The sequence below is a fragment of the Metabacillus rhizosphaerae genome (genome assembly GCF_037201795.1).
GTDB classification, from domain to species: Bacteria; Bacillota; Bacilli; order Bacillales; family Bacillaceae; genus Metabacillus; species Metabacillus rhizosphaerae.
Genome location: NZ_CP147403.1, coordinates 590,001 through 647,671, shown reverse-complemented (window position 1 = coordinate 647,671; position 57,671 = coordinate 590,001). Strand labels below are relative to the sequence as shown.

58 protein-coding genes and 2 tRNA genes (1 of these 60 only partly in view) are annotated in these 57,671 nt (G+C 35.9%); 58 read left to right on the top strand and 2 right to left on the bottom strand.

From position 1 onward, the window contains the following. Positions 1–264: 264 nt before the first annotated feature. The 11 genes from WCV66_RS03325 to rsmI all read left to right on the top strand — a co-directional run bounded on the left by WCV66_RS03325 (position 265) and on the right by rsmI (position 7,942). Positions 265–468, top strand: a complete 204-nt coding sequence (locus tag WCV66_RS03325; protein WP_066333595.1) for a sigma factor G inhibitor Gin — start codon at positions 265–267, stop codon at positions 466–468. A 154-nt stretch (positions 469–622) separates the two neighbouring features. Continuing rightward, positions 623–2,071 carry an aminotransferase class I/II-fold pyridoxal phosphate-dependent enzyme gene (locus WCV66_RS03320; protein ID WP_338787890.1) on the top strand — a complete coding sequence of 483 codons (1,449 nt, stop codon included), beginning with the start codon at positions 623–625 and terminating at the stop codon, positions 2,069–2,071. A gap of 5 nt (positions 2,072–2,076) precedes the next feature. Then, on the top strand, positions 2,077–2,706 hold the full coding sequence (gene tmk, locus WCV66_RS03315) for a dTMP kinase (protein WP_198165153.1): 630 nt from the start codon (positions 2,077–2,079) through the stop codon (positions 2,704–2,706). Positions 2,707–2,788: 82 nt separating this feature from the next. Beyond that, positions 2,789–3,118 (top strand): cyclic-di-AMP receptor, encoded by a 330-nt coding sequence (locus tag WCV66_RS03310; RefSeq protein WP_066333581.1) that lies wholly within the window; start codon positions 2,789–2,791, stop codon positions 3,116–3,118. 71 nt (positions 3,119–3,189) lie between these two features. Next, positions 3,190–3,630 carry a YaaR family protein gene (locus tag WCV66_RS03305; protein ID WP_066333579.1) on the top strand — a complete coding sequence of 147 codons (441 nt, stop codon included), beginning with the start codon at positions 3,190–3,192 and terminating at the stop codon, positions 3,628–3,630. A gap of 16 nt (positions 3,631–3,646) precedes the next feature. Further along, positions 3,647–4,639 carry a DNA polymerase III subunit delta' gene (gene holB / locus WCV66_RS03300; protein WP_338787889.1) on the top strand — a complete coding sequence of 331 codons (993 nt, stop codon included), beginning with the start codon at positions 3,647–3,649 and terminating at the stop codon, positions 4,637–4,639. 2 nt (positions 4,640–4,641) lie between these two features. Beyond that, the gene (locus tag WCV66_RS03295; protein ID WP_338787888.1) at positions 4,642–5,469 is read left to right on the top strand and encodes a stage 0 sporulation family protein; all 828 of its coding nucleotides are present in this window, start codon (positions 4,642–4,644) and stop codon (positions 5,467–5,469) included. Between the two features lie 13 nt (positions 5,470–5,482). Then, the gene (gene yabA, locus WCV66_RS03290; protein ID WP_066333566.1) at positions 5,483–5,854 is read left to right on the top strand and encodes a DNA replication initiation control protein YabA; all 372 of its coding nucleotides are present in this window, start codon (positions 5,483–5,485) and stop codon (positions 5,852–5,854) included. Between the two features lie 114 nt (positions 5,855–5,968). Beyond that, complete coding sequence (locus WCV66_RS03285) at positions 5,969–6,715, top strand: tRNA1(Val) (adenine(37)-N6)-methyltransferase (protein WP_338789389.1); 747 nt, start codon at positions 5,969–5,971, stop codon at positions 6,713–6,715. Positions 6,716–6,780: 65 nt separating this feature from the next. Further along, a complete protein-coding gene (locus WCV66_RS03280; RefSeq protein WP_066333562.1) occupies positions 6,781–7,053 on the top strand; it encodes a GIY-YIG nuclease family protein in 273 nt (90 codons plus the stop codon). 7 nt (positions 7,054–7,060) lie between these two features. After that, positions 7,061–7,942: a 16S rRNA (cytidine(1402)-2'-O)-methyltransferase gene (gene rsmI / locus WCV66_RS03275; protein ID WP_066333558.1), complete on the top strand. Its 882-nt coding sequence runs from the start codon at positions 7,061–7,063 to the stop codon at positions 7,940–7,942. 68 nt (positions 7,943–8,010) lie between these two features. On the opposite strand, the gene WCV66_RS03270 is transcribed toward rsmI, so the two are convergent. Continuing rightward, complete coding sequence (locus WCV66_RS03270) at positions 8,011–8,298, bottom strand: AbrB/MazE/SpoVT family DNA-binding domain-containing protein (RefSeq protein WP_185654051.1); 288 nt, start codon at positions 8,296–8,298, stop codon at positions 8,011–8,013. A gap of 715 nt (positions 8,299–9,013) precedes the next feature. On the opposite strand from WCV66_RS03270, the gene metG reads away from it, so the two are divergent. The 26 genes from metG (at position 9,014) to WCV66_RS03140 (ending at position 35,700) form a co-directional block, all read left to right on the top strand. After that, entirely contained in the window at positions 9,014–10,996 is a 1,983-nt protein-coding gene (gene metG / locus WCV66_RS03265) for a methionine--tRNA ligase (RefSeq protein WP_338787887.1), read from the top strand. Between the two features lie 82 nt (positions 10,997–11,078). After that, on the top strand, positions 11,079–11,849 hold the full coding sequence (locus WCV66_RS03260) for a TatD family hydrolase (protein WP_338787886.1): 771 nt from the start codon (positions 11,079–11,081) through the stop codon (positions 11,847–11,849). Positions 11,850–12,090: 241 nt separating this feature from the next. Continuing rightward, positions 12,091–13,284 (top strand): ubiquitin-like domain-containing protein, encoded by a 1,194-nt coding sequence (locus WCV66_RS03255; RefSeq protein WP_338787885.1) that lies wholly within the window; start codon positions 12,091–12,093, stop codon positions 13,282–13,284. Between the two features lie 171 nt (positions 13,285–13,455). Beyond that, entirely contained in the window at positions 13,456–14,013 is a 558-nt protein-coding gene (gene rnmV, locus WCV66_RS03250) for a ribonuclease M5 (RefSeq protein ID WP_066333543.1), read from the top strand. Continuing rightward, positions 14,013–14,897 carry a 16S rRNA (adenine(1518)-N(6)/adenine(1519)-N(6))-dimethyltransferase RsmA gene (gene rsmA, locus WCV66_RS03245; protein ID WP_066333542.1) on the top strand — a complete coding sequence of 295 codons (885 nt, stop codon included), beginning with the start codon at positions 14,013–14,015 and terminating at the stop codon, positions 14,895–14,897. Before rnmV ends, rsmA begins: the two co-directional genes overlap by 1 nt. Positions 14,898–15,252: 355 nt before the next feature. Continuing rightward, entirely contained in the window at positions 15,253–16,134 is an 882-nt protein-coding gene (gene yabG, locus WCV66_RS03240) for a sporulation peptidase YabG (protein ID WP_338787884.1), read from the top strand. 402 nt (positions 16,135–16,536) lie between these two features. Continuing rightward, positions 16,537–16,806 carry a biofilm formation stimulator Veg gene (gene veg / locus WCV66_RS03235; RefSeq protein ID WP_026562427.1) on the top strand — a complete coding sequence of 90 codons (270 nt, stop codon included), beginning with the start codon at positions 16,537–16,539 and terminating at the stop codon, positions 16,804–16,806. A 258-nt stretch (positions 16,807–17,064) separates the two neighbouring features. After that, the gene (locus WCV66_RS03230; protein WP_066333532.1) at positions 17,065–17,253 is read left to right on the top strand and encodes a small, acid-soluble spore protein, alpha/beta type; all 189 of its coding nucleotides are present in this window, start codon (positions 17,065–17,067) and stop codon (positions 17,251–17,253) included. 397 nt (positions 17,254–17,650) lie between these two features. After that, on the top strand, positions 17,651–18,520 hold the full coding sequence (gene ispE / locus WCV66_RS03225; RefSeq protein WP_066333530.1) for a 4-(cytidine 5'-diphospho)-2-C-methyl-D-erythritol kinase: 870 nt from the start codon (positions 17,651–17,653) through the stop codon (positions 18,518–18,520). 59 nt (positions 18,521–18,579) lie between these two features. After that, a complete protein-coding gene (purR, locus tag WCV66_RS03220; RefSeq protein WP_066333527.1) occupies positions 18,580–19,425 on the top strand; it encodes a pur operon repressor in 846 nt (281 codons plus the stop codon). Between the two features lies 1 nt (position 19,426). Then, positions 19,427–19,801 carry a RidA family protein gene (locus WCV66_RS03215; protein ID WP_066333523.1) on the top strand — a complete coding sequence of 125 codons (375 nt, stop codon included), beginning with the start codon at positions 19,427–19,429 and terminating at the stop codon, positions 19,799–19,801. 295 nt (positions 19,802–20,096) lie between these two features. After that, positions 20,097–20,387 carry a septation regulator SpoVG gene (gene spoVG, locus WCV66_RS03210; RefSeq protein WP_046517517.1) on the top strand — a complete coding sequence of 97 codons (291 nt, stop codon included), beginning with the start codon at positions 20,097–20,099 and terminating at the stop codon, positions 20,385–20,387. A 244-nt stretch (positions 20,388–20,631) separates the two neighbouring features. Continuing rightward, on the top strand, positions 20,632–22,008 hold the full coding sequence (gene glmU / locus WCV66_RS03205; RefSeq protein ID WP_066333513.1) for a bifunctional UDP-N-acetylglucosamine diphosphorylase/glucosamine-1-phosphate N-acetyltransferase GlmU: 1,377 nt from the start codon (positions 20,632–20,634) through the stop codon (positions 22,006–22,008). Positions 22,009–22,027: 19 nt separating this feature from the next. After that, positions 22,028–22,981, top strand: a complete 954-nt coding sequence (locus WCV66_RS03200) for a ribose-phosphate diphosphokinase (protein WP_066333511.1) — start codon at positions 22,028–22,030, stop codon at positions 22,979–22,981. 456 nt (positions 22,982–23,437) lie between these two features. Beyond that, entirely contained in the window at positions 23,438–24,064 is a 627-nt protein-coding gene (locus WCV66_RS03195) for a 50S ribosomal protein L25/general stress protein Ctc (protein ID WP_338787882.1), read from the top strand. A 530-nt stretch (positions 24,065–24,594) separates the two neighbouring features. Beyond that, positions 24,595–25,152, top strand: coding sequence for an aminoacyl-tRNA hydrolase (pth, locus tag WCV66_RS03190; protein WP_066333505.1), 558 nt, complete (start codon positions 24,595–24,597; stop codon positions 25,150–25,152). Between the two features lie 91 nt (positions 25,153–25,243). Further along, positions 25,244–25,474 (top strand): anti-sigma-F factor Fin family protein, encoded by a 231-nt coding sequence (locus tag WCV66_RS03185; protein ID WP_066333502.1) that lies wholly within the window; start codon positions 25,244–25,246, stop codon positions 25,472–25,474. Positions 25,475–25,624: 150 nt separating this feature from the next. Then, positions 25,625–29,155: a transcription-repair coupling factor gene (gene mfd / locus WCV66_RS03180; protein ID WP_338787881.1), complete on the top strand. Its 3,531-nt coding sequence runs from the start codon at positions 25,625–25,627 to the stop codon at positions 29,153–29,155. A gap of 276 nt (positions 29,156–29,431) precedes the next feature. Further along, positions 29,432–29,968, top strand: coding sequence for a stage V sporulation protein T (gene spoVT, locus WCV66_RS03175; RefSeq protein WP_066333486.1), 537 nt, complete (start codon positions 29,432–29,434; stop codon positions 29,966–29,968). A gap of 180 nt (positions 29,969–30,148) precedes the next feature. Next, positions 30,149–31,726, top strand: coding sequence for a polysaccharide biosynthesis protein (locus WCV66_RS03170; protein WP_338787880.1), 1,578 nt, complete (start codon positions 30,149–30,151; stop codon positions 31,724–31,726). A gap of 18 nt (positions 31,727–31,744) precedes the next feature. Continuing rightward, positions 31,745–33,205 carry a nucleoside triphosphate pyrophosphohydrolase gene (mazG, locus tag WCV66_RS03165; protein WP_338787879.1) on the top strand — a complete coding sequence of 487 codons (1,461 nt, stop codon included), beginning with the start codon at positions 31,745–31,747 and terminating at the stop codon, positions 33,203–33,205. Between the two features lie 12 nt (positions 33,206–33,217). Beyond that, complete coding sequence (locus WCV66_RS03160) at positions 33,218–33,481, top strand: RNA-binding S4 domain-containing protein (RefSeq protein ID WP_066333476.1); 264 nt, start codon at positions 33,218–33,220, stop codon at positions 33,479–33,481. A gap of 346 nt (positions 33,482–33,827) precedes the next feature. Then, positions 33,828–34,139, top strand: a complete 312-nt coding sequence (yabP, locus tag WCV66_RS03155) for a sporulation protein YabP (protein ID WP_066333471.1) — start codon at positions 33,828–33,830, stop codon at positions 34,137–34,139. After that, a complete protein-coding gene (gene yabQ / locus WCV66_RS03150) occupies positions 34,136–34,771 on the top strand; it encodes a spore cortex biosynthesis protein YabQ (RefSeq protein WP_338787877.1) in 636 nt (211 codons plus the stop codon). The genes yabP and yabQ overlap by 4 nt, the downstream gene beginning before the upstream one ends. Before the next feature lie 11 nt (positions 34,772–34,782). Further along, on the top strand, positions 34,783–35,151 hold the full coding sequence (locus WCV66_RS03145; protein ID WP_066333464.1) for an FtsB family cell division protein: 369 nt from the start codon (positions 34,783–34,785) through the stop codon (positions 35,149–35,151). A gap of 87 nt (positions 35,152–35,238) precedes the next feature. Continuing rightward, positions 35,239–35,700, top strand: a complete 462-nt coding sequence (locus WCV66_RS03140) for a S1 domain-containing RNA-binding protein (RefSeq protein WP_207982025.1) — start codon at positions 35,239–35,241, stop codon at positions 35,698–35,700. A 130-nt stretch (positions 35,701–35,830) separates the two neighbouring features. Here the strand turns inward: WCV66_RS03140 and WCV66_RS03135 are convergent, their stop codons facing one another. After that, entirely contained in the window at positions 35,831–37,399 is a 1,569-nt protein-coding gene (locus WCV66_RS03135; protein ID WP_338787830.1) for an IS1182 family transposase, read from the bottom strand. Positions 37,400–37,831: 432 nt separating this feature from the next. On the opposite strand from WCV66_RS03135, the gene WCV66_RS03130 reads away from it, so the two are divergent. The 21 genes from WCV66_RS03130 to lysS form a co-directional block, all read left to right on the top strand. After that, positions 37,832–37,908: transfer RNA gene (locus WCV66_RS03130), tRNA-Met, on the top strand. A gap of 93 nt (positions 37,909–38,001) precedes the next feature. Then, positions 38,002–38,073: transfer RNA gene (locus WCV66_RS03125), tRNA-Glu, on the top strand. Positions 38,074–38,323: 250 nt separating this feature from the next. Beyond that, complete coding sequence (spoIIE, locus tag WCV66_RS03120; protein WP_338787876.1) at positions 38,324–40,795, top strand: stage II sporulation protein E; 2,472 nt, start codon at positions 38,324–38,326, stop codon at positions 40,793–40,795. A 126-nt stretch (positions 40,796–40,921) separates the two neighbouring features. Beyond that, positions 40,922–41,659 (top strand): VWA domain-containing protein, encoded by a 738-nt coding sequence (locus tag WCV66_RS03115; RefSeq protein WP_066333453.1) that lies wholly within the window; start codon positions 40,922–40,924, stop codon positions 41,657–41,659. After that, positions 41,643–42,668 (top strand): protein kinase domain-containing protein, encoded by a 1,026-nt coding sequence (locus WCV66_RS03110; RefSeq protein WP_338787875.1) that lies wholly within the window; start codon positions 41,643–41,645, stop codon positions 42,666–42,668. The genes WCV66_RS03115 and WCV66_RS03110 overlap by 17 nt, the downstream gene beginning before the upstream one ends. 133 nt (positions 42,669–42,801) lie before the next feature. Next, positions 42,802–44,187 carry a tRNA lysidine(34) synthetase TilS gene (tilS, locus tag WCV66_RS03105; RefSeq protein WP_338787874.1) on the top strand — a complete coding sequence of 462 codons (1,386 nt, stop codon included), beginning with the start codon at positions 42,802–42,804 and terminating at the stop codon, positions 44,185–44,187. 21 nt (positions 44,188–44,208) lie between these two features. Continuing rightward, on the top strand, positions 44,209–44,745 hold the full coding sequence (gene hpt / locus WCV66_RS03100) for a hypoxanthine phosphoribosyltransferase (protein WP_066333434.1): 537 nt from the start codon (positions 44,209–44,211) through the stop codon (positions 44,743–44,745). Positions 44,746–44,853: 108 nt separating this feature from the next. After that, the gene (ftsH, locus tag WCV66_RS03095) at positions 44,854–46,794 is read left to right on the top strand and encodes an ATP-dependent zinc metalloprotease FtsH (RefSeq protein ID WP_066333431.1); all 1,941 of its coding nucleotides are present in this window, start codon (positions 44,854–44,856) and stop codon (positions 46,792–46,794) included. A 109-nt stretch (positions 46,795–46,903) separates the two neighbouring features. Next, a complete protein-coding gene (locus tag WCV66_RS03090; RefSeq protein ID WP_066333424.1) occupies positions 46,904–47,698 on the top strand; it encodes a type III pantothenate kinase in 795 nt (264 codons plus the stop codon). Between the two features lie 97 nt (positions 47,699–47,795). Continuing rightward, positions 47,796–48,671 (top strand): Hsp33 family molecular chaperone HslO, encoded by an 876-nt coding sequence (gene hslO, locus WCV66_RS03085; RefSeq protein WP_338787873.1) that lies wholly within the window; start codon positions 47,796–47,798, stop codon positions 48,669–48,671. A 21-nt stretch (positions 48,672–48,692) separates the two neighbouring features. Continuing rightward, the gene (locus WCV66_RS03080) at positions 48,693–49,577 is read left to right on the top strand and encodes a peptidyl-prolyl cis-trans isomerase (RefSeq protein WP_338787872.1); all 885 of its coding nucleotides are present in this window, start codon (positions 48,693–48,695) and stop codon (positions 49,575–49,577) included. A 108-nt stretch (positions 49,578–49,685) separates the two neighbouring features. Then, a complete protein-coding gene (cysK, locus tag WCV66_RS03075; RefSeq protein WP_338787870.1) occupies positions 49,686–50,609 on the top strand; it encodes a cysteine synthase A in 924 nt (307 codons plus the stop codon). A 205-nt stretch (positions 50,610–50,814) separates the two neighbouring features. Then, positions 50,815–52,233 (top strand): anthranilate synthase component I family protein, encoded by a 1,419-nt coding sequence (locus WCV66_RS03070; RefSeq protein WP_338787869.1) that lies wholly within the window; start codon positions 50,815–50,817, stop codon positions 52,231–52,233. A gap of 10 nt (positions 52,234–52,243) precedes the next feature. Beyond that, positions 52,244–52,831 (top strand): aminodeoxychorismate/anthranilate synthase component II, encoded by a 588-nt coding sequence (pabA, locus tag WCV66_RS03065; protein WP_066333410.1) that lies wholly within the window; start codon positions 52,244–52,246, stop codon positions 52,829–52,831. Position 52,832: 1 nt separating this feature from the next. Next, complete coding sequence (gene pabC / locus WCV66_RS03060; protein WP_338787868.1) at positions 52,833–53,693, top strand: aminodeoxychorismate lyase; 861 nt, start codon at positions 52,833–52,835, stop codon at positions 53,691–53,693. A 15-nt stretch (positions 53,694–53,708) separates the two neighbouring features. Next, positions 53,709–54,560, top strand: a complete 852-nt coding sequence (folP, locus tag WCV66_RS03055) for a dihydropteroate synthase (RefSeq protein ID WP_066333401.1) — start codon at positions 53,709–53,711, stop codon at positions 54,558–54,560. Continuing rightward, entirely contained in the window at positions 54,553–54,915 is a 363-nt protein-coding gene (folB, locus tag WCV66_RS03050; protein ID WP_338789388.1) for a dihydroneopterin aldolase, read from the top strand. The genes folP and folB overlap by 8 nt, the downstream gene beginning before the upstream one ends. Beyond that, entirely contained in the window at positions 54,912–55,439 is a 528-nt protein-coding gene (gene folK, locus WCV66_RS03045; RefSeq protein WP_338787867.1) for a 2-amino-4-hydroxy-6-hydroxymethyldihydropteridine diphosphokinase, read from the top strand. The genes folB and folK overlap by 4 nt, the downstream gene beginning before the upstream one ends. Continuing rightward, a complete protein-coding gene (locus WCV66_RS03040; protein ID WP_066333393.1) occupies positions 55,391–55,594 on the top strand; it encodes a helix-turn-helix domain-containing protein in 204 nt (67 codons plus the stop codon). Before folK ends, WCV66_RS03040 begins: the two co-directional genes overlap by 49 nt. A 27-nt stretch (positions 55,595–55,621) precedes the next feature. Continuing rightward, complete coding sequence (dusB, locus tag WCV66_RS03035) at positions 55,622–56,623, top strand: tRNA dihydrouridine synthase DusB (RefSeq protein ID WP_338787866.1); 1,002 nt, start codon at positions 55,622–55,624, stop codon at positions 56,621–56,623. A gap of 134 nt (positions 56,624–56,757) precedes the next feature. After that, on the top strand, positions 56,758–57,671 hold the 5' portion of the coding sequence (gene lysS / locus WCV66_RS03030) for a lysine--tRNA ligase (protein ID WP_338787865.1). Its footprint extends 586 nt past the window's final position; 914 of the gene's 1,500 nt are visible here — the first part of the coding sequence; it begins with the start codon at positions 56,758–56,760; its stop codon lies off the right edge, out of view.

Below are 57,671 nucleotides of genomic sequence, written 5' to 3'. Positions count from 1 at the left end.
TCCCCCTGTGAGAGTAGGACGTTGCCAGGTAAAAAAGAAAAAGATCAGTAGAGATACTGGTCTTTTTTATTGGTGTAAAATTGAACTACTATCTAAAGGATAGGGTGGAAATATATAAAATCAACTAAAAACGTAAGTTTTTATTCAAGACAAACACAAAGTAAGTTATCCGTACATAAAGTAATGAAAACAAATTAATTAAATTCAAAATTGTGTATACAATGTAAGGGTTTGGGCAAACTATAAAGTATGGAGGTGGAGAAAATGAATTCTAATAGTTTACAAAGGTTTAAAGGGGAAACTTGTATAATATGTGATTTAGAAAAAATGACAGGAATTCATCTCTATACGAGTTTTATTTGTGTAGATTGTGAAAAAGAAATGACTAGTACACAAACATCTGATCCTAAATACCAATATTACTTAGAGAAATTAAGAAGGGTAAAAAACCCGCCACTATACTCATAATAAAAAACTAAAACCTATTAAAAAGGGCTGACTTCAAATCAGTCTTTTTTATTTTTAGTCATACATAAATATTTATATTGAGACTAAGTATATACTCATCAAGTGAAGTATTGTTATAATTATTTTATATAAAATAAAGGACGCTGATATATGTATGGAAACACCCCTCTTTACAGCATTAATGAAACATACAAAGAGGAACCCTCTGTCCTTACATGTTCCTGGACATAAAAATGGGACTGTCTTTATGAATCAGGCAGAACAGGTCTATAGAGGAATTTTACCTTTCGATGTTACAGAGCTAACCGGATTGGATGATTTGCACCATCCTAAAGAAGCAATAGCAAAGGCACAACAGCTAACGGCAACATTATACGGTGTGCAGAATACATACTTCTTAGTGAACGGATCAACGGTCGGAAACTTAGCAATGATTCTAGCTTCCAGTAGTAAAAATGATGAGGTTCTTGTCCAAAGAAATTCTCATAAATCAATCATCAATGGAATTCAATTAGCTGGTGCTAGTCCGATCTTTTTATCACCTAAGGTAGATGATGAGTATCAAGTACCTTCTTACGTTGAGATTGAGACTATAAAAGAAGCAATAAGACGTTATCCAAAGGCAAAAGCATTAATTTTAACAAATCCAAATTATTACGGTTTAACAATGGATTTAACTGAAATTATTCAGCTTGCTCATAAACACAGGATCCCTGTACTAGTCGATGAAGCACATGGTGCTCATTTTATAGCAGGGAATGAATTTCCTACTTCAGCAATAGATTCAGGTGCAGATATTGTTGTTCATTCTGCCCATAAAACATTACCTGCAATGACAATGGGTTCATTCCTTCATTTTAATAGCAAGTTAATTGATAAAGAAAAACTTGATTTTTATTTATCAGTTTTGCAAAGCAGTAGTCCATCATATCCGATAATGGCATCATTAGATTTAGCTAGAGCATATCTTAAAAGTATTAAGGAAGATAAAAAACAGGCCGAAATTTTACAGGTAATAGAGTCTGTAAAGCAACAAATACATTCTATTGATGAAATTGTCATCGTCCGATCTGCTGATAAGTTAGTGAAGACTGATCCATTAAAGGTTACAATACGCTCAACAAAAGGTTTAACAGGATTTGAACTTCAAGACTACTTTGAATCACAAAATATTTTTGCGGAACTAGCTGATCCTACTAACTTACTGTTTATCTTACCACTCGCTAACACGATATTAAGCATAAAGGAACTAGAAAAAATAAAAGGAAAGTTTCCTAATCCCTCTCACTCTACAACTAACAGACAACTAGTCCATACTAAAATTAGTCAATCTAATAGTAATAGTATCCAATCATTAGAAAAGCCATATTCATATTTGAATGAATGTGAAAGGAAGCTGGTGGCATTTGATGAGGCAATCGGCTATTATTCAGCAGAATCGATTATTCCATATCCACCTGGAATACCATTTATTATGATTGGTGAGAAAATAACTACTACATTAATTGAGCAAATGAAGGAATTAATGAAATCTGGAGTAAGTATTCAAGGTGATCATAATATTCAACAAGGAAAAATAGCTATATTTATGAAAAGAAGGTGAGTATGTTGAAAGGGAAATTTATAACGTTTGAAGGGCCAGAAGGAGCTGGCAAAACGACGGTTTTAGAATTGTTAATGGTAGAATTACAGCAATCTGGTATTGAGGCTATTTTTACTAGAGAACCTGGAGGTATTAGCATATCAGAAAAGATTCGTGAAGTAATATTAAATAAAGAACATACAGAGATGGATTCAAGAACAGAAGCACTTCTATATGCTGCGGCTAGAAGACAGCATCTTGTTGAGAAGGTTATACCTTCAATAAACAAAGGGAAAACTGTATTTTGTGATAGATTTATCGATAGTTCCTTAGCATATCAAGGGTATGCAAGAGGGTTAGGTATTGATGAAGTTCTTTCAATAAATGAATTTGCCATTAACGGATTCATGCCTGACCTAACCTTTTATTTTAAGATTGATCCTGAAAAGGGACTTAAAAGAATTGCAAAAAGTGAGGAAAGAGAGAAGAATCGACTTGATTTAGAAGACCTTTCATTCCACAAAAAGGTTCAGGAGGGGTATGAGAAGGTTATTACCAGGTTTAAAAAGAGAATTATTGTAATCGATGCTGAGAAACCAATTGAAGAAGTAGTATCTGACGTTAGAGATGCATTGAAAGTGCATTTTGAATTTTAATCTCTAGTTGGCATTAAATTACTATTAAACAAGCAATGAATCACATAGATGAACATGTTACAATATAAGGAGGCCTTTCATTATGAAGTTAGTTATTGTCGTTGTACAAGATCAAGATAGTAATAAACTATTGAATGCGTTGATGGAGCATAATTTCCGTGTAACAAAATTGTCTAGTTCAGGTGGATTCCTAAAGTCTGGTAATACGACATTTATGATAGGAACAGAAGATATTAGAGTTGATAAAGCCTTACAAATCATTAAGGATAATTGTAAATCGCGAGATCAACTAGTTGCACCAGTTTCACCTATGGGGGGAAATGCTGATTCCTTTATCCCATATCCTGTAGAAGTAGAGGTTGGCGGTGCAACAGTTTTTGTTCTTCCTGTGGAGCAGTTTCATCAATTTTAATGTGCTGATATAGATGGTTTCATAATCTTTTTCATAACAGATGGTGGCGAAATTATGCCATGGGGGTTTTTATGAAAATTAGTCAAGATATACGTTCAACAATGGATAAACGAGGTTTAGAGCAAAAAGCTGCACAAACAACTTCTAAAGGGTTTCAAGATTTAATTTCGAAGCAAGGGAACAAGCTTCAGATGGAACAGTTAAATAAATTGTTAGTTAATATTGAAGATGCAGGTCGTCGAGTTTCTAAATCAAGAAATTTTAGTGATCTCTCAAAATATAAATTACTGGTTAAAAAATTTATACATGAGGCTGTTGAATATGGCATGACAATGAAACAGTCAAGAAGTTGGGATTACAATGGAAATAGTCGGTCCTTAAGAATTATTGAACAGGTAGATAAATCACTTGTTGAATTAGCCGACGAAATAGTGAACAAGGAACGCTCAACAATCGATATCCTTGCAAAAATAGGTGAAGTTAAGGGATTGCTTATCAACCTATATACGTAGGGAGTGATGAATATTAATGGCGAAAAATTGGCAAGATTTAGCGTCATATCAACCGCGTGTTATTAAGCTACTAGCGAACAGTATTCAAAAGCAACGGTTAGCGCATGCCTATTTATTTGAGGGGAAAAGGGGAACAGGAAAAAAGGACATAGGAATCCTTTTAGCAAAAAGTTTCTTTTGTGAAAATCTCCAAGACTATAAGCCGTGTGAGAGTTGTAAAAATTGTAAGAGGATACAATCTGGTAACCATCCAGATGTTCATATTGTTGAGCCTGATGGTCTGTCTATAAAGAAAGGACAGATTCAAGCGTTACAAGAGGAATTTTCAAAATCAGGTGTTGAATCTAATAAAAAGCTCTATATGATCATTCACGCTGATAAAATGACGGTAAATGCTGCAAACAGTTTACTGAAGTTTTTAGAGGAACCAAATGCAAATACAATTGCAATTCTAATGACTGAGCAGTATCATAAAATCTTAAATACGATCCTATCTCGTTGCCAGCTATTATCCTTTCAACCTTTACAACCAAAATCTATCGAAGAAGCACTTATTGAATCAAGTATTCCTAAGCATTTAGCAGCTCTCGTTTCACAGCTAACGAATGATACGGAAGCAGCAATTGAGATTGCACAAGATGATTGGTTTGCGCAAGGAAGATTGAAAGTGATAAAATTATATGAAATAGTCGTTAATCGAAAAGGACAGGCACCAATCTATGTTCATACAGATTGGATGAGCCACTTTAATGATAAAGATAAGCAAGAAACAGGGTTAGACTTGTTATTATATATATATAAAGATGTTTTATCGGTCCAATTAGGAAACGAGGAACAAGTCATTTATCAAGACTTGATTCAGCAATTAAAGCAGCATGCCCTTCAAATGACACAAAGAAGTGTGACTGAGAAGATTACTTCTATTTTAGAGGCTAAAAAAAGGCTTCATGCCAATGTAAATCCACAATTATTGATGGAAAAATTGGTTTTAACATTGCAGGAGGGATAAGTTTGTATGATGTTGTAGGTGTTCGTTTCAAAAAGGCGGGCAAAATATATTATTTCGACCCTAATGGTCTTCATATAGAGGATGACGACTTTGTAATTGTAGAAACAATTCGAGGTATTGAATACGGTAAAGTTGTATTAAATAATAAAAGGGTTGAGGAGAATGACGTAGTACTCCCCTTAAAAAAAGTCATCCGACTTGCAGATGATAAAGACAGACTGATGGTTCAGGAAAATCAAGATGCGGCAGAAGAAGCTTATCATGTGTGTCAAAAGAAGGTTTCTGAACATGGTTTAGATATGAAGTTAGTCGATGTCGAGTATACATTCGATCGTAATAAAGTGATTTTTTATTTCACAGCAGATGGTCGCGTTGACTTTCGTGAGCTTGTCAAAGATTTGGCGGCTATTTTTAAAACACGAATCGAGCTTAGACAAATTGGCGTTCGAGATGAAGCAAAAATGTTAGGTGGAATAGGACCTTGTGGCCGCATGTTATGTTGTTCTACATTTTTAGGTGATTTTGAGCCTGTTTCGATTAAAATGGCTAAAGACCAAAACTTGTCTTTAAATCCAACAAAAATTTCTGGCTTATGTGGTCGTTTAATGTGCTGTTTAAAGTATGAAAACGATGAGTATGAGGCTGCCAAAGAACTATTACCAGATTTAGGCGAAATGATTGGTACTCCGAATGGACTAGGTAAGGTTATTGGCCTAAATATATTAGAGAAAATTATACAGGTAAATCTAGTAGAACAGGAACGCGTGGTAGAATACACTTGGGATGAATTGCAGAAAGAAGGCGTAGTTCCAATGCAATCCACAGATTGATGAGGTGGAACAAGTGGATAAAAAAGAGATATTTGAATCTATAAACAGCATGGAACAACAAATAGGATCTTTATACACTCAATTGGGTGAGTTGAAGCAATATCTAGGTGAACTCATTGAAGAAAATCACCATTTAATAATTGAAAATGAGAACTTACGCCGAAGATTAGATTCAACATTAATTAACTCAACTAGTGTTAAAACTAAGGAAAAAAAGTCAAAGGAAAAGCAGCAAACGAAACAAAATCAAATTGATATAGGTGAAGGGTATGATAACTTAGCGAGATTGTACCAAGAAGGCTTCCATATTTGTAATTTACATTATGGCAGTATTCGTAAAGATGGAGATTGTTTATTTTGCTTATCATTCCTAAATAAGAAGTAATGCGGCTGACTCATGATGGTTTGCCCTCTAGAAGAACCATGGAGGGATAAAACCCTTTGATATGTGTCAGTCTTTTTTTCTTTTAAAAGGAGTCATACAACATCCAAAAAGGGAATAGGTGATGAGAGATTAGATTATTTATTAGCAGAGGATCTGAGGATTATTCAGAGTCCAACAGTCTTTTCTTTTTCTTTAGATGCAGTTTTACTCTCTAGGTTTATCTATATGCCCATCCAAAAAGGGAATATTATTGATTTGTGTACAGGGAATGGGATTATTCCATTAATACTAAGTACAAGAACAAAGGGTAAAGTAATTGGAGTGGAGATTCAGGAAAGACTGTATGATATGGCAGTAAGAAGTATTGCTTATAATAAACTAGAACATCAGTTAGAAATGATTCATGGTGATCTTAAAGAAATGCCGAAGGAGCTAGGGTTTGGAAAATTTGATGTTGTCACGTGTAATCCTCCTTATTTTGCTACTCCTCAGAAGGATAAACAAAATTTAAATGAGCATCTTGCAATTGCTAGGCATGAGATTCTTTGTACGTTAGAAGATGTTATTAGAGTTAGTAGTCAGCTTGTGAAGCAAGGTGGAAAGATTGCACTTGTACATCGACCAGGTAGGCTTGTTGATATTGTAGAATTAATGAGAAAATATGGAGTTGAACCAAAACGGATTCAATTTGTTTACCCTAGACTAGGGAAAGATGCAAATACATTGTTAATCGAAGGGATCAAGGGTGGGAATTCAGATTTAAAAATGATGGCCCCTATATTTGTCTATAATGGAGAAAATGAATATACAAATGAGATCCGGAAGATATTATATGGAGATAAAGAGGACGGTACTAGCTAATTAACGTGCGACATAATCACATTTAGATGCTAAATGCTAGCGTGGAAAAGCTATAAGGAGTTTATATGGAACAAACAAATCATTATTTTTATGTACTTGAATGTAGTGATGGAAGTTACTATGCAGGATATACCGTTGATATAAACGAAAGATTAAAAAAACACAATAATGGTAAAGGTGCTAAATATACAAGAGGAAGAACTCCGGTTAAGTTATTGTATTCAGAAGAATTTAAAACAAAGAGTGAAGCTTTAAAAATGGAAATATCCTTTAAAAAGCTACCAAGAAAGGCTAAAGAACAATACATAAGCAGTGAAACATCTGATATAGAAGGGTGAAGGGGACATGCTAAAAAGGCAAAAAAGCTTTCATAATGGAGAGAAGGAAATAGGAGATTTATATTTAGTTCCCACTCCAATAGGAAATTTAGAGGATATGACATTCCGTGCAATAAAAATTCTCAAAGAAGTCGATTTAATTGCAGCTGAAGACACTCGCCAATCGAGAAAATTATGTAATTATTTTGAAATAGAAACATCAATTTTTAGTTACCATGAGCATAATAAGGAGACAAGCGGTAACAGAGTGCTAGAATTGTTACAGCAAAAGAAGAATATTGCTCTTATTAGTGATGCAGGAATGCCAACAATATCTGATCCGGGTAGTGAATTAGTTAAACAAGTACTTGCTTTAGGGGGGAGTGTTATCCCTCTACCTGGTGCAAACGCGGCATTAACAGCATTAATTGCCTCAGGAATTAGTCCACAGCCCTTTTACTTTTTTGGCTTTTTAGATCGTCAAAAAAAAGAAAAGAAAAATCAGCTTGAATCTTTACGAGGAAGGGTTGAAACAATAATCCTTTATGAATCTCCACATCGATTAAAAGAAACGTTACAGCTGATGAAAGAGTATCTAGGAAATCGCTCGATTTGTTTATCAAGAGAATTAACAAAGAAATTTGAAGAATTTATACGAGGAAATATTGATGAGATAATTAAGTGGTCTGAAGAAAATGAGATCCGTGGGGAATTTTGTATAATAGTTGAAGGAACGGATGAAGATGAGATTTCAACTGCTGAGAATACGTGGTGGAGTGAATTAACCATAATGGATCATGTGGAACATTACATTCAGCAAGATGTGCCTTCTAAAGAGGCAATTAAACGAGTATCAATTGAAAGAGGAATCCAAAAAAGAGAAGTTTATCAAGCATATCATATTGATTAAATACATTAATGAAAAAGAGGGATCTGATTACTCAAAATATGAGTATCAGATCCCTCTTTTTTTACTAATTACTTTTGAACTAGTTGATTTTGAATTTCTGCTAAAATTTGTTCTGCACCTTCACGGCTAAGTACTAACTTACCATTAGCTAATGCAAGATTGTCGTCAGAAACTTCTCCAGTAACTTGACAAGTCATGTTTGGCTTATATTTTTTAAGAATGATTTTTTCATCATCCACATAAATTTCTAAAGCATCCTTTTCAGCAATACCTAATGTGCGTCGTAGTTCGATCGGAATAACCACACGACCTAACTCATCAACTTTACGTACGATACCTGTAGATTTCATAATGATAAATCTCCTCTCAATTTTGACATTCTCTATGTTTTTAAATTAAACTTCGTCAATATTCGACAAAAACTGATTTGCTTTTTAAGCATATCAGTGTTTCCAATAATCGTCAATCATTTTATTTATTTTTCCATGTAAAAAAATAGGTGGAGGTTTTTAATCCTTGTAGATATAAGGTTTCACCGGATATATACCCTCAAAATATGGAATATAAACCTAAAAATGTAATTTTATTAGTACTAAATAACTTTATATTTTTCTATGAAGCTTTCGACATGATTCACCGAATTTTCGACAAATCTACTATATATATGTCGAAATGGGTGTCGAATTGTAGAAATCAAAAATCTTTATGTATATATATTTGATATTAGGGGCCAAGATGGTATCATAAAGAGTATGAAATGATCAAGGGTGGATAGATTAGTAATGCTAGGTCACTATTTAATTTGATCCATTTGAATATTAGTTTTTTCATAACGCTCTCGTCCTTAGGGGCGAGAGCGTTTTTTGAAAAGAAAAGCCAAGTATAAGGTTATAGACAAAGTTTTAGTGACTAGCTCCAGCGCTAAAGCAGAAGTGAACTTCACACTCCTTAACGCATATTCAACATCGAACGTTCTTACTCTTCGTGTTTCTTTTATCTCATAGGAGTGCACTTAGTTCATACGTCGCTAAACATGCGCTTGCGCTTTTCGAATATTGAGGAGGTTACATAATGGAGAATAGTCAAAAAACATTTTATATTACTACTCCAATTTATTATCCAAGTGGAAAGCTACATATTGGACATGCCTATACTACAGTAGCTGGGGATGCAATGGCTCGGTATAAACGGATGCGTGGATATGATGTCATGTATTTAACTGGTACTGATGAACATGGTCAAAAAATTCAACGTAAAGCTGAGGAAAGCAATGTTACTCCGCAACAATATGTTGATAATATTGTTTCAGGTATTGAAAACTTATGGGGTAAGATGGATATTTCTTATGATGATTTTATAAGAACAACACAAGACCGACATAAGGTAGTTGTAGAGAGAATTTTTACACAGCTTGTTGAACAAGGCGATATTTATTTAGATGAATATGAAGGCTGGTACTCTGTACCAGATGAAACCTATTATACAGAGCTTCAACTTGTAGATCCTATAAAAGAGAATGGAAAAATAGTTGGTGGGAAAAGTCCTGATAGTGGTCACCCTGTTGAATTAGTAAAAGAAGAATCCTATTTCTTTAAAATGGGGAAATATGTTGATCGTCTTTTAGCTTACTATGAAGAAAATCCTGAATTTATCCAGCCAGAATCACGAAAAAATGAAATGATTAATAATTTTATTAAGCCAGGTCTTGAGGATTTAGCTGTTTCACGGACAACATTTGATTGGGGAGTAAAAGTCCCAGGAGATCCAAAACATGTAATTTATGTTTGGATTGATGCACTTTCTAACTATATCACAGCACTAGGATTCGGGACTGATCATGATGAGAAATATAAAAAGTATTGGCCTGCAGATGTTCATATTGTAGGAAAGGAAATCGTTCGTTTCCACACTATATATTGGCCAATTATGTTAATGGCTTTAGATTTACCTCTACCTAAGAAGGTATTTGCACATGGCTGGCTTTTAATGAAGGATGGCAAAATGTCAAAATCAAAAGGCAATGTTGTTGACCCAGTCACATTAATTGATAAATATGGGTTAGATGCACTGCGTTATTATTTACTTAGAGAGGTTCCCTTCGGTTCAGATGGTGTCTTTACACCAGAAGGCTTTATTGACCGTGTGAATTATGACCTAGCAAATGACTTAGGAAATTTATTAAATCGAACTGTAGCAATGATTGATAAATACTTTGATGGACAAGTACCTGAGTATAATGGTAGCCAAACGGAATTTGATGAGCAACTTGTGGCAGTTTCACAAAATACTGTGAAAAAGTACGAGGATGCTATGGATAAAATGGAATTTTCAATCGCACTTTCTTCTTTGTGGCAATTCATTAGCAGAACAAACAAATATATTGATGAGACACAGCCATGGGTGTTAGCAAAAGAAGAAGCTAATCGTGACAAATTAGCATCAGTTATGGTCCATTTGGCAGAATCATTACGTATTACGGCTGTATTATTAAAACCATTTCTAACTGAAACACCAAATCATATTTTTAATCAGTTAGGGATTGAGGATGAAAGCCTAAAAGCATGGGATAGTATTACAAGCTTTGGTCAAATTAATAAAACACAGGTGAATAAACAAGCGCCAATTTTCCCACGCTTAGAAGTTGAGGAAGAAGTCCAATATATTAAAGAACAAATGAAGGGATCTGCCCCTGTACAAGAAGAGAAGCAGGTAGAAGTGCCATCAATAGAAGAAGAGATTACAATCGATGATTTTATGAAGGTTGATCTACGTGTAGCAGAGGTGATCCATGCAGAGCAAGTTAAAAAAGCAGACCGTCTATTGAAAATCCAGTTAGACTTGGGTTACGAAAAAAGACAGGTAGTTTCTGGAATTGCAAAATTTTATAAACCTGAAGAATTAATCGGGAAGAAAGTCATTTGTGTAGTTAATCTTAAACCAGTAAAACTTCGCGGTGAGCTTTCCCAAGGGATGATTTTAGCAGGTTCACAGGATGATGTCCTGTCAGTTGCAACGGTTGATGCTAGTTTACCTAATGGTTCAAGAGTAAAATAACAACATAAAAAAGGGGTGTTCCACGTGTAACATTTTGTAGAACACCCCTTTGATTTGTCGAATGGAAAGGAAGAGGTAAATAATGCTATTTGATAGCCACGCTCATTTAAATGCAATTCAATACGAAAAAGATATAGTAGAGGTCATTCAACGAGCAAAAGATGAAAAAGTAACACATATTGTGGTGGTAGGTTTTGATAGGGAAACGATTAGTAAAGCAATGGAACTAACTGATCAATATGACATGATCTATGCAGCTGTGGGATGGCATCCAGTTGATGCAATTGATATGACGGAAGAAGATTTAAATTGGATTAAACAATTAGCTTTACATCCGAAGGTTGTTGCAATAGGTGAGATGGGACTGGATTATTATTGGGATAAATCCCCTAAAGATATACAGAAGGAAGTTTTTCGTAAACAAATCCAATTAGCAAAAGAGGTTAAACTTCCAATTATTATTCATAACCGTGATGCTACAGAAGATGTTGTAAGGATACTTCAAGAAGAGAATGCAAGTGAAGTAGGCGGTATTATGCATTGTTTTACAGGTAGCCTTGATGTAGCTAAGCAGTGTATGGATATGAACTTCTATATATCGTTTGGGGGACCTGTAACCTTTAAAAATGCGAAGAAACCAAAGGAAGTCGTCAAAGAAATACCAATGGATCGACTTTTAATTGAGACCGATTGTCCGTATTTGACCCCGCATCCTTTTAGAGGAAAGCGCAATGAGCCAAGCTATGTGAAGTATGTTGCTGAACAAATTGCAGAGTTAAGAGGAGTCACTTTGGAGGAAATAGGAACAAAAACTTCCGACAATGCGAGGAAATTATTCGGCATAACTCGATAAGGAAACATGTCGAGTTTTGGAATAGCTTGTCCTGATGGTTACAATATCTAAAAGTTCTACATGTCTCATCTCCTTCATAGTATATCTTTGTCGATAACTCTTTCTTCACTTTTGTCTTATTATTGCGCATAATTATGAATACGTTGGAAAAATGAGACAACGTCGAGAGGGTTGACAAGATGACAGATACTCTATATAATCCACGAGGAAGAAGGAGGCGTTTTTCATTTTCATTCAAAACATGAAAAAGCTGTTTTCCGAAAAAGTAATAAAGAATAAGGTTGTCCTTTCTGCTGCTAGTTTACTAGTATTAGGGTCAGGTACCGCGTATGGTACATATGAGGGAACGAAGGATACTGTATCATTGACTGTGAATGGTAAAGAAGAGAAGATTCGAACTCATGCTGATACAGTGAGTGCATTACTTAAAGAAATAGAAATAGATATACGAAAAGAAGATGGCATCTCACCTGCAGCAGGTAAAAAGATAGAAGATAACATGGAAATAGTCTATGAAGCTTCTAAACCAATAAATGTTGCAATAGGCGAGAAGCGAAGGACAATCTGGACGACAGCGGATACAGTGAAAGAATTAATTCAGCAAGAGAACCTAGATGTTACAGAGCATGATAAGATTGAACCAGCATTAGATACAAAGATTGAAAAAGATTTGTCACTAACCATTGATAAAGCATTCAAGCTTACACTAAATGTTGGCGAAGAAAAACAACAAGTTTGGACTACTTCGACTACTGTCGCTGACTTTTTAAAAGAACACAACGTTAAATTAAACGAATTAGATGAAGTAAAACCGGCTCTTACAGCAAAAATCAATGAAAAGAGCGCCATAACGGTTACACGTATAGAAAAAGTCACCGATGTAGTGGAAGAACCAATTGCCTTTGATGTTGTTACGAAAAGCGATAGCAGCATTGATAAAGGGAAGCAGAAAGTTATTGATTCTGGAAAAGAAGGTAAACTAAAGAAGCACTATGAAGTAGTTGTTGAAAACGGAAAAGAAATTTCTAGAAAACTACTTAAAAAAGAAACTGTTGAAGAAAGTAAAGATCGTGTTGTCGCTTTAGGTACAAAGATTGCTAGCCCAGTAAGTACTGCTACTGTTTCACGCGGAAATGATTCTGTTGCAAAAGAGTTTTATGTTAACTCTACTGCCTACACGGCAAGTTGTAGTGGTTGTTCAGGAACAACAGCCACAGGAGTTAATTTACGGGCAAATCCTAATGCTAAGGTGATTGCAGTTGATCCAAATGTGATCCCACTAGGTACAAAAGTGTATGTCGAGGGCTATGGATATGCAGTTGCTGCTGACACTGGTTCAGCAATAAAGGGAAACAAAATCGACGTGTTCATACCAACAAAATCAGCTGCCTATCGATGGGGTTCGAAAAAAGTGAAAATTAAAATTTTAGATTAGAACTGGCAGAGGGTTTTTATCCCTCTGTTTTTTTGCGTTATAATGGTTAAAAGCGCAAGCGCCTTGACCAGGCGCTGGAGCTAGACACTGAAACTCAGTATTGTTATTTAAATAGTCTCTATATATTAGACGATACAACTCTTTAAAAAGTTTCATCATTTGGAGGAAAAAATGAAAATAAAAGAAATTATTGTTGTTGAAGGGAAAGATGATACAACTGCTATTAAACGAGCTGTTGATGCAGATACAATTGAAACGAATGGATCATCAATCGGTGAGTCAGTTATAGAGCAGGTAAAGCTTGCTCAACAAACAAGAGGTGTCATTTTATTTACTGATCCGGATTTTCCTGGAGAAAAGATAAGAAAAACAATTTCAGAAAAAGTCCCTGGCTGTAAACATGCTTTCTTGCCTAAAGAGGAGGCAAGACCGAAAAATGGTAAGGGGATAGGAGTGGAGCACGCCTCTGTTGAATCAATACGTATTGCATTACAGTCAGTTAAAGAAGAAATGGATGAATTCATTAGTGAAATATTTTTGGATGATTTATTAGAAGCTGGTCTTGTGGGTGGAAATCGAGCAAGGGCTAGACGTGAAAAATTAGGTGCTTTACTAAAAATCGGCTATACAAATGGAAAACAACTTCATAAAAGACTGCAAATGTTTCAAATAAGTAGAGAAGAATACATAAAAGCAGTAACCACGATCTTACAGGAGGAGAATAATTAATGATGAAAGATATTGCAACTCCGGTTAGAACTAAGGCAATTTTAGAAAAGTACGGCTTTTCCTTTAAAAAAAGTTTAGGTCAAAATTTTCTTATAGAACCCAATATATTATCAAGAATTGTTGATCATGCTGAGGTGACCGATAAAACGGGTGTTATTGAAATTGGACCAGGAATAGGTGCATTAACAGAACAGCTTGCTAGACGAGCAAAAAAGGTTGTCGCATTTGAGATCGATCAAAGATTGCTCCCAATCTTAAATGAAACATTAGCGCCATATCCAAATGTATCAATTATTCATCAAGATGTTTTAGAGGCAGATTTAAAGAGAGCTGTAAAGGAGCACTTTAGCGACTGTGAGGAAATTATGGTTGTAGCAAACTTGCCTTATTACGTAACAACTCCAATCATAATGAAGCTATTAGAAGATCAATTACCACTTAAAGGGATCGTCGTAATGCTCCAAAAAGAGGTGGCAGATCGAATTTCAGCTAAACCATCTACTAAAGAATATGGTTCGTTATCAATTGCTGTACAGTATTATACTGATGCCAAAACAGTTATGACTGTTCCTAAAACAGTATTTGTACCTCAGCCTAATGTTGATTCAGCAATTATACGCTTATTAGTAAGAAATGAGCCAATTGTTGAATTGGAAAATGAATCATTCTTTTTCCAAATTGTCCGGGCTAGCTTTGCGCAAAGAAGAAAGACACTGCTAAATAATTTGGTTCATTTCTTACCGAATGGAAAAGAATTAAAGCCGGTGATAGAAGAAACATTGTCACAAGTAAATATCGATGGAAAACGAAGAGGAGAGTCTCTTTCCATTGAAGAGTTTGCCAAGCTTAGTGATGCATTAGATAAAGTGCTCACAAAAGCTTAACTTATTACCTTAGCAAATATTAAGATAACAGCATAAAAAAAAAGTATAGAAATCTAGGTGAAGTCTTTATTGGGACTAAGTCTAGATTTTTTCTTTTTATTTGAATCAGGAATTAAGGGAAGTAGCACTACCTTCATGTTTTTTACAATGTGATATCACAAATTAATAAAATCAACATAGGCTAGAGGAGGATACCTTATTAGAGGGAATTAGATTTTGTACGGAGTTTTTGTATTTAGCTGCAGCGCTAAGCCCTTCAATATTGAAGGTAAAAGAATATCTTCTAATCATGAGCGTCTTTTCTTTAGACTGGGCAAGGGAACTTGCGCTTTTCTTAAACATTGGAGTGATAAACATGCAGGTGAAAATTGGAGATGTAGTAGCAAGAAAATCCTATAAGCTTGACCTGTTATTTAGAGTGATTGATGTAAAAACATCTGCTAATGGTGAGCAGGTTGCAATTTTATATGGAGATGAAGTTAGGCTAATAGCAGATGCACAATGTGATGATCTAGTTGTTGTGGATGAAAATGAAAAGAATAGTCGTAAGCAAAAGGAAAAGGAAATCATTGATCAATCGTATTATTTATTTAGACAGGATTATCAACTATTGCGAGAAAAACAGGAATATTACGCAACATCTAGCTATAGTCATAATGAAGAGTTTTTCCATATTCCTGGAAGAGTTCTTCATGTTGATGGAGATCCACTTTATTTACAAAAGTGTTTATCCTTATATGAAAAGATTGGAGTCCCAGTAAATGGGATACATGTAAGTGAAAAAGAGATGCCAGAAAAAATAATTGGGCTACTAGATAAATACCGTCCAGATATATTAGTGGTGACGGGCCATGATGCTTATTCAAAGCATAAAGGAAATATAGATGATTTAAATGCATATCGGCATTCTAAACAGTTTGTTCAAACTGTGAGAAATGCCCGTAATAAAGTTCCACACCTTGATCAGCTAGTCATATTTGCAGGAGCTTGTCAGTCTCACTTTGAATCTTTAATTCGTGCAGGTGCTAATTTTGCCAGTTCACCTTCACGAGTTAATATACATGCATTAGACCCGGTATACATTGTTGCAAAAATAAGTTTTACACCTTTTGTTGAAAGAATAAATGTATGGGATGTTCTTAGAAATACCCTAACAAGAGAAAAAGGACTTGGTGGTGTAGAAACAAAGGGAGTTCTTCGAACAGGTATGCCATATAGAAAACATGATTTCCAATAATATTTTGCCGCTTAGCATTTATGTAATGTAAGTGGCTTTTTTTCTGTAAGGATAAGAACTTCAAAGGAATTCTAAAAAAAAATCTATTTTTTTTGATAAAAATCATGGTTATTTATTATTAGAGTAGTGTCTATTCCAAATGTTTATTTCTTACGTTTAATCCCAAAAAACCTTATGATTTAAGCTATTTTCAGTCAAAAAATGAACAATTAATTATGAAATAAAAAAAACATTCATTTTTACACATAAAAGTGTACGACTTTGTTCAAACTACATGTAGGTCGAGTGAGAATTTTGTTGAAAATAATTTATTGACAGTAGGGAAAAGTTATTGATATAATTTAAATTTTATTTGACTTACATAGGCTTAAGATGTATAATTATACTAGTGAGGTGGATGCAATGGGAAAAACTCTAACGGATATTAAAAAGTCCTTGGATGGTAATCTTGGCAGACGATTAACTCTTAAAGCAAACGGTGGTCGTAGAAAAACGATAGAACGCTGTGGTGTACTTGCAGAAACCTATCCATCTGTCTTTGTTATTGAGCTTGATCAAGATGAAAATTCTTTTGAACGTGTATCTTACAGCTATGCTGATGTTTTAACTGAAACAGTACAATTAACATTTTTTGAAGATACAACAGGTTCATTTGCAGTTAGTGGACAGTAGACAGCGAATTGTTTACTGTTTTTTCTTTTGGAAAAAAAGAGTACTACTATAGATTAAATAAGTTTAGGCCATTTTTAATAAGTGTTGAGGGGCTACTCAAGATTTCCGTTGTAATTAATGGTGGCGGGAGCCTAAGAAGCAGGATTTAACAATTAATTATCTTCATAATATGATGTTTTAATACAAATGATATAAAATGCCGCGTTAAATTTCTTCTTTCAAATTCAAGCTTATCCTTTGAAAGGATGTGTTTTTAGCATGGGCAGACGTCGTGGAATTATGTCTGAAAGCTTTAAATATGAATTGGCAAAGGACTTAGGTTTTTACGATACAGTTAAAGAAGAAGGCTGGGGAGCAATTCGGTCGCGTGATGCTGGTAATATGGTTAAGCGCGCCGTTGAATTAGCACAATCACAGCTTGCTCAACAGAATAATAGGAATAAATAGAAAAGCGGCAGGGTTGACTTGTAAGTTCAGTGATCTCATTTTGAGGACTGTTCTTGTAGTCAGCCCTTTCTTTCTATAGGAAAAATATTGAATTAAATGCTAGGTTTTGGTGTCTAGCTCGAATTTTACACTCCCTATACGCTAAATCAACATTGAACGCTCGTGCTCTTCATGTTTTCTTTGCCGCACCTTAACTTGCAGTTAATTATAACTGCAAGTTAATGCGGCAATAAGTCTCGATATCCATCAGAAAACCACTGATGGAAGGAGTGCTCTTTTTCTTCGTCGCTGACCAAGGCGCTTACGCTTTTCTATAAATGTCGAAAAAGGAAATACTTTACCTGCTTTTGTGGTACAATGTTGATAAAATTTCAGATCGTCAAAGTAGGTGAATACGATGCGTGTTTTAGAAAAAGCACCAGCGAAGATAAATTTATCATTAGATGTCCTTCACAAACGTAAGGATGGCTTTCATGAAGTGAAAATGATTATGACAACGATAGATCTAGCCGACCGTGTTGAGCTAGTTGATTTACCATATGATGAAATAAGGATTATTTCTCATAACCGCTTTGTTCCAGATGATCAACGGAACTTAGCATATCAGGCAGCTAAATTATTAAAAGACCGATTTAAGATAAGAAAAGGGATATCTATTTCAATTACAAAAACAATACCAGTAGCTGCAGGCTTAGCAGGAGGAAGTAGTGATGCGGCTGCAACTTTACGAGGGCTAAATCGGTTATGGAATTTAGGTTTAACTTTAGATGAATTAGCAAATCTAGGAGCAGAAATCGGATCAGATGTATCCTTTTGTGTATATGGAGGGACTGCGTTAGCTACTGGTAGAGGTGAAATTATTCAACATATTACTCCACCACCACATTGTTGGGTCGTACTTGCAAAGCCAACAATTGGTGTTTCTACAGCTGACGTATATAAGAATTTAAACATCAACTCTATTCATCATCCTTATGTAGAGGGGATGATTGAAGCGTTAAAAATCGGTGATTATGATCAAATATGCAATCTTATGGGAAATGTATTAGAGAGTGTAACATTACATATGTATCCTGAGGTCGCAAATATAAAAGACCAAATGAAACGCTTTGGCGCTGACGCAGTATTAATGAGTGGTAGTGGACCAACAGTTTTTGGTCTCGTGCAATATGAATCACGCTTGCCAAGAGTTTATAATGGTTTAAGGGGATTTTGTGACCAAGTTTTTGCGGTAAGGATGCTTGGAGAACGAAACTGCCTTGATTAAATACGGATATTAAGTTATATTTACTATAATAATATTCGGATTTTGGAGGTTACCATTTCATGAAATTTCGTCGTAGTGGTCGTCTTGTGGATATGACAAACTACATGCTTCATCATCCACATTCGTTAGTGCCATTAACATTCTTTTCTGAGAAATATAAATCAGCTAAATCTTCCATAAGCGAAGACTTGACGATTATTAAAGAGACTTTTGAGCAACATGGAATTGGAACTTTACTAACCGTACCTGGTGCTGCTGGTGGAGTGAAGTTTATTCCACAAGTCGAGGCAAATGAAGCATTACAATTCATTGACGAGCTTTGTGAATTAATGGCTAAACCAGAAAGGTTACTTCCTGGAGGTTATTTGTATTTAACGGATATCCTAGGTAACCCTTCTATTGTAAACAAGTTGGGAAGATTATTTGCAACGGTTTTTAGCAACCGTAAAATTGATGTAGTAATGACTGTAGCAACTAAGGGTATACCTCTCGCCTATGCAGTCGCAGGACAGCTTGGTGTGCCTGTTGTTATGGTAAGAAAAGATAGTAAGGTAACAGAGGGTTCTACGGTAAGTATTAATTATGTTTCTGGTTCATCAAAGCGGATACAAACGATGCTATTAGCAAAAAGAAGTTTAAAAGAAGGTTCAAATGTATTAATTATTGATGACTTCATGAAAGCTGGAGGTACAATTAATGGCATGATTAGCCTCTTGGAAGAGTTTAAGGCTAATGTGGCAGGTATCGGTGTTCTTGTAGAAACTGAGGGAGTAGAAGAGAGATTGGTTGATGAATACGTCTCTCTCGTGAAATTAACTGATGTAGATACTCGTGAAAAACACATCCAGGTAATGGCGGGAACATATTTACAGTTTGTGAAGGATAAGGAGATTGGAGAGGATTAGTATGAATATAGTAAGTACAAATCAGGCACCAGCCGCTATTGGTCCATATTCTCAAGGTATTATCGCAGGTAATATATTTTATAGTTCAGGCCAGATTCCCTTAACTGCTGAGGGCGAATTGGTTACAGGAGATATTGCAGAACAAACACATCAAGTTTTTAAAAACTTAAAAGCAGTACTAGAAGAGGCTGGAGCTTCATTTGAATCAGTTGTTAAAGCTACAGTATTTCTTAAGGATATGAATTCGTTTGCTGCATTTAATGATGTGTACGGCCATTATTTTGCAGAGCATAAACCGGCACGTTCTTGTGTAGAGGTTGCACGTCTTCCGAAGGATGTTCTTGTAGAAATTGAAGTAATAGCATTAATTAAATAAAGATCTTTTAATTACCAATCGTTTAATAGACGGTTGGTTTTTTGTTTGCTAAAAAAGAAGTCTTTTCTTGTATTTTCATCTAAATCCTAGTACCTCTTTTCACTTTCACTCCATTATCTATGAGGAGTAGTGTATTATTATCAGTCGTTGTATGTCTGTGTGGATGAATAAGGAGCTTTTATTTAAAATTTATTAGGCTAAATTAAAAAAATTTTCAAATAATGCAGGAATAAACAAAAAAACGTTGAATTTAGTAACTAAAGTTTTTCATATGGGGGAAAAGGTGGTGAACAGAATGGAAGTTACAGACGTTAGATTACGCCGCGTAAATACCGAAGGTCGTATGAGAGCGATTGCATCTATCACACTAGATCATGAATTTGTTGTTCATGATATTCGTGTTATTGATGGAAATAACGGTCTCTTTGTTGCGATGCCAAGTAAGCGTACTCCTGATGGAGAGTTCAGAGATATTGCACACCCTATTAACTCTAATACACGCGGAAAGATTCAAGATGCTGTATTAGCTGAATATCATCGTTTAGGTGAGCTAGAAGTAGAATTTGAAGAAGCAGGTGCTTCATAAAATATGAAAAGGGACTTTGCATATTAAATGCAGGGTCCTTTTTTTATGTTTAGTATAAATGTTAGGTACTTTTTGTAGTTTCGTACTAAAAATAAAATTATGATAAAATTAGAAATATCATGTACTTTTAAATGCTATCTTGAAATGCGCGTTGTTTTAGGATATATTCTTTTATGGATAAATAGGTATTTACGTATAAATGTTTTGTTTAAAAAAGTTAAATATTATAATGGAGGCCTAGTAAATGGATAATCGGTTCGCAGTTATTTTAGCTGCAGGTCAAGGCACACGGATGAAATCTTCACTATATAAAGTTCTACATCCTGTATGTGGAAAACCAATGGTACAGCATGTTTTAGATCATGTCTCTAAATTAGACTTAGCAAAAATTGTTACTGTTGTTGGTCATGGTGCTGAAATAGTAAAATCGGAACTTGGAGATGTTAGTGAGTATGCTTTGCAAAGTGAACAGTTAGGGACTGCTCATGCTGTTATGCAGGCTGCATCATACTTAGAGAATGAAGAGGGAACAACGATTGTTATTTGCGGTGATACTCCCCTTATCACGCCAGACACTCTTAATTCTTTATTAACTCATCACCAAGAAACAAATGCAATGGCAACGATCTTAACTGCAAAAGCCGATGATCCTACTGGCTATGGCCGCATCGTTCGTAATGAAATGGGAACGGTGGAAAAAATAGTTGAGCATAAGGACGCAACAGAATTAGAACGAGGTATTCCGGAAATTAATACAGGTACATATTGCTTTGATAATAAAGAATTATTTAAAGCATTATCAAATGTATCGAATGATAATGTCCAAGGAGAATATTACCTACCAGATGTAATTGAAATCCTCCAAAAAGAAGGTAAGATCGTTTCAGCGTATCAAACAGCTTCTTTTGATGAAACTTTGGGAGTAAACGACCGAATTGCGTTATCTCAAGCAGAAAAAATTATGAAGCAACGCATCAATAAAGAGCATATGAGAAATGGTGTATCGTTAATTGATCCTGATCACACGTATATTTCAGCAGATGCCGTAATTGGACGTGATACAGTTATCTATCCCGGAACAATGATTATTGGTGAAACTGTAATCGGTGAAAATTGCATTATTGGTCCAAATTCAGAAATAAAAAATTGCACAGTTCAAAATGAAACAACAATCCGCCAATCTGTTGCCCATGATAGTCATATTGGTAATAGTGTTGCAATTGGGCCATTTGCGCACATTCGTCCTTCATCTACTATTTCTGATGAAGTGAAAATTGGGAACTTCGTTGAAATCAAAAAATCGACAATGGGTAAAGGAAGTAAAGCATCACATTTAAGCTATATTGGAGATGCTGAAGTTGGTGCAGATGTAAATCTTGGATGTGGATCTATTACTGTTAATTATGACGGTAAAAATAAGTTTTTAACAAAGATTGAAGATGGAGCTTTTATAGGTTGTAATTCTAACTTAGTTGCCCCTGTAACAATCGGTAAAGGAGCATATGTTGCCGCTGGATCAACAGTTACAAATGATGTACCAGAAAAGGCGTTATCGGTTGCGCGATCAAGACAAGTAAATAAAGAGAATTATGTCGATCGTTTAAATAATAAAAATTCCTAATGGAGGTTTTCACTTTACCATGTCTAATCGCTATGGAGATTCTAATTTAAAAATATTTACGCTAAACTCTAATCCTGCTTTAGCACAAGAAATTGCTGAAATTGTTGGGGTTGATTTAGGGAAGAGTTCTGTAACTCGCTTTAGTGATGGAGAAATTCAAATTAATATCGAAGAAAGTATTCGTGGTTGTGATGTTTATATTATCCAATCAACAAGTGGTCCTGTCAACGAGCACTTAATGGAGCTATTAATTATGATAGATGCTTTAAAGCGTGCATCAGCCAAAACGATTAACCTCGTTATTCCTTACTATGGTTATGCGAGACAAGATCGTAAAGCAAGAGCTAGAGAGCCAATTACAGCTAAGCTTGTGGCAAACCTAATAGAAACAGCAGGATCAACTCGTGTTATCACGCTTGATCTACATGCACCACAAATTCAAGGATTCTTTGATATACCAATCGATCATCTTATGGGAGTTCCAATTTTAGGAGAGTATTTCCTGGGTAAGAAATTAGATGATATTGTCATTGTTTCCCCGGATCATGGTGGTGTTACACGTGCTCGTAAATTGGCAGATAAGCTAAAAGCTCCTATTGCGATTATTGACAAAAGACGCCCAAGACCTAATGTTGTTGAAGTGATGAATATTGTTGGTAATATCGAAGGGAAAACAGCCATCCTAATCGATGATATTATCGACACAGCAGGAACGATTACTCTAGCAGCTAACGCGCTTGTTGAAAATGGCGCAAAAGAGGTATATGCTTGTTGCACACATCCAGTTTTATCTGGTCCAGCTATTGAGCGTATTCAAAATTCTAAAATTAAAGAACTAGTTGTTACAAATTCAATTGCATTACCTGAAGAGAAGCGTATTGATAAATTAGTTGAATTATCTGTGGCTCCATTAATTGGTGAAGCTATCATACGTGTACATGAAAAACAATCTGTAAGTTTACTTTTCGATTAATATAATTGAAGCCTAATCTTAAACGTTTTTCAGGTGAGGGAACTATACAATTCACCTGAGAAGTTTTGCTTAAGGTTAGGCTTTTTTGTTTTATTTTTTAAAAGTCTTCTACCGTGGATAGCGCTTTGAAATCCAGCTCCAGCGCCTAGCGACTAGTGAAATCCACCCTCCTTATACGCTAAGTCAACATCGAACGCTCGTGTTCTTCGTGTTTCCTTTGCGCACCTTAACGGGCACTAAATGAAAGAACTCCCCTTAAAAGTCCGATAAGTCTCGCTATACATCAGAAAAACCCTGATGGGAGTCTTACTTTATCTCATACGGAGTGCTCTTTTTTCTACGTCGCTGATCAAGGCGCTTACGCTTTTCTAATCGCCTTTCTTAAAAAAATGTTTATACCTCCCCTGTTATGGGCAAACAATAGATATAGGCAAAATTCGTTAGGAAGGTGTTAATATGACAACATTACAAGCAACTGAAAGAACGGAATTCACAAACTCAGCTAAAAGAAAAATTCGTGAATCAGGAAAAGTACCCGCGGTTATTTACGGAAAGGCTTCAGAAAATAAATCAGTAGCGTTAGATAGTATTGAACTAATTAAGACATTGAGAGAAGAAGGTAAGAATTCAATTATTACTCTAGATGTTAATGGATCATCACATGCAGTTATGCTCTATGATATGCAAAAAGACCCATTAAAAAATGAAATTGTTCATGCGGATTTTCATATAGTGGACATGAAATCAGATGTACAAGTTGAAGTGCCGATTCACTTAACAGGCGAAGCTCTAGGAGTGAAGGATGGTGGTGTTTTACAGCAACCTCTTCATGAAGTAACAATCACTGCGAAACCAGGGAAGATTCCACAGACGATTGATGTTGATATTACGAACCTTGGAGTAAATGAGACACTATTGATAAAGGATATTCCAAATAATAGGAACTATTCTTTCGTGCAAGATGAAGAACAGGTTATTGCATCCGTTCTCCCACCACAACAAGAAGCAGAAATTGATAGTGGAGAAGAGCAAGAAGCTGGAACTCCTGAAAACGAAGAGGGTCGTGAGCATAACGCTGAGTAATACTAGATAGAAAATGCATATTTAATATATAGTGTCAGTCTGTAACCAAATGTTTTTAGAGAGAATTCATTTTTCTCTTTAAAAAAGCCATTGGTAAGGGCTGACACTTTACTTTTGAGGAAGCCACTTTTGTGCTATTGTTATATAAATAGTCTCAATAATTGAAAATAAAATGTAAAAGTTTAATGATAAGTATATAATAAGGTCAGATGCTTTTTTAAGTAATAACAAGGTATTAAATCTTTTCACTTAGTTTTGGTTGCTAGCTCCAGCGCCCAGCGCCTAGTGAAACTTCACACTCCTTATACGCTAAGTCAACATCGAACGCTCGTGCTCTTCGTGTTTCCTTTGCCGCATCTTAACGGGCAGTAAATGATAACTTGCCCGTAAAGGTCCGATAAGTCTCGCTATCCATCAGAAAACCACTGATGGAAGTCTCGCTTTATCTCATACGGAGTGCTCTTGTTTCTCGTCGCTAAACGGGCGCTTGCGCTTTTCTAATATGATTTGTGTTGGGAGGGTTTCTAGTTATGAAACTCATAGTCGGGTTAGGTAACCCTGGGAAAGAGTATGATCAAACAAGACACAATGTAGGTTTTATGATAATAGATAGGCTTTCAGAAGAGTTATCTATCCCTCTTGATCGTCACAAGTTTAATGGGCTATACGGAATGGGGCATATTTCAGGAGAGAAAGTCATATTATTAAAACCACTTACATACATGAATCTGTCAGGGGAATGCATTCGACCTTTGATGGATTATTATGAAATAAATGATGACGAACTAGTCGTTATTTACGATGACCTTGACCTACCTGTTGGAAAAATTCGATTAAGAACAAAAGGTAGTGCGGGAGGTCATAATGGGATTAAATCAATGATTCTACACTTAGCGACACAAGAATTTAATCGGATCCGTGTAGGTATTGATCGTCCGGCAAATGGAATGAAAATTTCAGATTATGTATTAAGCCGATTTTCTTCAGATGAAGCACAGGGGATAATTGAAGCAATTGAACGTTCAGCAAATGCATGTGAAAAATGGTTATCAACCTCTTTCACCCAAGTTATGAATGAATATAATTAAGAAAAGCTATAGAGCGCATTTAATACATGTATATTGAGCCTCTAAAAGGTACATACTAGGACTAAAACAAACCTTTTTAGGGGAGGCAATTATGGCTCTGCATTATCATTGTAGACACTGTGGTGTGAATGTAGGAAGCATTGATAATATCTCTGTTTCAAGCGAACAGCTAGGGTTTGATCATTTAACAAATGATGAACGTCAAGAGATGATCACTTACCAGCAAAATGGTGATATTCACATAAAAACAATTTGTGAGGATTGTCAGGATGCTCTAAATAGAAATCCAGATTTACACCAATATGAGAGTTTTATTCAGTAAGAGCTTTGGGTGCAACCCCAAAGCATTTTTCTGTTTTGACTTTTCATGATGGGTAAGTACGTGTAAACATAAGTATCAGTACGAATTTTAAAACCAATAACCTGATAATAGATGAATCTATGAATTTATTTTGAGAGGAGGGGCTTTAGCTTGAATAGTTTGCAACAATACTTTTATGATACAGACGATTTTAAAACAATCGTTTCAGGAATTGAAGAAGGATTAAAGGAACAACTTGTAGCTGGTTTGTCTGGTTCAGCGAGAACAGTTTTTACTGCAGCTCTTTATAATGATTTAAAGAAATCAGTGTTAATTGTCACACATAACCTTTACCAAGCTCAAAAAATATATGAGGATTTAGTCCACTTAATAGTGGAAGATGTTTATCTATATCCTGTGAATGATTTAATTGCATCTGAAATTGCCATTGCTAGTCCAGAGCTAAAGGCTCAAAGAATTGAGGTTCTTAATAGACTTGCTGAAGGGAAACGTTCAATCATTGTCGCACCAGTGGCAGGGGTTAGACGCTTGCTTCCACCTACAGAGATTTGGAAAGATAAGCAGTTGAAATTGACACTAGGACAAGATATTGATCTAGAGGAATATATTCAAAAGTTTATTTCACTTGGCTACGAAAGAACTGATATGGTTAGCTCACCGGGAGAATTTAGTGTTCGAGGTGGCATAATTGATATTTACCCTCTAACCGAAGAAAATGCACTTCGCATAGAACTGTTTGATACGGAGATTGACTCCATTCGTTCATTTAATATTGATGATCAACGTTCGATACATATGCTGAATGAGATTTCTATTGGACCTGCAATTGAAATGATTGTAAATGAAGATTCTAAAGCTAGAAGCATACAAGCAGTCGAATTCGGTTTAGCAAAAAGTCTAAAAAAAATGAAAAACGAACAGCAAAAGGAATTACTTATTGAAAATATTCAATATGATTTGGAACGCCTGCGTAATGGGCAATTTAGCCAAGATATTTTTAAATATTCCTCGCTTATCTATGATAAGCCTACTAGTTTACTAGATTATTTTTCAGATAACTCTATTGTAATCCTTGATGAAATAAGTAGAATTCATGAAACATATGACCAGTTAGACAGAGAAGAGGCTGAATGGTATACAAGTCTACTTGAAGATGGAAAGATTTTTCAAGATGTTAAAATGTCACATTCCTATGTGGATGTTGTGACAAAATCCAAGCATCCCTTAATCTATCTATCATTATTCTTGAGGCATGTCCCTTATACAAGCCCCCAAAATATCTTAAATTTATCATGTAAGCAAATGCAAAACTTTCACGGTCAGATGAATGTTTTAAAAAATGAACTTGATCGTTGGAAAAAATCAAATTATGCTGTTGTATTTTTAGGGGTTAACGAGGAACGTACTAAAAAGTTAGAACAAGTTTTAGAGGACTATGAAATAAACGCAACTATACTAGGTGATAAGGAAGCATTAGTTAGCGGGAAAGTTTGCATTATCGAAGGAGACCTTCAGACTGGTTTCGAGCTACCTATGCAAAAGCTTGCTGTGATCACTGAAGAGGAGCTTTTCAAAAAAAGAGTTAAAAAACAGGTTAGAAGGCAGAAGCTTTCTAATGCTGAACGAATAAAGAGCTATTCCGAATTGGAGATTGGTGATTATGTCGTTCATGTTAATCATGGGATAGGTAAATATCTCGGTATTGAAACACTTGAGATTAATGGAATTCATAAAGATTATTTAAATATTAGATATCAAGGTAGCGATCAATTATATGTACCGGTTGAGCAAATAGACCAAGTACAAAAGTATGTAGGATCAGAAGGTAAAGAACCAAAGATTTACAAGCTTGGTGGAAGTGACTGGCGTAGAGTTAAGAAGAAAGTAGAATCATCTGTACAAGATATAGCCGATGATTTAATTAAGCTATATGCAGAGCGTGAGGCGAGTGAAGGGTATGCGTTTTCACCTGATGGGGAAATGCAGAAGGAATTTGAGTTAGCCTTTCCGTATCAAGAAACAGAGGACCAGATTCGCTCTATTCAAGAAATTAAGAAGGACATGGAGCGCCTACGTCCAATGGACCGACTTCTATGTGGTGATGTTGGTTATGGGAAAACAGAAGTTGCAATAAGAGCAGCGTTTAAAGCCATTGCTGATGGAAAGCAGGTCGCTTTGTTAGTTCCAACAACAATCCTGGCACAACAGCATTTTGAGACAGTTCGTGAGCGGTTTCAAGAGTATCCAATAAAGGTAGGTCTGCTAAGTCGCTTTAGATCTAGGAAAGAAATTAACGAAACGAAAAAAGGGCTTAGTAATGGAACAGTAGATATGGTTATCGGTACGCACAGACTATTATCAAAAGATGTTTTATATAAAGATTTAGGTTTACTTATAATAGATGAAGAGCAACGTTTTGGTGTAACACACAAAGAGAAGATAAAGCAGTTAAAGTCAAATGTTGATGTACTAACATTAACCGCTACTCCAATTCCTAGAACTTTACATATGTCAATGCTAGGGGTTCGAGATTTATCTGTTATTGAAACACCGCCTGAAAATCGTTTTCCAGTGCAAACATATGTTGTTGAATACAATGGTGCTCTTGTAAGAGAATCAATTGAACGAGAAATGGCACGTGGCGGTCAAGTTTTCTTTTTATATAACAGGGTTGAGGATATTGAAAGAAAGGCAGAAGAAATTTCTATGCTTGTACCTGATGCTAGGGTTACATATGCCCATGGTAAAATGACAGAAAATGAACTAGAATCTGTTATGCTCAATTTCCTTGAAGGTGAGTTTGATGTTCTCGTCAGTACGACAATTATTGAGACTGGTGTAGATATTCCAAATGTAAATACATTAATTGTAAATGATGCAGATAAGATGGGTTTATCACAGCTTTATCAGCTCAGAGGTAGGGTTGGGCGTTCAAATCGTGTTGCTTATGCTTATTTCACACATAGAAAAGATAAGGTTCTAACAGAAGTAGCTGAAAAAAGGCTTCAAGCTATTAAAGAATTTACAGAATTGGGCTCGGGATTTAAAATTGCGATGCGTGATCTATCAATTAGGGGTGCGGGTAATTTGTTAGGAGCCCAACAGCACGGGTTTATCGATTCAGTTGGATTTGACCTTTATTCACAAATGCTAAAAGAAGCAATTGAAGAAAGGCAAACAGATCCAACAAAAGAAAAAGCAATCGAGGTTGAAATTGACCTGCAGGTGGATGCTTATTTACCACAAGAGTATATTACAGATGGTCGTCAAAAAATTGATATGTATAAGCGTTTTAGAGCTATTACATCGCTTGAAGAATTAGAAGAACTACAAGAAGAAATCATTGACAGATTCGGAGAATATCCAGTTGAGGTTTCTTACTTGTTCCAAATAGCACGAATAAAGGTATTTGCTATTCAAGAAAGAGTGGAGCTTATTAAGCAAGATAAAGATGTAATTAATATACTGATCGAAGAGGGAGCAAGTAATAAAATTGATGGTCATAGGCTTTTTGAATTAAGCAATAGATATAACCGAGTCGTAGGACTAGGTATGGATGGTAGCAGACTGAAGCTAACTATTGCTACAAAAGGACTGGCTGTCCCAAAATGGTTAGATATTATTAATGAGTTACTTAATGGCTTAGCACAAGTGAAAAAAGAGGAAATGACCCTAAATTAAGGTTTAGTAGGAATAGTTTAAGGAAAGGCTTATTAGTTGCTGCTTCATTTAAAATGTTAAAAAATCACTTTCATGATGTATATTACATCTCTTGTGAAGGATACTAATTTCAACAAATGGTGATTGTTACATAAAAAGCAAGCTCCTGTCAGAAAGTTTTTTAATAAAAACATTTAATCAGAAGGTAAGAGTTGATTACAACTCAATTTGCCAATGAACAGGAAATAAAACAATCATCTTTTTTCCTATCATCCGATGAAAGTGAGGCAACATAAGATGAAAGCAACTGGTATTGTTCGTCGCATTGATGATTTAGGTCGCGTAGTTATTCCAAAGGAAATTCGGAGAACACTTCGAATTCGTGAAGGGGATCCTCTAGAGATTTTTGTGGATCGAGATGGTGAGGTAATATTAAAAAAATATTCACCTATTAGCGAACTAAGCGACTTTTCTAAGGAATACGCAGATGCCCTTTACGATAGTTTAGGTCATCCAGTTTTAATCTGTGATAGAGATACATTTATTGCTGTATCTGGTGGTTCTAAAAAGGATTACCTTAATAAGAACATAGGTGAGATTGTCGAGAAGGTAATGGAAGATAGAAGTTCTGTTTTGCAAACAGATGGTGGCGAAACTCAGATTATCGATGGAGTGAGTGAAGAGATTAAATCATATACCATTGGCCCGATTGTCGCAAACGGTGATCCAATTGGCGCTGTTATTATCTTTTCCAGAGAACAGTCGATTGGAGAAGTTGAACATAAGGCTGTCGAGACAGCTTCAGGATTTTTAGCCCGTCAAATGGAACAGTGATCCTTAAATTAAAAAGGGTAGCGAATTCGCTACCCTTTTTTAACGTAACTGAATTTATAATTTTTCTTACTTAGTTTTGGTGTCTAGCTCCAGCGCCTAGACCCTCTTAGGTCATAAGTCTGTTCAAGGCGCTTCCACTTTTATATAATACTGCTAAAGGATTTTTGAGAGGAGATGGACATGAACGTCCAAAAGAATAGTATTAATCTGGCTATGCAGGGTGCAGTTGTCCTAACGATTGCGGGATTAATTACAAAAATATTAAGCGCTGCATATCGTGTTCCATATCAAAATATAGTAGGAGATATCGGCTTTTATATTTACCAACAAGTTTACCCCTTTTATGGTATGAGTGTGATCTTAGCAACCTCAGGATTTCCAGTATTGATCTCGAAGGTAATGACAGATTATGGATATGGAAAGTCTGTGCAAATCCGATCGAAAATTATGACAATAACCTTTTTATATTTAACAGTATTTGGTCTTATTTTATCTATCTTTTTATACATATCTTCTGATGAAATAGCTGCTATTATGGGGGATTCACACTTAACGGCGCTCATTAAAGTAACATCAATTTCATTTATTATTGTACCTTTCGTCTCGTTATTCAGAGGGTACTTTCAGTCAGAGCAAAATATGCATCCAACTGCAGTTTCACAGGTTATTGAGCAAGGAATTAGGGTATCGTGTATTTTAATAAGCTCTTATTTAATGATAAGGGCTGGCTATAATCTTTATGAAGCGGGTTTTGGAGCGTTAGTAGGATCAATTGTTGGGAGTCTCGCGGCCTTCATGATGTTGCTAATTTTTTGGAGAAAAGAACAGCAGGAGCTAATGAGATGGAATATTTCAGCACCTATTCACACATTGAAAATCCTAGCCTCCTTAATAAAGTATAGTTTAACAATCGGTTTAAGTAGCTTACTGCTTATTTTTATTCAACTCATTGATGCACTCAATCTATATTCTCTTTTAATCGGAGAAGGAATGGGAGAGGTTTTAGCGAAAGAAACTAAGGGAGTATATGATCGTGGACAACCTCTTATTCAATTAGGAACTGTTGTTGCTACGTCTTTAGCATTGTCACTTGTTCCTCTTATTGCAAGTGCAAAGGCTCAAAATAATTTTAAATTAATTCAAGATAAGCTAAATCTTTCTTTAAAAATTTGTATTGTCATTGGTGCAGGTGCATCAGCAGGGCTAATCGCAATCATGAAACCAACGAATGTTATGCTTTTTACAAATGCCTCGGGTTCTTTCGTATTAATGATCTTAAGTGCATCGATATTGTTTACTTCATTATGCTTAACAATGTTTGCTATTCTACAGGGGCTAGGTTATACCTTTTTACCAGCTCTGTCCGTTTTAGTGGGTGTGGGGGTTAAATATTTGATGAATATCTGGCTAGTACCAAAGTATGGTGTAGTGGGAGCTGCCATTTCGACGGTGTTTTCTTATAGTTTAATTGCGTTAATAACTATTTTGTTTATGATAGTAAAGGGCTATACATTTAAGCAAGGTAAGAGTTTGTTTAAGATAAGTCTCGCAACCATTTTGATGATCAGTATATTAATAATGTTTATAATGGTTACAGGTTTGTTTATTGACTTGGATACTCGTCTATATGCAAGCGTTGTATCTTTTAGTGGGGTACTGGTTGGCGGAGGTTTTTATGGATGGGCTATATTAAAACTAAACGTATTTTCACGTGATGAGCTTCAATACATTCCGATAGTAAAAAAACTTGTAAAATGATAGAAATGAGGATCATAAATGGCTAAACAAATCACAATTGTTGGTTTAGGTGCAGGTGACTTAAACCAATTACCTTTTGGTGTATATCAATTGATTACGAAAAGTGAACATTTATTTTTGCGAACAAAAGAGCACCCGATTATTGATGAATTAAATAGTGAAATAACCTATGAAGCTTTTGATTTTATTTATGAAGAGAATGATGATTTTGGTGAAGTGTATAGGAAAATTGTCGAAGTTTTATTAACTAAGGCTGCCGAAACTGACATTGTTTATGCCGTACCAGGTCACCCACTTGTAGCAGAGAAAACTGTACAGCTTCTACTGACTGAGGGAAGAGAGCGGGGTTATACAATTGTTGTACAAGGAGGGCAGAGCTTTCTGGACTCGACATTTCAGGTATTAGAAATTGACCCAATTGAAGGATTTCAACTTGTTGATGCATTAACATTAAAAAGTGACCAACTTCAATTAAACGGGCATGTTATCATTACGCAGGTCTATGATCAAATGGTAGCATCAGAAGTAAAGCTAACGTTAATGGAGCAACTTCCTGATGATTATAAAGTTGTGGTAGTAACGGCAGCAGGAAGTAGTCAACAGATCATTAAAGAGGTTGCGCTTTATGAACTTGACCGTGAAACAAGTGTAAATAATTTAACAAGTGTTTACATACCGCCAGTTAAAAATGTAGAAATGTTACACCATCAATTTACATCCTTACGTCAAATTATTGCTCAGTTACGTGGACCAAATGGATGCCCGTGGGATAAAGAGCAAACACATCATTCATTAAAAAAGTATCTAATTGAGGAGTGCTATGAATTACTTGAGGCAATTGAGAAGGAGGATATTGACCATATAGTTGAAGAATTAGGTGATGTCCTTTTACAAGTTGTTCTTCATGCTCAAATTGGGGAAGATGATGGGATGTTCTCAATTAATGACGTGATTAAAGGAATTTCAGATAAAATGGTCCGTAGACATCCACATGTTTTTGGGGAAACGATTGTTCAAGACAGTGATGAGGTTTTAATGAATTGGGATGCTATTAAGCGCAAAGAAAAGGATACTACAGATGAAGAGTCAATTCTTGATTCTGTTTCAACAGCTCTCCCAGCACTTTCTAAAGCCTATCACTTGCAGAAAAAGGCTGCAAAGGTTGGTTTTGATTGGCCTACTACTCATGGTGCTTGGGAAAAGGTAAAAGAAGAAATAAGTGAATTTGAAGAAGAACTTAATTTAAATAGAGACGAGCTCTTAATGATGAAGGAATTTGGTGACATTCTATTTGCGTTCGTAAATGTGGCAAGGCATTACAAAATCGAACCGGAAGAAGCTTTATCTTCAACTAATAATAAGTTTTACGATCGCTTTCGTTACATAGAAAAAAAAGCGACTGAAAATCAAATAGAGTTAAAAAACATGTCCTTAGAAGAAATGGATAAATATTGGAATGAAGCAAAGAAACTAGGATAAAGAGGGATAAGTATGAGACTAGACAAATTTTTAAAAGTATCAAGAATAATTAAAAGAAGAACGTTAGCAAAAGAAATTGCAGATCAAGGGAGAATTTCAATTAATGGCATACCAGGTAAAGCTAGTTCAAATGTGAAAATTGGTGATGAGCTCTTAATTCGATTTGGTCAAAGACTAATGACAGTTGAAATTATTGACTTGAAGGAAACAACAAGAAAAGAAGAAGCATCCGAGCTTTACCGAGTCGTTAAGGAAGAGAGGGTAAATCAAGAGTAAGGCGCCTCCGCTTTTCTAAGTGTCCAGCTCCAGTGCCTAGTCCCTCGAGGTCACAAGCCAATCAGGAATTGAAGGTAAAGAACACCTTTTATTCCTGATCGTCTTGTGCTTGTCGGGGCTGACCAAGGCACTTCCGCTTTTCTAAGTGTCCAGCTCCAGCGCCTAGTCCCTCGAGTCATAAGCCAATCCATAATTGAAGGCAAAGAACGCCTTCTATTATGGATTGTCTTATGACTCGAGGGACTGACCAAGGCACTTGCGCTTTTCTGTATAGCTTGTTCTAAACCGCATTCTTTTTACATACAAATGTAGAGGAAAATCCTTTATTAGAATGCGGGGGTAAAACATGAATCAATACTATGATAACAATTCGTCTGTCCATAAAGGTACAATTCAAGAGCATGATGTAATCATGAGGGGAAGAAAAATGTTAGAGATCACGGGCGTAAAACAAGTAGAAAGCTTTGATAGTGAGGAGTTTCTACTAGATACAGTTATGGGAGCTTTAGCTATTCGTGGTCAAAATCTTCAGATGAAAAACCTTGATGTAGATAAAGGAATTGTTTCAATAAAAGGAAGCAGAATTTTTGATCTTATTTACTTAGATGAACAGCATGGGGAGAAAGCTAAAGGGCTCTTTAGCAAGTTATTTAAATGACGCTAACCACACAGTTTTACACAATGTTAGCAATGGTCGGTATGGGAGGCTGGATCGGTGTAGCTCTCGATACATATGGTCGCTTTTTAAAGCGACCATTGAGAGCTAGATGGGTGATCTTTATCAATGACTTTATGTTTTGGGTTGTTCAAGGACTTATCCTTTTCTATCTATTGCTGCTCGTGAATGAAGGAGAACTACGAATTTACATCTTCCTAGCTGTTTTATGTGGATATGCAGCCTACCAAAGTCTCCTTAAAGGAATTTATATACGTGTCCTTGAACGATTAATTCAGACAAGCCTCAGCATCTATCGCTTTATGCTAAAGGTTTGTCATATTTTATTCGTGAAACCAATTGTAGGTCTAGTGCAGTTAATCATTGTAGTTATACTAGGTACATTAAATTTTTTATGGAGAATAACAAAATGGGCTTTTCAAATTCTATATTCTTTGGTTAAAATTTTATTAGCACCAGTTAGATTTCTTGTACGGATTTTATGGAAGCTTGTCCCGTTTACAATTAGGAACTTTCTTACAAAAAATATTGTGCGTTTAGCAGGATTCAGTAAAAAAATCAAGAATATAGCTAGTAAAATAAAAGCGTGGTGGCTACGGATAAAGAAGAAGTAAGGAGGGTATGTATGAGTCTCGAAAGATCAAGAAAAATTACGGAATTACAATCACAATATATGCAGCAGCAGGAGAGACAACTACAGCTTTCAAAAAGGCGTAAAAGAGGCTTGTTTAGAAGGTTAGTAATGATCGGACTCTTGGTGATTATTTCCTCTGTTATTATGGTAACCACCATTTTCAACCAATCAAGTGCGATAGAGGAAAAGCGTGAAGAATTAAAAAATCTTGAAAAACAACTGACCGGATTAGAAAAAGAAGAAAAAATATTAAGAGAAGAGATCGTTAAGCTTAATGATGATGAGTATATTGCTAAGATTGCAAGAAGAGACTATTTCTTATCGGATGATGATGAGATCATCTTTAATATAAAAGATTAGCCTTGTTGACACTCGATTTTTTATTTATGTATAATATAATAAAGATTCGAATGATTTTTTATCTGTTTAAGGAGGAGCATTATTTTTATGTCGATTGAAGTTGGCAGCAAGTTACAGGGTAAAGTGACGGGAATTACTAATTTTGGAGCGTTTGTGGAGCTACCAGGAGGTTCAACAGGACTCGTACACATCAGTGAAGTTGCCGATAATTATGTGAAGGATATTAATGATCACTTAAAAGTCGGAGACGAGGTTACAGTAAAGGTTATTAATGTTGAGAACGATGGTAAAATTGGTCTATCTATTAAAAAAGCAATAGATCGTCCAGAGCGCCCTGAGCGTTCAGAACGTCCAGAACGTCCAAGAAACACGGATCGTCCGAGGAATTCAGATCGCCCAAGACAAAGAGGAAATGATTTCCGTAGTAATAACAAAGAAAACTTTGAACAAAAAATGAGTCGTTTCTTAAAAGATAGTGAAGATCGTTTGTCTTCATTGAAGCGCAATACTGAATCTAAACGCGGTGGTCGTGGAGCTAGAAGAGGTTAAGCTTGCTGCTTTCATATACATTTTGCGTAAAAGAGGCTGGGACATAACTAGCTTCAGATATGAGAAAGGTGAATTTGAGGGTACTCAAATTCACCTTTCTCTATTTTTGTGTATAAATTCCTCTATTACCTTAGTTTCTGGCAGTGAATTTTCTTAAATTCACTGCCATTAACGCAAGGCCCATTTCGTTTTCTACCCTCGATTTTCCTCGGACAGAAAATCGAGTGAAACGCAAATTAGCCTTCAAGAATCCAAAAACTGGTTCCACATCGATTTTGCGTTTTCGATAGATGGCACTCGTTTCCTCTTCTGAAAGCTTCACTCTTACATATTCTTTTTGCTGTTCCCATTTTTCATTCACCATTAGTTTTCGATTATTGCCTTCTTTTGCTTTTGTACATGATGAACGGAAGGGGCATCCCGAACAGTCTTCGCACTCGTAGATTTTGAAATTCCGTTGGAAACCTGTACGGTCATTACGGACAGAATGATATTGAAATTCAAGACGTTTCTGATTAGGGCATGTATATGTATCTGTTTCTTCATCATACTGCCAGTTGTCGGGATTAAATTTGTTTTGTTTGTACTTTTTCTTTTGTTCCTTCAAATACATGTTATAGGTAATAAGTGCTTCTCGTTTTCTGTTCGAAAGGATATCATTAAAGTTTTGTTCACTACCATAACCTGCATCTGCGACAAGATGTTTCGGTAACTCGAAATAATGCTGCTCGATCTCATCTAGAAATGGAATTAACGTACGCGTATCTGTTGGGTTAGAAAATAAACTATAGGCAAGCGAGTATTGACCTTCCGTTGCGATTTGTACATTGTAACCAGCTTTCAATTGTCCATTTTGCATATGATCATCTTTCATTCGCATAAATGTTGCATCCGGATCTGTTTTAGAATAGCTATTCCGCGTGCCAAAGATTTCAAAGTCTTGTTGGTATTTCTGTTTTCGTAAGACAAAATCAATCAACTGTTTACGGACTTGTTTCGGGTATTTGCGTTCATTTCTTAAGGCTTTTCGTTCTGTCACGTCTGATGATACTTCAATTTGTTTATCATACGCGGTTACGACATTGTCCACTTTTTGAACCAATTGAGTGAGCTCTTCTAATGATAACTGCTCATCGCTTTCACGCTCAATTTCAGGTATGATTTCGTTCTCAAGTAGCTCATTGTATAGCTGGTTTGACTTTTCAATTAAACTTTGATGATATTTCTCAATTGATTTCTTCCAGACAAACGTAAATTTATTCGCATTCGCTTCAATCTTTGTACCATCAATAAAAATCGCTTCTTGATCGATAAGTTTTTCTTCGATTAATCGGCAACGGAATTGGACGAAACATTGGCGAATTATTTCTTTCACTTCAGGTTGCACACGGAATCGGTTGATTGTACGGTAGCTTGGTTCATACCCTTGAGCTAACCACATCATACGGATACTATCATTTAATAAAGCTTCAATTTTGCGCCCTGAAAAGACAGATTGTGTGTAGGCACATAAGATAATTTTAAGCATCATGCGTGGATGATAGGCAGGACAACCCTCATTTCGAAGAAATGGTTCGAACGCTTCATGAGGGATACTTTCAACTAAATGATGGACATGGAAGGCGATATCATTATTTTGTAATTTTACTTCTAAATCTAAAGGCAAAACTAATTGATTCATGGTATAATTTTTAAACATAAGGACCCTTCTTTCGGATGAAATTTTGTGTGGTAACTTTATTTTATCAGAAGTGGTCCTTATTTTTTATTCAAAAAATAATCAAAGCCGGTGAAATTTTACTCGTCGTAAAATTTCACCGGCTTTTTCATCTAAGAGGTGGGTTTTGTCCCAGCCTCTTTTTTATCGGTTAGGAAATTTAAAAATTTTGAACTTTGGATAAGCTTATGACATCCAGTTCCAGCGAATAGCCCCTCGAGGTCATAAGCCACTCAGAAATTGAAGACAAAGAACGTCTTCTATTCCTGAGCGTCTTATGCCTGCCTTAGTCTGATCAAGGCGCTTGCGTTTTTCTTATTGAAAATCCTAAAAAATAATTTTTGTATTGACGAATTTTGAATTCAATTGTATTATATATCTTGTGCCTCAGAAGAGGACGATGAGATATGTTATGGCGGTGTAGCTCAGCTGGCTAGAGCGTACGGTTCATACCCGTGAGGTCGTGGGTTCGACTCCCTCCGCCGCTACCATTCTAGAAATAGAAATTTGATGCTGAAAGTTAGATGAATGTATGTCATACAAAAAACTCTGACATCTCGTATCAAATCTCTAATAATTAAAACGGCCCGTTGGTCAAGCGGTTAAGACACCGCCCTTTCACGGCGGTAACACGGGTTCGAATCCCGTACGGGTCATACAAAAAGTTGCTAATGCTAGCAACTTTTTTTGTTTTCCCCTTTAACTTACATAATCCTAACTAGCTAACACTTGATTCATAACTTTTTGACGAAAGACATAATAAAAAACTTCAAAACTCTTGGATATTTGTCGCATTTTTCAAAAACAGTCGAACTGTTTTTGGAATATACTACCTTCATTTGACAAAATCTTGTTCAAACCTTCGATATAATTACAAGCAACAATGAACTAGTGGGGGAATGAACGATGGAAAAAGTGGAAAGAAGGTTAATGGAGCCGATTTCGGATTTGGGCATGGCAAAAACCCATCAAGTGGTCAATCGATTCTTTCATCGATTTTCTTCTAAACTACAGGTCTTCCTCTTACATAAAGGACTTGTGTATGTTTTGATTGGGTTTTTATTAGGACGAGCTATTATTTTATCGGAAGTATTGCCATTCGCATTACCATTCTTCGGAGCAGTCTTACTCATGAAAAAGGATAAAGCACTTTTAGCAGGTCTATCGTTAATTGCTGGTGGATCTACAGTTTCCTTAGAGGTTTCCTTAATAATTGTGATGTCAATAATAGGCTTTCTTGTAATCAAGAGACTATCGGTATATGTGTTTAAAGATCAATTGAAAATTCTCCCTTTTATTATCTTTGGGACTGTGGCAATAACAAGGATTGTCTATTCCTTTGCGATGAAATCCTCATTGACATTATATGATTATATGATGGCAGGAGTTGAATCTGGTTTATCATTTATATTAACGTTAATTTTTCTTCAAAGTATTCCACTCATATCAGCTCGAAAGTACAAGCAATCACTAAAGGTTGAAGAAATTATTTGCATCATGATTTTACTAGCATCCGTAATGACAGGTCTTGTTGGGGTTTCTTATCAAAATCTCCAGGCGGAGCATATATTTTCTCGATATATTGTTCTCTTGTTTGCATTCATAGGAGGCTCAAGTATAGGGAGTACAGTAGGGGTCGTTACTGGATTGATTTTAAGCTTAGCTAATGTAGGGAATTTATATCATATGAGTCTACTGGCTTTCTCAGGTTTATTAGGTGGCCTTTTGCGTGAAGGACAAAAGATAGGAACGGCTATTGGACTGCTAATTGGCTCAGTACTGATTTCATTATATGGACAAGGCTCAGCGGACTTAATGACTACTTTACTTGAGTCGATGATCGCTATTTTATTATTCCTGGTTACACCGAAAGCAATAACAGGGAGACTTGCGAGACATATACCTGGTACGAATGAACATGCCCAGGAACAACAGCAATATGTTCGGAAAATACGTGATGTTACAGCTCACCGTGTTGATCAATTTTCTCAAGTTTTTCATGCATTATCTGAGAGTTTTGCGACTTTTTATGATAAAGAAGAAACGGATGATGAACAAAGGGAAACTGATTTATTTCTAAGTAGTATAACTGAAAGTACCTGTCAGCATTGTTTTAAGAAAGAGAAGTGCTGGGTTGATAACTTTGATAAAACCTATGATTATATGCAGACAATTATGCATGAAACAAAACAACATACTTACCAAAACAATCTTAAAGTAAAAAAAGAATTTGCGCGTCACTGTTCAAAGGCAAATAAAGTAGAAGAGGCGATAGAGCAGGAAATTAATTATTTTCAAGCGAATCAAAAGCTTAAAAAAGAAGTTCAAGAAAGTAGACGATTGGTTGCAGAACAATTATTGGGTGTCTCTCATGTTATGGAGAATCTTTCGAAGGAAATTAAAAGAGAACGAGAAAATCACTTTGTACAGGAAGAACAAATTCTAGATGCATTACAAAACTTCGGAATTGAAATTATAAATGTAGATATATATAGCCTAGATCAAGGTAATGTAGATATTGAAATGAGTATTCCATTCTGTAATGGTCATGGAGAATGTGAAAAAATTATTGCACCGATGTTGTCTGATATTTTAGAGGAGTCTGTTATTGTGAAAAGTGAGGAATGTGCTAATTATCCTAATGGGTTTTGTCATGTATCATTTGGATCGGCTAAAAAATTTAGAATTGAAACTGGTGTAGCACATGCAGCAAAAGGTGGTGGCCTAGTATCTGGTGACAGCTATTCTATGATTGATTTAGGGGTGGGGAAATACGCTGTTGCGATTAGTGACGGGATGGGGAATGGTGTAAGAGCCCATTTTGAAAGTAATGAAACAATTAAGCTTCTGCAAAAGATTTTACAATCGGGGATCGAAGAAAAAGTTGCGATTAAAACGATTAATTCGATTCTATCTCTTAGGACGACAGATGAAATTTTCTCCACACTTGATCTCGCAATTGTGGATCTTCAAGATGGAAGTAGTAAATTTTTGAAAATTGGATCCACTCCAAGCTTTGTAAAAAGGGGAGATAAAATAATTCAAATTCAGGCTAGTAATCTACCAATGGGGATTATTGATGAATTTGACGTGGATGTTGTGGGTGAAAAGCTAAAAGCGGGAGATCTTCTTATCATGATGAGTGATGGTATTTTTGAGGGACCGAAACATGTTGAGAATTATGACTTATGGATGAAGCGGAAAATTAATGAGATTAAGACAACTGATCCTCAGGAGGTTGCAGATCTCATTATGGAAGAAGTTATCAGAACAAGATCTGGGAAAATCGAAGACGATATGACGGTGGTTGTGTCATCTATTGAGCACAATACCCCGAAATGGGCTAGTATTCCTGTAACGAAGAAAAAAATAGGTTAAGAATAAACTAGAGTATAAAAACCCTACCTTCTGGCGAGGATGATACTAATATGAAAATTCAAATCTTTTTAAGTCACGTGTGAATATTGAATTTGAAAAATTAGACGTCTCTCTAGGAGGGTGTATATGGCAAAGGGTCATTTAAAGCAAATTTTATTAATTACTGACGGTTGCTCAAATCATGGGGAAGATCCAATCGCAATGGCTGCATTAGCTCAGGAACAAGGGATAACAATAAATGTAATTGGTGTCATAGAAGAGAACGTAATCGACCAAAAGGCGATACAGGAAATCGAAGGAATTGCAATGTCAGGTGGTGGCGTTCACCAAATTGTATATGCGCATCAGTTATCTCAAACTGTACAAATGGTAACAAGAAAGGCTATGACACAAACACTTCAAGGAGTTGTGAATAAGGAGCTCCAGCAAATTCTTGGGAAGCATACATCAATGGAAGAGTTACCACCTGAAAAAAGAGGAGAGGTAATGGAGGTTGTAGATGAACTAGGGGAAACTGTGAGTTTAGAAATCCTTGTATTAGTTGATACAAGTGCAAGTATGAAACCGAAGCTTCCCACAGTAAAGGAAGCACTTCTAGACCTTTCAATTAGCCTTAATTCAAGAATTGGAGAAAATCAATATTCAGTATCAGTATTTCCTGGGAAAAAGGATGAGGTAGAACAGGTCCTTGATTGGACTCCTAAGCTTGAATCACTATCGTCCATTTTTCCGAAGCTTTCAACAGGAGGTATTACACCTACTGGTCCAGCAATAAGAGATGCAATCCAACATTTTAAGAAGATGCGTTCCCTAAGAAATTTATTAAGAAGTGAAGAAGAATACTACGATGAATCAGGTATGTAATCTTTCTTCGGGTACTGTAGTACGGGGTAAGTGGAACGGTGAGAATTACACCGTTTTAAGGCTACTTGGAAAAGGTGCAACAGGCAACGTATACTTAGCTGATAGTAAAAATAAGAAAGTCGCTCTAAAGCTGAGTGAAAATAGTATGGCGATTACTTCAGAGGTAAATGTGCTTAAGCGTTTTTCTAAGGTCCAAGGTACTTCGCTTGGACCTTCTTTGCTTGATGTAGATGATTGGAAGGTAGATTCGCAAAAAATTCTTCCTTTTTATGTGATGGAATATGTACAAGGTAATAACTTCCTCGAATTTATTCAAGAACGAGGAATAGTGTGGGCAGATGTGTTGGTCCTTCAGTTACTATCTAATCTAGAAAAGCTTCATCAACAAGGGTGGGTTTTTGGTGACTTGAAGCCAGAAAACTTATTAATTTCAGGCCCGCCCCCAAAAATAAGATGTATCGATGTTGGTGGTACGACACAGCAAGGAAGATCAATTAAAGAGTTCACAGAGTTTTTTGACCGAGGATATTGGGGGTTAGGTACGCGGAAAGCTGAGCCGTCTTACGATCTTTTTTCAGTAGCGATGGTCCTTATAAATGCATCATTTCCTAAACGCTTTACAAAAAAGGTAGATGTGGATGGGGAATCTCAATTATTTGAACGAATTGAGCAACATCCATACTTGCTTAAACATAAGCAAGTTTTACAAAAAGCACTTTTAGGGAAATATACAAGTGCATTAGAAATGAAAACAGACTTTGTTCATCTGCTTTCTGTAGAAACTAGCAAAGTAAAACCAAGAACAAAAACTTATAAAACCCAAGTAGCTACACCTAACAAGGCAAAGAGTCAGTCACCAAAAAGCGCAAACCCTCAAGCTAACCAAACAAGAAAACAGGCAAAGCAAACAAAAAGGAGAAAAAAAACGAGTGGTTTTCTTGAAACAATTATTATTATTTTAGGAGTATTTATCATTTATTCATTATATGCTTATCACTATTTAATGTAGAAATGGCTGTAAATTTGTTCAATAAATATGATGAATATGTGAACGCATTCTTCTCCTTTGTTGTTACTTTAGAAATAATGGTAGGATAGAGAGTGAATAAAAAAGGGATTTTGTGCAAAAGAGGGAAGAAAAGGTGGAAAAATTTTATACCCTTATTCAAAAGCACCAATTATTTGAAAAGGATTCAACAGTTATTGTTGGTGTTTCGGGAGGACCAGATTCTTTAGCATTGCTCCATTTACTAGTTAAAATAAAGGAGAAGTGGAACCTAAAGCTAGTTGCTGCACATGTTGATCACATGTTTAGAGGTGTACAATCAGAAGAGGAAATGCTGTTTGTGCTCGATTTCTGTAGAGAACATCAAATAACATGTGAAGCAAAGCAAATTGATGTAACTGCGTACGCTACTAAGCATAATTTAAGTTCTCAAGTAGCTTCGAGAGAGTGTAGATATGATTTTTTTAAAGAGGTTTTAGATAAGTATGAGTCAAGTTCCTTAGCACTTGGTCATCACGGTGATGACCAAATCGAAACGATCTTAATGAGGATGGTAAGAGGTAGTACAGGAAAGGCACTTGCAGGTATTCAGTTAAAACGTAAATTTCATAATGGATACATCATAAGGCCTTTGCTTGGGTATACAAAAGAACATATCCTTACGTATTGTAGGGATCAACAATTAATGCCAAGGTTTGACCCGAGTAATGAAAAGACAGTTTATACTAGAAATCGCTTTAGAAAATATGTGCTACCCTTTCTGAAAAAAGAAAACCCATTGGTGCATGAAAGATTTCAGTATTTTAGTGAAACCTTATTAGAGGATGAAACGTATTTACAGGTATTAACGAAGGAACATATGAATACAGTATTGAAAAGAAAAGAAACGTCAGCTGTCGAGATAGACATTGATAGGTTTAAAAGCCTACCTTTGCCTTTACAAAGAAGAGGGATTCAACTAATATTAAACTATCTATACGGAAATATTCCAACTTCACTATCTTCAATACATATTGAGAGTTTACTGACGTTACTCTCTCAAGATCACCCTTCAGGTTCACTTAATTACCCAGGCGGTCTAAAAGTGATTAAATCATATCAAAATTGTTTGTTTACTTTTGAACAAGATGAAGTAAAGAAATACTGTTTTGATCTTGAAATCCCTTCCGTTATCATACTTCCAAATGGGTATAAAATAACGTGTGAATTAATAAAGAATGATTCTATTGAGTCTATAGGAAATAAATCATTCCTTTTAAATCCCAAAACGTTAGTTGGACCGCTTATTGTTCGAACAAGAGAACAGGGAGATAAAATCAAATTGAAGGGCATGAACGGTCGGAAAAAGGTAAAAGATATATTTATTGATGAGAAAGTACCATTACAAAGCCGATATTCATGGCCGATAGTAGAAGATGGAGATGGGAACATCCTTTGGTTACCAGGCTTAAAAAAATCAATTTTTGAAGCTGAAAATGGAAGCGTGGATGAATACGTAGTATTACATTATAAGGAGCTATGATCTTCTAGGGGGCACACTTTTATGAGACAAGATATTGAAGAAATTTTAGTAACTGAAGAACAAATTCAAGCTAAGGTGAAGGAGTTAGGAAAGGCCCTAACTGAAGAGTATAATGATCGCTTTCCACTTGCTATAGGTGTACTAAAGGGCGCAATGCCTTTTATGGGTGATCTTTTAAAGAATATTGATACATATTTGGAAATGGACTTTATGGATGTTTCAAGCTATGGCACATCCACGGTATCATCCGGAGAAGTAAAGATCATTAAGGATTTAGATACTTCTGTTGAAGGAAGAGATATCTTAATTATTGAAGATATTATTGATAGTGGTTTAACTTTAAGCTATTTAGTTAAGTTGTTTCGCTATCGCAAAGCAAAATCAATTAAAATTGTGACTTTGCTTGATAAACCAACTGGTAGAAAAGCGGATATTGAGGCTGATTATGTAGGGTTTGCTGTTCCAGACGCATTTGTTGTTGGCTATGGACTTGATTATATTGAGAAATATCGAAATCTTCCTTATATCGGAGTTTTAAAGCCTGAAATTTATCAATAATATCAATTAATTGAAACACAGGTTCATTGTAGTCTAAATTGTTGTGTTACCATGATTTTCTATGATACTATTTAATATAGTCGTGTCTACTGTGGGAGGAGGTAAGGAATGAATCGGATCTTCCGTAATACCATATTTTATTTATTAATATTTCTAGTCATTATTGGGGTTGTAAGCTTCTTTACTGGTGCTAATCCTAAAACGGAACAAATAACGTATAATACTTTCATTTCTGACTTAAATAATGGGAATGTAACAGAGATGACGGTACAGCCGGTTCGTGGTGTATTTGAGGTTAGAGGTAAAATGAAGGGCTATGACGAAGACGAAACCTTTTTAACATATATACCAACAGAACAAGGGCTAGATCGAGTTGACAAAGCAGCTGAGGCAAATAACGTCAAAGAACTTGATGTTGCTCCTGCTGAGGAAACAAGTGGATGGGTTACTTTTTTCACATCCATTATCCCATTCATTATTATCTTTATTTTATTCTTCTTCTTGCTTAACCAAGCTCAAGGCGGCGGTAGTCGTGTAATGAATTTTGGTAAAAGTAAAGCTAAGTTATACAGCGAAGAAAAGAAGAAGGTTAGGTTTAAAGATGTAGCTGGTGCAGATGAAGAAAAGCAAGAGCTTGTTGAGGTAGTCGAATTCTTAAAAGATCCTCGTAAATTTGCAGAGTTAGGTGCAAGAATTCCAAAGGGTGTCCTTTTAGTTGGACCTCCAGGTACTGGTAAAACCTTACTTGCAAGAGCTGTTGCCGGTGAAGCAGGAGTGCCGTTCTTCTCAATCAGTGGTTCTGATTTCGTTGAAATGTTTGTCGGTGTTGGTGCATCCCGTGTTCGTGATTTATTTGAGAATGCGAAAAAGAATGCCCCATGTATCATTTTCATTGATGAAATTGATGCCGTTGGACGTCAACGTGGTGCAGGTTTAGGTGGAGGTCACGATGAGCGTGAACAAACACTAAATCAGTTACTTGTTGAAATGGATGGTTTTGGTGCAAACGAAGGTATTATCATTGTTGCAGCAACTAATAGACCAGATATTCTTGACCCAGCATTATTACGTCCTGGACGTTTTGACCGTCAAATTACTGTTGACCGACCAGATGTTACAGGCCGTGAAGCTGTCCTAAAAGTACATTCTCGTAATAAACCACTTGATGAATCTGTCGATTTAAAGGCAATTGCTGCTCGTACTCCAGGTTTCTCAGGTGCTGATTTAGAAAATCTTTTAAATGAAGCAGCTCTAGTTGCTGCCAGACGAGATAAAAAGAAAATTGATAATACAGACCTTGATGAAGCAACAGACCGCGTTATTGCAGGTCCAGCTAAAAAGAGCCGTGTTATTTCTAAGAAAGAGCGAAATATCGTTGCTTATCATGAAGCAGGACATACCATTATTGGGGTCGTGCTTGATGAAGCTGACATGGTACATAAAGTTACAATTGTTCCTCGTGGTCAAGCTGGTGGATATGCTGTCATGCTCCCAAAAGAAGATCGATACTTTATGACAAAACCAGAGCTTTTAGATAAAATTACTGGTTTGCTTGGTGGTCGTGTTGCAGAAGAAATTGTCTTCGGAGAAGTTAGTACTGGGGCACATAATGACTTCCAAAGAGCAACAGGTATAGCAAGGAAAATGGTTACTGAATACGGTATGAGTGAAAAGCTTGGTCCGTTGCAATTCGGTCAAGCACAAGGAGGTCAAGTATTTTTAGGACGTGACCTTCATAATGAGCAAAACTATAGTGATGCAATTGCTCATGAAATTGATATGGAAATTCAACGCTTTATTAAAGAAAGTTATGAGCGTGCTCGCCAAATTTTAACTGAAAATCGTGAAAAGTTAGAGTTGGTGGCACAAACATTATTAGAAATTGAAACCCTTGATGCAGCTCAAATAGCAAGTCTTGTTGAGCATGGGAAGCTTCCTGATCGTCCGGTAATCGTGAACGATAGTGAAAATAAGGATGCAAAATCTGATGATGTTAAAGTAAATATTCAAACAAAAAAAGATGAAGATAATCCTTCTGAAAAATCATAATAAAGATGAAAGATCGATGGCAAACTAATATGTCATCGGTCTTTTTTTTGATAAAATGAAAAGGAATATGTAAACTAGTAAAAAGAAATATTATAAAGTGGTGATACTAATGATTCTTGTATTGGATGTAGGAAATACTAATACTGTATTAGGGGTATATGATCAGGATGTTTTAAAGCATCATTGGAGAATAGAAACAAGCCGTAATAAAACGGAAGATGAGTTTGGGATGGTAATAAAGGGGTTATTTGAACACGAAGGTCTTCCCTTTAAACAAATAGAAGGGATTATCATTTCTTCTGTTGTACCGCCAATTATGTTTGCGCTTGAAAGAATGTGCATGAAGTACTTTGATGTTAAACCATTAGTTGTAGGTCCGGGAATAAAGACAGGCTTGAATATTAAATACGAAAATCCTCGTGAAGTTGGAGCCGATCGTATCGTGAATGCTGTTGCTGGTATACAAGATTATGGCAGTCCACTAATTATTGTTGATTTTGGTACAGCTACTACATATTGTTACATCAATGAACATAAGCAATATATGGGTGGGGCGATTGCGCCTGGTATTAATATCTCTACTGAAGCCCTCTATTCTAGAGCTGCCAAACTACCAAGAATAGAAATTACGAGACCGAATAACATTATTGGTAAGAATACTGTGAGTGCGATGCAAGCTGGAATTTTATATGGATATGTTGGACAAGTAGAGGGAATTGTTAAAAGAATTAAAGATCAATCAAAGGAAGTGCCAAAAGTTATTGCAACAGGTGGTCTTGCATCATTAATAGCGAGGGAATCAGATTGTATTGATATTGTTGACCCATTTTTAACACTAAGAGGTTTACAGTTAATTTATGAACGAAACACATTAAAGGAATTGGGAACAGAGCACAGTTTATAAAATTTGGCTCTGCTTAGTACTACTGTTATGAGTAGAAATTAAGTGGTATATACTTGAATTTTTATATTGAAACGTTACTCGAAGGGAGTCTAACACCATGGATTATTTAATAAAGGCATTAGCATATAATGGCCAAGTAAGAGCTTATGCAGCAAAGACAACTGAGACAATCTCTGAGGCTCAAAAAAGACATCAAACATGGCCAACTGCATCTGCGGCCTTAGGACGAGCTATGACGGCTGGAGTCATGATGGGTTCTATGTTAAAAGGAAACGCTAAGCTTACCATAAAAGTTGAGGGCGGCGGGCCAATTGGGGCAATTTTAGTAGATAGTAACTCTAAAGGAGAAGTACGTGGATATGTAACGAATCCTCAAACCCATTTTGAGTTAAATAATAAAGGAAAGCTTGACGTTGCCAGAGCTGTAGGTACAGAGGGAAATTTAACAATTGTAAAGGACCTTGGATTAAAGGACCATTTCTCTGGGCAAGTACCAATTGTATCAGGAGAGCTTGGTGAGGATTTCACTTATTATTTGGTTACATCTGAACAAATTCCATCATCAGTTGGTGTTGGAGTCCTAGTAAATCCTGATAATACGATATTAGCCTCTGGTGGATTTATCATTCAGCTACTTCCTGGGACAGATGATGAAACAATTACAAAAATAGAAGAAAGACTTAGCAAAATTGATCCTATTTCGAAGTTAATCCAACGAGGGCTAACTCCAGAGGAAATTTTAGAAGAGGTTCTTGGACAAGGAAACGTTAAAATTTTAGAAAAACAACCAGTAAAATTTCAATGTCAATGTTCTAAGGAACGTATTGAGAATGCCGTTGTAAGTTTAGGTGAGGAAGAAATTCAATCTATGATTGATGAAGAAGGGCAAGCTGAGGCTCAATGTCATTTTTGCAATGAGGTCTATTTGCTAACTAGAGAGGATCTAGAGGAACTAAAGAAAGAAGCGAAATAAACGTCTGTTGAATTACTAGGAGTGGAGAAATTGAGTGGAAAAACGTTATGGAGTGTTATCTTTTGTTTGGTTATTATAAATTGCTTTACAGTTGGCTATTTTCTTTCAAAAGAGCGAAATGTTATTCCTGTTTCGAGTAATGACCAAACAAGTGAAACAATTGCTACTATTGGGGAAATCTCCATTACTAGAGAACAATGGATGGCTGAGCTTGAGTCTCGTTTTGGGAAGGAAACGTTAAAGGAATTAATTAATATTAGAGTAGTGGAAGAGTTGGCAGAAAAATATAAAATTACTGTTTCTGATGAGGTAATTGAACGAGAGCTAGCTGTTTATAAATCAATGTATAATTCGTTAGATGAAGGCACTTGGAGAGATCAGATACGGTATAGTATCTTGTTAGAAGAGATCCTTACTAGAGATGTAACAATTCCTGAAAAAGAAATGAAGGCTTTTTATGAAGAGAATAAAGATTTATATAATATAGATGTATCCTATCATTTATCACATATAATCGTCGAAACAGAAAATGAAGCAGACTTAATCGTAGAGGAGCTTAAAGGTGGTTCTAGCTTTGAAGCGTTAGCCCTAGAAAAATCACTAGATGAATTTACGGCTAATTCAGGTGGTGATATTGGATTTGTTTCGAAAGATAATGAGTTTATGTCTAATGAGTATCTCGAGATAGCGCCTAAGTTAAGTGAAGGAGAGTGGAGTGATCCATTCAAAGTCGAAACAGGTTATGCAGTTATTTTACTTCACGAAAGGCTTGAAGGGAAATCCTACAGCTATGAGGATGTAAAGGAACAAATCCGGAGACAAATTGCTTTAGAGCAGATGGATGGTTCTGTGACAGTTGAACCATTGTGGGAAGAAATGAATGTTACTTGGTTTTATGGAAAGTAAGTAGTAAAAAAATAGTTCAAATAGCATAAAAGGTTTTGACAATTATGAAAAGAATTGTTATATTACATATAAATCCAATAAATTTACTCGGGATAGAGGAGGAAGAATATGGCACGCGTAGCAAATTCTATACATGAATTAATCGGGGAAACACCAATAGTTAAGTTAAATAGACTTGTAGATGACAATAGTGCTGACGTTTACTTGAAGCTTGAATTTATGAATCCAGGTAGTAGTGTCAAAGATCGTATTGCTCTTGCTATGATTGAGGCTGCTGAGAAAAGCGGCGATTTAAAAGCTGGAGATACAATCATTGAGCCAACTAGTGGAAACACTGGTATTGGACTTGCAATGGTAGCAGCTGCTAAAGGTCTAAAAGCTATTATCGTTATGCCTGACACAATGAGTATGGAGCGTAGAAACTTGTTGCGTGCTTATGGAGCTGAACTTGTTTTAACTCCAGGTTCTGAAGGTATATCAGGATCGATTCGTAAAGCAGAAGAGCTATCAAAAAAGCACGGCTACTTTATGCCTCAACAATTCAAAAATGAAGCAAATCCTGAAATTCACCGCTTAACAACAGGTAAGGAAATTGTGTCACAAATGGGTGAGCAATTAGATGCCTTCGTTTCTGGAATTGGTACAGGTGGAACAATTACAGGAGTAGGGTCAGTTCTTAAGGAGAACTATCCATCTATAAAAATTTATGGATTAGAACCTGCAGATTCAGCAATTCTTTCAGGTGGAAAACCTGGTCCGCATAAAATCCAAGGTATCGGTACAGGATTTGTTCCAGATACTTTAAATACAAACATTTATGATGAAGTTATTACTGTTAAAAATGAAGAAGCGTTTGAAACAGCTAGAAGAGCAGCTAAGGAAGAAGGCATTCTAGGTGGAATTTCATCTGGTGCGGCAATTTCTGCTGCGTTAAAGGTAGCAAAAGAGCTTGGAAAGGGTAAGAAGGTTCTTGCAGTGCTTCCTAGTAATGGAGAGCGCTACTTAAGTACTCCATTATACCAATTCGATTAATATCGGTTTAATACCCGTAAAATAGCTTGAAAAGAGGTTTGACTAAAAAGGTCAACCTCTTTTCTTTATATCATTATATGCATTGAGGATTGCAGCATACTAAAAGCACTAGGTCTTACATTTTAAATAAAATAATAAAATCATTATGGTTTCTCCCGTACATTTATGTAAAATGTAAGTAAGAGTTTTAAAGGAGAGATTTGTCATGCAGCAACGAAGGGCATCTTTAAGCATAAGTTTTGATTATAAGGGCAACTTTTTTGACCAATATAAGTATTTAACAAGAGATGAAGATCAGCATGCATTTTTGGAAAGTGGTAGAGGTGGTAGATACAGTATTGCTGGTATAAGACCGATTGCTACTGTAAAGGGAAAAAACCATCAGCTTTTCATTACTGATAAGCAAGGGATGAATGTTTTAGAAGGGGAGCCGCTTGATCTTTTTCAAAATTGGTTTCGTCAATTTCAAACGATAACAGATCCAAGCCTACCAGATTTTCAAGGTGGTGCGATTGGCTTTATGAGCTATGATTGTGTTAGGTATTTCGAAAAGCTACCTAGTGTTGCAGTTGATGATTTAGAGACGCCTGATTTGTATTTTTTGCTTTTTGATGATGTTGCTGTTTTTGACCATCACACATCCAAGCTCTGGTTGATCACACATTATTATGATAAGCAGGAAGAACAGGCTGCCAAAGCGAAGTTGGAAAAGATGAAGGAAAATTGGACTAATAGGCCGAATATACAAAAACATGTAAAAGAAGTACACAATTCAGCTATGAAAGAACCAATTACCTTCTCTAAATCCTCTTTCATGAAAGCAGTTGAAAAAATTAAACAATATATTTCTCAAGGTGATGTGTTTCAAGTGAATTTGTCTATTAGACAACACTTTCAATTAGAAGGTAATTATCCACTTGAGATCTATGAAGTATTGCGAAAGATTAATCCTTCTCCTTATATGGGATATTTGCATTTTCCTGAGTTTCAAATTGTGAGTGGATCACCCGAGCTATTGGTGAAAAAACAAGGTAGCTCTGTAAGTACCCGGCCAATTGCTGGGACAAGATCTAGAGGCAAGAATGAAGAAGAGGATACAAGACTTGCAAATGAATTAATTGAAAATGAGAAGGAAAGAGCCGAGCATGTCATGCTTGTTGATTTAGAGAGAAATGATTTAGGAAGAGTTTGTGAGTATGGATCTGTCCATGTGGATGAATTTATGGTCATTGAGAAATATTCACATGTTATGCATATTGTTTCGAATGTAAAAGGGAATTTAAAAAAAGAAGCAAATTATGCAGATGTTATCAAAGCGACCTTTCCTGGTGGTACAATAACAGGAGCACCTAAAGTGCGAACGATGGAAATAATTGAGGAGCTGGAGCCTACAAGGCGAGGAATTTATACAGGTTCCATAGGTTGGATTGGCTTTGATGAAAACATGGAGCTAAATATCGTCATCCGTACGTTACTGGCTAAAGATGGTTATGGGTATGTACAATCTGGAGCAGGTATTGTTATTGATTCTAATCCAGAGTATGAATATAAAGAGTCTTTAAAAAAGGCAAGAGCTATGATTAAAGCAATTGAGTTGAGTAAAGAAGAGAAAATATTAGGCTGAGGTGAGTATAGTGATTTTAATGATTGATAATTATGATTCTTTTACGTTTAATTTAGTGCAATATTTGGGTGAACTTGGAGAAGAGTTGATAGTAAAACGTAACGACGAAATCACCATTTCGGAAATTGAAGAGCTAAATCCGCAATTTCTAATGATTTCTCCAGGACCATGTAGTCCAAATGAAGCAGGGATTAGTATGGAAGCAATTGAGTATTTTGCTGGAAAAATTCCTATATTTGGCGTGTGTCTCGGTCATCAATCCATTGCTCAAGTATTTGGTGGGGATGTTGTGCGTGCTGAACGATTAATGCATGGAAAAACATCAGAGATAAACCACAATGGAGAAACATTATTCAAAGATATGGACAATCCTTTTACAGCAACACGCTATCACTCGTTAATTGTGAAGAATGAGACATTGCCGGATTGCTTGGAGGTAACAGCTTGGACAGATGAAAATGAAATTATGGCGATCCGTCATAAAACTTTGCCTATCGAAGGTGTTCAATTTCACCCTGAATCAATTATGACTTCATTTGGTAAAGATTTATTAAAGAACTTTATCAATCAATATAAATTAGTAGAAAAGAGTTCGTAACGTGTATATATATTGCAACTCAAAGTTTATTAAAGATACTGAAGCCACGATTTCTCCATTTGATCATGGCTTTCTTTATGGCTTAGGAGCCTTTGAAACCTTCAAGATGTATAGAGCTTTCCCTTTTCTTCTCCATGACCATTTAACTAGGCTGCAACATGCCTTGGACGAGCTAGAAATCTCGTATAGGATTGACACTGAGTACGTTTATGAAATGCTTCAGAAACTGCTACGGTTAAATCATCTTGAGGAAGAGGATGTTACTGTCCGTTTAAATATTTCTGCAGGAAATGGCGAGGTAGGTAAGCTTTTGCAACCGTATAATCATCCTACTGTTCTTTGTTTCTTACGTAAGGCACCCCCAATCCGGAATGCAGAAAAAAGTACTGCAATTTTACAGTTGCGTAGAAATACACCGGAAGGGACGCATAGATTAAAATCCCATCACTATTTAAATAATATTTTAGGGAAGCGTGAATTACGAGAGTCTCCGGATATGGAAGGGATCTTTTTAACTGAACAAGGGTATGTTGCAGAAGGGATTGTTTCAAATATTTTTTGGGTGAAAGAAGGTATTGTATACACCCCTTCAGTAGAAACAGGTATATTAAATGGGATTACTAGACAATTTGTCATAAAATGCTTGGATAAGCTTGGGATTCCAATTCGCGAAGGATTTTACTCAAAAAAAGAATTATTAGATGCAACAGAAGTAATGATTACAAATTCTTCTCAAGAGGTTGTTCCAGTAAAGAAAGTGGATGAATATGTTTTTGAGGGCAATAATGGAATAATTGTACAGAAGATCAGTGAGTTATATTGCCATTATCGGTCGAAACTATTAAGTATAGATCAGTTGTAAAGGATTGAATAAAAAATGAAATTTGCAACAAAACAACAAACAATTCAATGTGGGAAATATACCCTTGATTACAGTGGGAAAACTCAAATAATGGGGATTTTAAATACAACACCTGATTCCTTTTCAGATGGCGGTAAGTATGTCGATATAGATAAGGCTATTTTTCATGCTAAGGAAATGATTAAAAATGGTGCTGATATTATTGATATTGGGGGAGAATCAACAAGGCCTGGGTTTGATCCAGTATCAGTTGAACAGGAAATAGAACGGACCATACCGGTAATTCGTAAGCTTTGCAAGGAAATAGATGTACCGATCTCTATTGATACGTATAAAGCTGAGGTTGCTAAGCAAGCCATTGAAGCGGGTGCAACAATCATCAATGATATTTGGGGCGCAAAGGCAGATCCTGATATGGGTAAAGTAGCTGCGACATATGATGTACCAATTATCCTTATGCATAACCGACATAATCGTGACTATGATCAATTAATTCCAGATATGATTGTTGATTTAATGGAGTCAGTTAAGCTTGTAAAGGATGCTGGAGTAAAGGATGAAAAAATTATTCTAGATCCGGGCGTAGGTTTTGCAAAAACGATGGATGATAATTTACTTGTGATGAGACATTTAGATTCTTTTGTTCAGTTAGGTTATCCTGTATTATTAGGTACATCAAGAAAATCTTTTATCGGATATGTTTTAGATTTACCTCCAACTGAACGACTGGAAGGAACAGGTGCAACCATTTGCTTAGGGATTGAAAAGGGATGCCAAATTATCCGAATTCATGACGTGTTAGAGATGTCAAGGATGGCTAAAATGATGGATGCAATGCTTGGAAAAGGGGGGCAAGATCATCGATAAAATTCATGTAAATGGTATGGAGTTTTATGGGTATCATGGTGTTCTTAGGGAAGAAAATAAACTTGGTCAAAGATTTAGAGTTGATTTAACTGTAGAATTAGATTTGAAAAATGCAGGGGAATCAGACAATTTAGAGCATACTGCAAATTATGCATCACTCTATAATTGTTGTAAAAAAATTGTAGAAGGTAAACCATATAAGCTTGTTGAGGCAGTTGCTGAACAAATTGCCAAGGAAATATTAGCGGATTTTAACATTGTTCACTATTGTACGGTAAAAATGATAAAACCTGATCCGCCAATTCCAGGTCATTATAAAGAAGTAGCTGTTGAAATCAAAAGGGGTAGGACATGAAAGTAGAAGCATATGTTGCACTTGGATCAAATATGGGAAACCGTGAAGGATTTTTAAAAAAAGCTATTCGAAAGTTGCATCTTCACCCTTCGATACATGTAGAAGATATTTCCTCAATTTATGAAACTGATCCAGTTGGCTATAAAGATCAAGATGAATTTTTAAATATGGTGATTAAGATAAACACTGATCTTTCAGCATTTGAACTATTAAATGTGTTGCAAGAAACCGAAATATTTCTTGATCGAAAACGTGAGGTGAAATGGGGTCCTCGAACATTAGACCTTGACATTTTGCTTTATAATCATGAAAATATTGATGCAGAGCATCTTATTGTTCCACACCCAAGAATGCATGAACGTGCCTTTGTTTTAATTCCTTTATTTGAACTAAACAAGAACATCTGCATTCCTACTATAGAAGAACCACTTTCATCTATCATAGATCAATTACAAGATAAAGAAGGAGTACGAATATGGAAGCAGAAAAATGGGGTAGACGTATTCGCGCTTTTAGAAAGTTAAAAGGCTTTACCCAAGAGAGTTTTGCGAAGGATCTTGGTGTTTCTGTTTCTGTTCTAGGTGAAATAGAAAGAGGCAATCGTGAACCCAACAAAAAATTTATTGAAGAGGTAGCTAAAGCTCTTAATGTATCAGTAGAAGAGCTAACCCCAAATTAAACAACAAAAGGAAAGGAGGTTAGAAGTATGTTTAAAATTGGTGATATTGAATTAAAAAATAGAGTCGTATTAGCTCCAATGGCTGGTGTATGTAACGCAGCCTTCCGTTTAACGGTTAAAGAATTTGGTGCTGGCTTAGTTTGTGCAGAAATGGTCAGTGATAAAGCAATTTTAATTAATAACGCAAAAACAATGGGAATGCTTTATATTGATGAGCGTGAAAAACCTTTAAGTCTACAAATCTTTGGTGGCGAGAAAGAAACACTAGTAGAGGCTGCTAAATTTGTTGATAAAAATACAACAGCTGATATTATAGACATAAATATGGGGTGTCCAGTCCCGAAGATAACGAAATGTGATGCAGGTGCAAAATGGCTATTAGATCCGAATAAAATCTATGATATGGTTTCTGCTGTGGTTGAAGCTGTAGAGAAGCCAGTAACAGTAAAAATGCGCATGGGCTGGGATGATGAGCATATTTATGCTGTTAGAAATGCCCAAGCAGTTGAACGGGCAGGTGGTAAGGCAGTAGCAGTACATGGACGTACACGAGTACAAATGTATGAAGGGACTGCAAATTGGGATATCATTAAAGAGGTAAAGGAATCTGTAAATATTCCGGTTATTGGGAACGGTGATGTTACGACACCGCTGGACGCTAAGCGTATGCTTGATGAAACAGGTGTAGATGGAGTCATGATTGGTCGTGCTGCATTAGGAAACCCTTGGATGATTTATCGTACAGTTAAGTATCTAGAAACTGGTGAATTATTGGGTGAGCCAGGTGTACGCGAGAAAATGGAGGTTTGTAAACTCCACTTAGACCGTTTAATAGCTCTTAAAAATGAGAATATAGCAGTCCGAGAAATGAGAAAGCATGCTGCTTGGTATCTTAAGGGTATTAGAGGTAATGCGAAAGTAAGAAATGAAATTAATTTAATGAACACAAGAGACGAACTTGTTACACTATTAGATGAGTTTGTTTTAGAAATTGAAGCAAAGCAAGAAAGTGCTAGTCAAGTAGGATAAGTATTAGGCGAGATTCAGTGGGAAACCCCATTTTATGAATTCTCACTTTATTGGTTAACGTTATGTTGTTTTACTGCCAGTATCCCCTGGCAGTTTTCTGCTTTTTATTTAGTAAACAATAGGAGTTGTTAATTATGAGTCACGATGAATTGAATCAAGAAGAATTAACTGACCAGCTAAAGGTAAGACGTGAGAAACTACATACTTTAAAGGAAAAAGGATTAGACCCATTTGGTAAACGCTTTGAAAGATCTCATCAAACAGCTGATATTCTTGCTTCATATAACGATTTTGATAAAGAAGAACTAGAAGAAAAGGCTGTTTCTGTTACGATAGCGGGTCGTATTATGACTAAGCGTGGAAAAGGAAAAGCGGGTTTCGCACATATCCAAGATTTATCTGGTCAAATTCAAATCTATGTTCGTAAGGACGCGATTGGTGAAGATGCCTATGAAATTTTTAATACAGCAGATCTTGGTGATATTATCGGTGTAACTGGTGTTGTGTTTAAGACACAAGTTGGAGAGTTATCGATTAAAGTAAAGACCTTTGAACTATTAACGAAATCCCTAAGACCATTACCAGATAAATTCCATGGTTTAAAGGATATTGAGCAACGTTATCGTCAAAGATACGTAGATCTTATTATGAGTCCTGAAAGTAAAAAAACTTTTATTACTCGTAGTAAAATTATTCAAGCAATGCGTCGTTATTTAGATGACCAAGGATATTTGGAAGTTGAAACACCTACTATGCATGCAATTCCTGGTGGTGCTTCTGCTCGTCCATTTATAACTCATCACAATGCATTAGATATGCCTTTATACATGCGGATAGCTATTGAACTTCACTTGAAACGTTTAATTGTTGGTGGATTAGAAAAAGTATATGAAATTGGGCGCGTATTTAGAAATGAAGGTGTTTCTACACGACATAACCCTGAGTTCACAATGATCGAACTTTATGAAGCATATGCGGATTATCAGGATATTATGTCATTAACAGAAAATGTTATTGCACATATAGCGAAAGAGGTATTAGGTACAAC

Coding starts and splice junctions, on each gene's coding strand:
- WCV66_RS03230 (WP_066333532.1), top strand. CDS start 17,065: ATGGGCAGACGTCGTGGAATTATGTCTGAAAGCTTTAAATATGAATTG.
- WCV66_RS03090 (WP_066333424.1), top strand. CDS start 46,904: ATGATTCTTGTATTGGATGTAGGAAATACTAATACTGTATTAGGGGTA.
- WCV66_RS03200 (WP_066333511.1), top strand. CDS start 22,028: ATGTCTAATCGCTATGGAGATTCTAATTTAAAAATATTTACGCTAAAC.
- mazG (WP_338787879.1), top strand. CDS start 31,745: ATGGCTAAACAAATCACAATTGTTGGTTTAGGTGCAGGTGACTTAAAC.
- spoVG (WP_046517517.1), top strand. CDS start 20,097: ATGGAAGTTACAGACGTTAGATTACGCCGCGTAAATACCGAAGGTCGT.
- WCV66_RS03160 (WP_066333476.1), top strand. CDS start 33,218: ATGAGACTAGACAAATTTTTAAAAGTATCAAGAATAATTAAAAGAAGA.
- rnmV (WP_066333543.1), top strand. CDS start 13,456: ATGAAAATAAAAGAAATTATTGTTGTTGAAGGGAAAGATGATACAACT.
- yabP (WP_066333471.1), top strand. CDS start 33,828: ATGAATCAATACTATGATAACAATTCGTCTGTCCATAAAGGTACAATT.
- folP (WP_066333401.1), top strand. CDS start 53,709: ATGAAATTTGCAACAAAACAACAAACAATTCAATGTGGGAAATATACC.
- WCV66_RS03215 (WP_066333523.1), top strand. CDS start 19,427: ATGAATATAGTAAGTACAAATCAGGCACCAGCCGCTATTGGTCCATAT.
- spoIIE (WP_338787876.1), top strand. CDS start 38,324: ATGGAAAAAGTGGAAAGAAGGTTAATGGAGCCGATTTCGGATTTGGGC.
- WCV66_RS03040 (WP_066333393.1), top strand. CDS start 55,391: ATGGAAGCAGAAAAATGGGGTAGACGTATTCGCGCTTTTAGAAAGTTA.
- WCV66_RS03320 (WP_338787890.1), top strand. CDS start 623: ATGGAAACACCCCTCTTTACAGCATTAATGAAACATACAAAGAGGAAC.
- veg (WP_026562427.1), top strand. CDS start 16,537: ATGGGAAAAACTCTAACGGATATTAAAAAGTCCTTGGATGGTAATCTT.
- hpt (WP_066333434.1), top strand. CDS start 44,209: ATGAGACAAGATATTGAAGAAATTTTAGTAACTGAAGAACAAATTCAA.
- WCV66_RS03185 (WP_066333502.1), top strand. CDS start 25,244: ATGGCTCTGCATTATCATTGTAGACACTGTGGTGTGAATGTAGGAAGC.
- WCV66_RS03195 (WP_338787882.1), top strand. CDS start 23,438: ATGACAACATTACAAGCAACTGAAAGAACGGAATTCACAAACTCAGCT.
- hslO (WP_338787873.1), top strand. CDS start 47,796: ATGGATTATTTAATAAAGGCATTAGCATATAATGGCCAAGTAAGAGCT.
- metG (WP_338787887.1), top strand. CDS start 9,014: ATGGAGAATAGTCAAAAAACATTTTATATTACTACTCCAATTTATTAT.
- holB (WP_338787889.1), top strand. CDS start 3,647: ATGGCGAAAAATTGGCAAGATTTAGCGTCATATCAACCGCGTGTTATT.
- WCV66_RS03305 (WP_066333579.1), top strand. CDS start 3,190: ATGAAAATTAGTCAAGATATACGTTCAACAATGGATAAACGAGGTTTA.
- dusB (WP_338787866.1), top strand. CDS start 55,622: ATGTTTAAAATTGGTGATATTGAATTAAAAAATAGAGTCGTATTAGCT.
- yabG (WP_338787884.1), top strand. CDS start 15,253: ATGCAGGTGAAAATTGGAGATGTAGTAGCAAGAAAATCCTATAAGCTT.
- WCV66_RS03170 (WP_338787880.1), top strand. CDS start 30,149: ATGAACGTCCAAAAGAATAGTATTAATCTGGCTATGCAGGGTGCAGTT.
- rsmI (WP_066333558.1), top strand. CDS start 7,061: ATGCTAAAAAGGCAAAAAAGCTTTCATAATGGAGAGAAGGAAATAGGA.
- WCV66_RS03325 (WP_066333595.1), top strand. CDS start 265: ATGAATTCTAATAGTTTACAAAGGTTTAAAGGGGAAACTTGTATAATA.
- WCV66_RS03135 (WP_338787830.1), bottom strand. CDS start 37,399: ATGTTTAAAAATTATACCATGAATCAATTAGTTTTGCCTTTAGATTTA.
- WCV66_RS03310 (WP_066333581.1), top strand. CDS start 2,789: ATGAAGTTAGTTATTGTCGTTGTACAAGATCAAGATAGTAATAAACTA.
- WCV66_RS03280 (WP_066333562.1), top strand. CDS start 6,781: ATGGAACAAACAAATCATTATTTTTATGTACTTGAATGTAGTGATGGA.
- WCV66_RS03115 (WP_066333453.1), top strand. CDS start 40,922: ATGGCAAAGGGTCATTTAAAGCAAATTTTATTAATTACTGACGGTTGC.
- WCV66_RS03255 (WP_338787885.1), top strand. CDS start 12,091: ATGAAAAAGCTGTTTTCCGAAAAAGTAATAAAGAATAAGGTTGTCCTT.
- pth (WP_066333505.1), top strand. CDS start 24,595: ATGAAACTCATAGTCGGGTTAGGTAACCCTGGGAAAGAGTATGATCAA.
- WCV66_RS03110 (WP_338787875.1), top strand. CDS start 41,643: ATGAATCAGGTATGTAATCTTTCTTCGGGTACTGTAGTACGGGGTAAG.
- cysK (WP_338787870.1), top strand. CDS start 49,686: ATGGCACGCGTAGCAAATTCTATACATGAATTAATCGGGGAAACACCA.
- ispE (WP_066333530.1), top strand. CDS start 17,651: ATGCGTGTTTTAGAAAAAGCACCAGCGAAGATAAATTTATCATTAGAT.
- purR (WP_066333527.1), top strand. CDS start 18,580: ATGAAATTTCGTCGTAGTGGTCGTCTTGTGGATATGACAAACTACATG.
- yabQ (WP_338787877.1), top strand. CDS start 34,136: ATGACGCTAACCACACAGTTTTACACAATGTTAGCAATGGTCGGTATG.
- WCV66_RS03140 (WP_207982025.1), top strand. CDS start 35,239: ATGTCGATTGAAGTTGGCAGCAAGTTACAGGGTAAAGTGACGGGAATT.
- spoVT (WP_066333486.1), top strand. CDS start 29,432: ATGAAAGCAACTGGTATTGTTCGTCGCATTGATGATTTAGGTCGCGTA.
- rsmA (WP_066333542.1), top strand. CDS start 14,013: ATGATGAAAGATATTGCAACTCCGGTTAGAACTAAGGCAATTTTAGAA.
- WCV66_RS03070 (WP_338787869.1), top strand. CDS start 50,815: ATGCAGCAACGAAGGGCATCTTTAAGCATAAGTTTTGATTATAAGGGC.
- ftsH (WP_066333431.1), top strand. CDS start 44,854: ATGAATCGGATCTTCCGTAATACCATATTTTATTTATTAATATTTCTA.
- WCV66_RS03260 (WP_338787886.1), top strand. CDS start 11,079: ATGCTATTTGATAGCCACGCTCATTTAAATGCAATTCAATACGAAAAA.
- glmU (WP_066333513.1), top strand. CDS start 20,632: ATGGATAATCGGTTCGCAGTTATTTTAGCTGCAGGTCAAGGCACACGG.
- folK (WP_338787867.1), top strand. CDS start 54,912: ATGAAAGTAGAAGCATATGTTGCACTTGGATCAAATATGGGAAACCGT.
- WCV66_RS03145 (WP_066333464.1), top strand. CDS start 34,783: ATGAGTCTCGAAAGATCAAGAAAAATTACGGAATTACAATCACAATAT.